The 57,671-nt window shown below is 71.2% G+C and carries 47 protein-coding genes and 1 riboswitch (2 of these 48 cut by a window edge); of the genes, 23 read left to right on the forward strand and 24 right to left on the reverse strand.

Annotation, left to right across the window (positions count from 1 at the left end):
* From NF681_04045 to metH, 5 genes are all read left to right on the forward strand, one after another.
* Positions 1-678, forward strand: the 3' portion of a protein-coding gene (locus NF681_04045; protein ID UST54394.1) for an ABC transporter permease. Its footprint begins 105 nt before the window's first position; 678 of the gene's 783 nt are visible here — the last part of the coding sequence; the start codon falls outside the window, past its left edge; its stop codon occupies positions 676-678.
* 61 nt (positions 679-739) lie between these two features.
* Positions 740-1,780, forward strand: coding sequence for an ABC transporter substrate-binding protein (locus NF681_04050; GenBank protein ID UST54395.1), 1,041 nt, complete (start codon positions 740-742; stop codon positions 1,778-1,780).
* Entirely contained in the window at positions 1,777-3,318 is a 1,542-nt protein-coding gene (locus tag NF681_04055; protein ID UST54396.1) for an amidohydrolase family protein, read from the forward strand. Before NF681_04050 ends, NF681_04055 begins: the two co-directional genes overlap by 4 nt.
* A gap of 46 nt (positions 3,319-3,364) precedes the next feature.
* A complete protein-coding gene (locus NF681_04060; GenBank protein UST54397.1) occupies positions 3,365-3,790 on the forward strand; it encodes a DUF3830 family protein in 426 nt (141 codons plus the stop codon).
* 44 nt (positions 3,791-3,834) lie between these two features.
* A riboswitch (S-adenosyl-L-homocysteine riboswitch) is annotated at positions 3,835-3,921 on the forward strand.
* A gap of 93 nt (positions 3,922-4,014) precedes the next feature.
* Positions 4,015-6,732, forward strand: a complete 2,718-nt coding sequence (gene metH / locus NF681_04065; GenBank protein ID UST55855.1) for a methionine synthase — start codon at positions 4,015-4,017, stop codon at positions 6,730-6,732.
* A gap of 38 nt (positions 6,733-6,770) precedes the next feature.
* On the opposite strand, the gene NF681_04070 is transcribed toward metH, so the two are convergent.
* A complete protein-coding gene (locus NF681_04070; GenBank protein ID UST54398.1) occupies positions 6,771-7,664 on the reverse strand; it encodes a type 1 glutamine amidotransferase in 894 nt (297 codons plus the stop codon).
* A gap of 486 nt (positions 7,665-8,150) precedes the next feature.
* Here NF681_04070 and NF681_04075 point away from each other — a divergent pair, with 486 nt between their 5' ends.
* From NF681_04075 to NF681_04100, 6 genes are all read left to right on the forward strand, one after another.
* Positions 8,151-8,417 carry a hypothetical protein gene (locus tag NF681_04075; GenBank protein ID UST55856.1) on the forward strand — a complete coding sequence of 89 codons (267 nt, stop codon included), beginning with the start codon at positions 8,151-8,153 and terminating at the stop codon, positions 8,415-8,417.
* A gap of 74 nt (positions 8,418-8,491) precedes the next feature.
* Positions 8,492-8,761: a translation initiation factor IF-1 gene (gene infA / locus NF681_04080; protein UST54399.1), complete on the forward strand. Its 270-nt coding sequence runs from the start codon at positions 8,492-8,494 to the stop codon at positions 8,759-8,761.
* A gap of 20 nt (positions 8,762-8,781) precedes the next feature.
* A complete protein-coding gene (gene dbpA, locus NF681_04085) occupies positions 8,782-10,191 on the forward strand; it encodes an ATP-dependent RNA helicase DbpA (protein UST54400.1) in 1,410 nt (469 codons plus the stop codon).
* A 69-nt stretch (positions 10,192-10,260) separates the two neighbouring features.
* Entirely contained in the window at positions 10,261-10,398 is a 138-nt protein-coding gene (locus NF681_04090; GenBank protein ID UST55881.1) for a hypothetical protein, read from the forward strand.
* Between the two features lie 211 nt (positions 10,399-10,609).
* Positions 10,610-13,051: a catalase gene (locus NF681_04095; protein UST54401.1), complete on the forward strand. Its 2,442-nt coding sequence runs from the start codon at positions 10,610-10,612 to the stop codon at positions 13,049-13,051.
* Between the two features lie 196 nt (positions 13,052-13,247).
* The gene (locus NF681_04100; GenBank protein ID UST54402.1) at positions 13,248-14,039 is read left to right on the forward strand and encodes a transglutaminase family protein; all 792 of its coding nucleotides are present in this window, start codon (positions 13,248-13,250) and stop codon (positions 14,037-14,039) included.
* 46 nt (positions 14,040-14,085) lie between these two features.
* Here NF681_04100 and NF681_04105 read toward each other — a convergent pair whose 3' ends face one another.
* A complete protein-coding gene (locus NF681_04105; protein ID UST54403.1) occupies positions 14,086-15,372 on the reverse strand; it encodes a YihY/virulence factor BrkB family protein in 1,287 nt (428 codons plus the stop codon).
* 129 nt (positions 15,373-15,501) lie between these two features.
* Entirely contained in the window at positions 15,502-17,115 is a 1,614-nt protein-coding gene (locus NF681_04110; GenBank protein UST54404.1) for a CHAD domain-containing protein, read from the reverse strand.
* 121 nt (positions 17,116-17,236) lie between these two features.
* Here NF681_04110 and NF681_04115 point away from each other — a divergent pair, with 121 nt between their 5' ends.
* The gene (locus NF681_04115; protein ID UST55857.1) at positions 17,237-17,551 is read left to right on the forward strand and encodes a hypothetical protein; all 315 of its coding nucleotides are present in this window, start codon (positions 17,237-17,239) and stop codon (positions 17,549-17,551) included.
* A 124-nt stretch (positions 17,552-17,675) separates the two neighbouring features.
* A complete protein-coding gene (gene glgX, locus NF681_04120; protein ID UST54405.1) occupies positions 17,676-19,862 on the forward strand; it encodes a glycogen debranching protein GlgX in 2,187 nt (728 codons plus the stop codon).
* A gap of 84 nt (positions 19,863-19,946) precedes the next feature.
* On the opposite strand, the gene NF681_04125 is transcribed toward glgX, so the two are convergent.
* Positions 19,947-20,180, reverse strand: coding sequence for a DUF3606 domain-containing protein (locus tag NF681_04125; protein ID UST54406.1), 234 nt, complete (start codon positions 20,178-20,180; stop codon positions 19,947-19,949).
* A 176-nt stretch (positions 20,181-20,356) separates the two neighbouring features.
* Between NF681_04125 and NF681_04130 the strand changes: the two genes are divergently transcribed.
* A complete protein-coding gene (locus NF681_04130) occupies positions 20,357-20,833 on the forward strand; it encodes a peptidylprolyl isomerase (GenBank protein ID UST54407.1) in 477 nt (158 codons plus the stop codon).
* Between the two features lie 18 nt (positions 20,834-20,851).
* On the opposite strand, the gene NF681_04135 is transcribed toward NF681_04130, so the two are convergent.
* The 3 genes from NF681_04135 to moaC form a co-directional block, all read right to left on the reverse strand.
* Positions 20,852-22,018, reverse strand: coding sequence for a polysaccharide deacetylase family protein (locus NF681_04135; protein ID UST54408.1), 1,167 nt, complete (start codon positions 22,016-22,018; stop codon positions 20,852-20,854).
* A gap of 11 nt (positions 22,019-22,029) precedes the next feature.
* Positions 22,030-23,058 carry a glycosyltransferase family 4 protein gene (locus tag NF681_04140; protein UST54409.1) on the reverse strand — a complete coding sequence of 343 codons (1,029 nt, stop codon included), beginning with the start codon at positions 23,056-23,058 and terminating at the stop codon, positions 22,030-22,032.
* A 376-nt stretch (positions 23,059-23,434) separates the two neighbouring features.
* Complete coding sequence (moaC, locus tag NF681_04145) at positions 23,435-23,935, reverse strand: cyclic pyranopterin monophosphate synthase MoaC (protein ID UST54410.1); 501 nt, start codon at positions 23,933-23,935, stop codon at positions 23,435-23,437.
* Positions 23,936-24,122: 187 nt separating this feature from the next.
* Here moaC and NF681_04150 point away from each other — a divergent pair, with 187 nt between their 5' ends.
* Together NF681_04150 and NF681_04155 are read left to right on the forward strand one after the other, a co-directional pair.
* Entirely contained in the window at positions 24,123-25,694 is a 1,572-nt protein-coding gene (locus tag NF681_04150; GenBank protein ID UST54411.1) for a M48 family metalloprotease, read from the forward strand.
* A 145-nt stretch (positions 25,695-25,839) separates the two neighbouring features.
* Positions 25,840-31,185: an amino acid adenylation domain-containing protein gene (locus NF681_04155; protein UST54412.1), complete on the forward strand. Its 5,346-nt coding sequence runs from the start codon at positions 25,840-25,842 to the stop codon at positions 31,183-31,185.
* Between the two features lie 39 nt (positions 31,186-31,224).
* Here NF681_04155 and NF681_04160 read toward each other — a convergent pair whose 3' ends face one another.
* Positions 31,225-31,704 (reverse strand): hypothetical protein, encoded by a 480-nt coding sequence (locus NF681_04160; GenBank protein UST54413.1) that lies wholly within the window; start codon positions 31,702-31,704, stop codon positions 31,225-31,227.
* Between the two features lie 118 nt (positions 31,705-31,822).
* A complete protein-coding gene (locus NF681_04165) occupies positions 31,823-32,560 on the reverse strand; it encodes a TerC family protein (GenBank protein UST54414.1) in 738 nt (245 codons plus the stop codon).
* 499 nt (positions 32,561-33,059) lie between these two features.
* Between NF681_04165 and NF681_04170 the strand changes: the two genes are divergently transcribed.
* Both NF681_04170 and NF681_04175 read left to right on the forward strand, forming a co-directional pair.
* Positions 33,060-33,587, forward strand: coding sequence for a DUF3717 domain-containing protein (locus tag NF681_04170; protein ID UST54415.1), 528 nt, complete (start codon positions 33,060-33,062; stop codon positions 33,585-33,587).
* A gap of 24 nt (positions 33,588-33,611) precedes the next feature.
* Positions 33,612-33,926: a DUF2007 domain-containing protein gene (locus NF681_04175; protein ID UST54416.1), complete on the forward strand. Its 315-nt coding sequence runs from the start codon at positions 33,612-33,614 to the stop codon at positions 33,924-33,926.
* A gap of 30 nt (positions 33,927-33,956) precedes the next feature.
* Here the strand turns inward: NF681_04175 and NF681_04180 are convergent, their stop codons facing one another.
* Positions 33,957-34,517, reverse strand: coding sequence for a YaeQ family protein (locus NF681_04180; protein UST54417.1), 561 nt, complete (start codon positions 34,515-34,517; stop codon positions 33,957-33,959).
* Positions 34,518-34,522: 5 nt separating this feature from the next.
* Positions 34,523-35,902 (reverse strand): adenylosuccinate lyase, encoded by a 1,380-nt coding sequence (gene purB, locus NF681_04185; protein UST54418.1) that lies wholly within the window; start codon positions 35,900-35,902, stop codon positions 34,523-34,525.
* A 161-nt stretch (positions 35,903-36,063) separates the two neighbouring features.
* On the opposite strand from purB, the gene NF681_04190 reads away from it, so the two are divergent.
* A complete protein-coding gene (locus tag NF681_04190; protein ID UST54419.1) occupies positions 36,064-36,678 on the forward strand; it encodes a glutathione S-transferase N-terminal domain-containing protein in 615 nt (204 codons plus the stop codon).
* A 20-nt stretch (positions 36,679-36,698) separates the two neighbouring features.
* On the opposite strand, the gene NF681_04195 is transcribed toward NF681_04190, so the two are convergent.
* Positions 36,699-40,346: an indolepyruvate ferredoxin oxidoreductase family protein gene (locus NF681_04195; protein ID UST54420.1), complete on the reverse strand. Its 3,648-nt coding sequence runs from the start codon at positions 40,344-40,346 to the stop codon at positions 36,699-36,701.
* A gap of 184 nt (positions 40,347-40,530) precedes the next feature.
* Between NF681_04195 and NF681_04200 the strand changes: the two genes are divergently transcribed.
* Positions 40,531-41,010: an Lrp/AsnC family transcriptional regulator gene (locus tag NF681_04200; protein UST54421.1), complete on the forward strand. Its 480-nt coding sequence runs from the start codon at positions 40,531-40,533 to the stop codon at positions 41,008-41,010.
* A gap of 62 nt (positions 41,011-41,072) precedes the next feature.
* Positions 41,073-42,656, forward strand: coding sequence for an MFS transporter (locus NF681_04205; protein UST54422.1), 1,584 nt, complete (start codon positions 41,073-41,075; stop codon positions 42,654-42,656).
* On the opposite strand, the gene NF681_04210 is transcribed toward NF681_04205, so the two are convergent.
* The 9 genes from NF681_04210 to NF681_04250 all read right to left on the reverse strand — a co-directional run bounded on the left by NF681_04210 (position 42,646) and on the right by NF681_04250 (position 52,597).
* Positions 42,646-43,482 carry a hydroxypyruvate isomerase family protein gene (locus NF681_04210; protein UST54423.1) on the reverse strand — a complete coding sequence of 279 codons (837 nt, stop codon included), beginning with the start codon at positions 43,480-43,482 and terminating at the stop codon, positions 42,646-42,648. The two genes, NF681_04205 and NF681_04210, sit on opposite strands and share 11 nt — an antisense overlap.
* Positions 43,483-43,507: 25 nt before the next feature.
* Positions 43,508-44,182 (reverse strand): aldolase, encoded by a 675-nt coding sequence (locus NF681_04215; GenBank protein ID UST55858.1) that lies wholly within the window; start codon positions 44,180-44,182, stop codon positions 43,508-43,510.
* Positions 44,183-44,235: 53 nt separating this feature from the next.
* Positions 44,236-45,528: a four-carbon acid sugar kinase family protein gene (locus tag NF681_04220; protein ID UST54424.1), complete on the reverse strand. Its 1,293-nt coding sequence runs from the start codon at positions 45,526-45,528 to the stop codon at positions 44,236-44,238.
* Positions 45,525-46,415 (reverse strand): NAD(P)-dependent oxidoreductase, encoded by an 891-nt coding sequence (locus tag NF681_04225; GenBank protein ID UST54425.1) that lies wholly within the window; start codon positions 46,413-46,415, stop codon positions 45,525-45,527. Before NF681_04225 ends, NF681_04220 begins: the two co-directional genes overlap by 4 nt.
* 61 nt (positions 46,416-46,476) lie before the next feature.
* Positions 46,477-47,448, reverse strand: coding sequence for a tripartite tricarboxylate transporter substrate binding protein (locus NF681_04230; GenBank protein ID UST54426.1), 972 nt, complete (start codon positions 47,446-47,448; stop codon positions 46,477-46,479).
* A 26-nt stretch (positions 47,449-47,474) separates the two neighbouring features.
* On the reverse strand, positions 47,475-47,996 hold the full coding sequence (locus NF681_04235) for a tripartite tricarboxylate transporter substrate-binding protein (GenBank protein UST54427.1): 522 nt from the start codon (positions 47,994-47,996) through the stop codon (positions 47,475-47,477).
* 82 nt (positions 47,997-48,078) lie between these two features.
* The gene (locus NF681_04240) at positions 48,079-48,882 is read right to left on the reverse strand and encodes a FadR family transcriptional regulator (protein UST54428.1); all 804 of its coding nucleotides are present in this window, start codon (positions 48,880-48,882) and stop codon (positions 48,079-48,081) included.
* A 115-nt stretch (positions 48,883-48,997) separates the two neighbouring features.
* Complete coding sequence (locus NF681_04245; GenBank protein ID UST54429.1) at positions 48,998-51,238, reverse strand: PhoX family phosphatase; 2,241 nt, start codon at positions 51,236-51,238, stop codon at positions 48,998-49,000.
* A gap of 207 nt (positions 51,239-51,445) precedes the next feature.
* Complete coding sequence (locus NF681_04250) at positions 51,446-52,597, reverse strand: MltA domain-containing protein (protein ID UST54430.1); 1,152 nt, start codon at positions 52,595-52,597, stop codon at positions 51,446-51,448.
* Between NF681_04250 and NF681_04255 the strand changes: the two genes are divergently transcribed.
* Together NF681_04255 and NF681_04260 are read left to right on the forward strand one after the other, a co-directional pair.
* Complete coding sequence (locus tag NF681_04255; GenBank protein UST54431.1) at positions 52,596-52,766, forward strand: hypothetical protein; 171 nt, start codon at positions 52,596-52,598, stop codon at positions 52,764-52,766. The two genes, NF681_04250 and NF681_04255, sit on opposite strands and share 2 nt — an antisense overlap.
* Before the next feature lie 249 nt (positions 52,767-53,015).
* A complete protein-coding gene (locus tag NF681_04260) occupies positions 53,016-53,654 on the forward strand; it encodes an OmpA family protein (protein ID UST54432.1) in 639 nt (212 codons plus the stop codon).
* Between the two features lie 3 nt (positions 53,655-53,657).
* On the opposite strand, the gene NF681_04265 is transcribed toward NF681_04260, so the two are convergent.
* From NF681_04265 to NF681_04275, 3 genes are all read right to left on the reverse strand, one after another.
* Complete coding sequence (locus NF681_04265; protein UST54433.1) at positions 53,658-56,180, reverse strand: penicillin acylase family protein; 2,523 nt, start codon at positions 56,178-56,180, stop codon at positions 53,658-53,660.
* 128 nt (positions 56,181-56,308) lie between these two features.
* The gene (locus NF681_04270; GenBank protein UST54434.1) at positions 56,309-56,935 is read right to left on the reverse strand and encodes a response regulator; all 627 of its coding nucleotides are present in this window, start codon (positions 56,933-56,935) and stop codon (positions 56,309-56,311) included.
* 20 nt (positions 56,936-56,955) lie between these two features.
* Positions 56,956-57,671, reverse strand: the end of a protein-coding gene (locus NF681_04275) for a PAS domain S-box protein (GenBank protein ID UST55859.1). The gene runs 1,321 nt beyond the window's last position; the window shows 716 of its 2,037 coding nt (coding positions 1,322-2,037); the start codon falls outside the window, past its right edge — the gene reads right to left on this strand; it ends in the stop codon at positions 56,956-56,958.

A 57,671-nucleotide genomic window follows, 5' to 3' on the forward strand; every position in this document is an offset into this window, starting at 1 on the left:
GACCTGGTCCTGCCGCGCCCGAGCCAGATCGCCGCCGTGCTGATCGAGAAGATGCCCCTGCTGTGGCCGCACGCCGTGCAGACGCTCTACACCACCTTCGTCGGCTTCGCCCTGGGCGTGCTCGCGGGCATCGTGGTGGGGGTGGGCATCGGCTCTTCGAAGCTCGCCTACGACGTCACCTACCCGCTGCTGGTGGGCTTCTCCAGCATTCCCAAGGTGGCGGTGGTGCCGCTGTTCGTGGTGTGGTTCGGCGCCGGCACGGTGCCGGCCATCCTGACGTCGATGGTCATCAGCATCTTTCCGGTGGTGGTCAACGTCGCCACCGGCCTGGCGAGCACCGAGCCGGAGCTGGAGGACGTGCTGCGCGTGCTCGGCGCGCGCCGGCGCGACATCCTCTGGAACGTCGGGCTGCCGCGCGCCATGCCCTACCTGTTCGCCTCGCTGAAGATCGCCATCACGCTGTCCTTCGTCGGCACGGTGCTGGCCGAGACCGTCGCCTCCAACAAGGGCATCGGCACCGTGATGATGATCGCCAGCGGCAACTTCGACGTGCCGATGGTGTTCGCCGGGCTGTTCCTGCTCGCGGCGATGGGCGTGGCGCTGTATGCGCTGTCCTCCCTGGTCGAGCAGCGCGTGACCGGCTGGTCGCAGCGCAAGACCGACCTGGCGATGGGCTGAGGCCACGACGCCGGCCCCGATTCCGATCCCGATCCCGATCCCTCCCTCACCGAAAGCTCCCATGCCTCACCGTCTCTCCCGCCGGGCCGCTTCCCTGGCCCTCGCCGCGCTGGCGGCGCTCGGCGCCGCCGGCGCGTCCGCGCAGGCCCTCACGCCGATCCGGTTCGTGCTCGACTGGAAGCTCCAGGGCATCCACGCCTGGTACTACCTGGCCGAGGACCGGGGCTACTTCGCCCGGGAGAAGCTGGCCGTGACCATCGACCAGGGCGACGGGTCGTCGGCCACCGTGACCAAGATCATGGCCGGCGCCCATCAGGCCGGCGTCGGCGACGTCAACGCCATCGTGCAGAACGCCGCGGCCCGCCCCGGGGCCGCGCCGGTGATGGTGTACATGCTCTACAACCGCGCGCCGTTCGCGCTGATCGCCAAGGCGGGCGGCCCGGTCCGCACGCTCAAGGACCTGGAGGGCCGCACGCTGGGCACGCCCGCCGGCGGCGCCGCCGCGCGCATGTTCCCGGTCATGGCCGCGCGCGCGGGCATCGACGCGCAGAAGGTGAAGTGGACCAACGTCGCGCCCAACCTGCAGGAGCAGCTGATGCTCAAGGACCACGTCGAGGGCGCGGCGGTGTTCTCGGTCACGAGCTACATGAACCTGGTCGCCCAGGGCGTCGACCCGGACAAGGACATCCGCTGGTTCCACTACGCCGACCACGGCGTCGAGCTCTACGGCAACGGCGTGATGGTCTCGCAGCAGCTCGCCCGCGACAACCCGCAGGCGGTCGCGGGCCTGGTGCGCGCGATCCATCAGGCGGTGCGCGACACCGTGGCCGATCCCGACGCGGCGATCGCGTCGCTGGCCAGGCGCGAGCCGCTGCTCAACAAGGACCTGGAGAAGCGCCGGCTGGCGTATGCGCTGCGCACCGTCATGCTCACGCCCGAGGTCGCGGCCAACGGGCTGGGCGACGTGGCCGACGCCCGCTTCGCGCGCTCGTTCCTGCAGTTGAAGGAGGCCTTCGACCTGCCGCGCGTGCCGACCGCCGCCGAGGTGTTCGACCGCCGCTTCCTGCCGCCGGTGGCCGAGCGCCGGATCGCCGCGAAGTGACCTCCGCCACGACGCCACCGACCGGCCCGGGCGACGGCGACGCCGGCACCGACGCGATCGACTGCGCCTGGGTGCTGGCCGACCCCGGCGCCGCGCCCGCGCGCGCCGATGCGCGCATCCGCATCGCCCCGGACGGCCGCGTCGCCGGCCTCGACGCGCTCGGGGGCGCCGTGCCCGGCCGCCGCCTGCTGGCGCTGCCCGCGCTGGCCAACGCGCACGACCACGCGCGCACCTTCCGCAGCGCCACGCTGGGCGCCTTCGGCCAGCCGCTGGAGGCCTGGCTGCCGTTCCTGGGCGTCGTGCCGGGCCTGGACCCGTACCTGTGCGCGGCCACGTCGTTCGCCCGCTCGGCGCGCCACGGCGTGACGCACCTGATGGTCCACTACACGCGCGTGCAGGGCGGCATGCCCTATGTCGACGAGGCCCGCGCGGTGGCCCGGGCGGCGCGCGACGTCGGCGTGCGCATCGGCTTCGCGGTGGCGATGCGCGACCGCCACGGCATCGGCTACGCGGACGACGCGGTCGTGCTGGCGGCCCTGCGCCCCGGCGTCCGCGCCGCCGTGGCGCGTCGGCTGGCGGCGCCGGCGGTCGCGCCGGCCGCGCAGCTCGCGCTCGTCGACGAGGTCGCGGCCATGGTGGCGCACGAGGGCCGTGGCGACCACGTCACCGTCCAGTACGGGCCCACGGGCGTGCAGTGGTGCGGCACGCCGCTGCTCGAGGCCATCGCGCGGGCCTCCGCCGACACCGGCCGGCCGGTCCACATGCACCTGCTGGAGACCCGCCACCAGCGCGACTGGGCCGATGCCGCGCACCCCGGAGGCATCGTCCGCTTCCTGGACGACATCGGCCTGCTGAGCCCGCGCCTGACGCTGGCGCACTGCACCTGGGCGCGGCCCGGCGAGCTGGCGCTGCTGGCCGAGCGCGGCGTGACCGTGGCGGTCAACACCAGCTCCAACCTGGGACTGAAGTCGGGCATCGCGCCGCTGCCGGAGATGCTGCGCCAGGGCTGCCGCGTCGCCATGGGCCTGGACGGCATGGCCTTCGACGAGGACGACGACGCGCTGCGCGAGCTGCGCCTGGCCCATGCGCTGCATCGCGGCTGGGGCCACGACACCACCCTGACGGCGCGCCAGCTGTGGGCCTTCGGTGCCGGCCACGGCCCGCGCAGCGTGGCCGGGGCGGCCGCGCGCGCGCACGGGCGCATCGCCGTGGGCGAGCCGGCGGACCTGGTGCTGCTCGACTGGGACGCGCTGGACGACGACGCCCTGTTCCCCGACGTCGATCCGTTGGACCTGCTGCTCGCGCGCGCCAGCGGCCGCCACGTCGCGCGGGTGGTGGCCGGCGGGCGCGCGATCGTCGAGGACGCCCGCGTGCTGGGCATCGACGAGCCGGCGCTCAAGGCCGAACTGCTCGCGCGCGCGCGCCACGCGCTGGCCGCGGACCCGGCCCACGCCGCGTGGCGCGACGACGTCAAGGCGCTGGCCGAGGACCTCGCGCCGTTCTATCGTGGCGCCGCGTGGGGCGGCTGCTGCGGCTGACGCCCCGGACCCCCGTCCTTCCAACCCGAACTTCACGCCCATCGACATGACCCGAATCAAGATCACCGCCGGCGGCCTCGACTTCGTCGCCGAGACCCATCCCGACGCGCCACGCACCGTGGCCGCCTTTCTCGCGCTGCTGCCCTACCGCCAGAAGCTCATCCACGTGCGCTGGAGCGGCGAGGGCTGCTGGGTGCCGCTGGGCGAATTCAGGCTGGAGACCGGGGGGGCGCCGGTCGGCTTCGAGAACCACACCCGCCACCCCTCGGTGGGCGACATCCTGTTCTACCCGGGCGGCTACAGCGAGACCGAGATCATCCTGGCCTATGGCGCCTGCAGCTTCGCCAGCAAGATGGGCCCGCTGGCCGGCAACCACTTCCTGACCGTCGTCGAGGGCCGGGAGCACCTGCGCGCGCTCGGCGAGCGGGTGCTGTGGCGGGGCGCGCAGGACGTGGTGTTCGAACTCGCCTGAGCCCGGCGCGGGCGCCGGCCGGGCCGTTGCGCCTAAAATCGCCCCTCCCCGAGGAGCGTTGCAGCGGCCGGCCTTGCGCCCCGCCAGGCTCGGGCCGCATCCCAGCATTCCCGCAACGACGCTCGCCTGAACCTCCGTCCGCGAACCAGGTGAGCCCCATGCCGTCGTCCTCCGCCCCCGCCGTCTCCTTTGCTGCGTCGCCCGTCGCGCCGGCCGTCCCGGCCATGAAGCTCTCGGGCCTGGAGCCCGTGGCGATCGGCGACGGCACGCTGTTCGTCAACATCGGCGAGCGCACCAACGTCACCGGCTCCAAGGCCTTCGCGCGGATGATCCTCAACGGCCAGTTCGAGGAAGCCCTGGCCGTGGCGCGCCAGCAGGTGGAGAACGGCGCGCAGGTGATCGACATCAACATGGACGAGGCCATGCTCGACAGCAAGGCCGCGATGGTGCGCTTCCTCAACCTGATCGCCTCCGAGCCGGACATCGCGCGCGTGCCGATCATGGTGGACAGCTCCAAGTGGGAGGTCATCGAGGCCGGCCTGCGCTGCATCCAGGGCAAGGGCATCGTCAACTCGATCAGCATGAAGGAGGGCGAGGACCAGTTCCGCCACCAGGCGCGCCTGCTGCGCCGCTACGGCGCGGCGGCGGTGGTGATGGCCTTCGACGAGACCGGCCAGGCCGACACCTACGCGCGCAAGGTCGAGATCTGCCAGCGCGCCTACCGCATCCTGGTCGACGAGATCGGCTTCCCCGCCGAGGACATCATCTTCGACCCGAACATCTTCGCGGTCGCCACCGGCATCGAGGAACACAACAACTACGCGGTCGACTTCATCGAGGCGACGCGCTGGATCAAGCGGAACCTGCCCGGCGCGAAGGTGTCGGGCGGCGTCAGCAACGTGAGCTTCAGCTTCCGCGGCAACGACCCGGTGCGCGAAGCCATCCACACCGTGTTCCTGTATCACGCGATCCAGGCCGGCATGGACATGGGCATCGTCAACGCCGGCATGGTGGGCGTGTACGACGACCTGGAGCCGGTGCTGCGCGAGCGCGTGGAGGACGTGGTCCTCAACCGCCGTCCCGACGCGGGCGAGCGGCTGGTCGAAGTCGCCGAGACGGCCAAGAGCGGCGCGAAGGACGAGAGCAAGCGCAACGACTGGCGCGGCACGCCCGAGGCGCCCGTGAGCGTGGGCGACCGGCTCAGCCACGCGCTGGTGCACGGCATCACCGAGTTCATCGTCGAGGACACCGAGGAGGCCTACCGGGCCATCCTGGCCAGGGGCGGCCGGCCGCTGCACGTCATCGAGGGCCCGCTGATGGACGGCATGAACGTGGTGGGCGACCTGTTCGGCGCCGGCAAGATGTTCCTGCCGCAGGTGGTCAAGTCGGCCCGCGTGATGAAGCAGGCGGTGGCGCACCTCCTGCCCTACATCGAGGAGGAGAAGCTGCGCGACGAGGCCGCCGGGCGCGACGTGCGCACCAAGGGCAAGATCGTCATCGCCACCGTCAAGGGCGACGTCCACGACATCGGCAAGAACATCGTCACCGTCGTGCTCCAGTGCAACAACTTCGAGGTCGTGAACATGGGCGTGATGGTGCCCTGCCACGAGATCCTGGCGCGCGCCAAGGTCGAGGGCGCGGACATCGTGGGCCTCTCCGGCCTGATCACGCCGAGCCTGGAGGAGATGCAGTACGTCGCCGGCGAGATGCAGCGCGACGACCATTTCCGCATCAGGAAGATCCCGCTGATGATCGGCGGGGCCACCACCAGCCGCGTGCACACGGCCGTGAAGATCGCGCCGCACTACGAGGGCCCGGTGGTCTACGTGCCGGACGCCTCGCGCAGCGTGAGCGTGGCGCAGTCGCTGCTCTCCGACCAGGCGACGAAGTACATCGACGAGCTCAACGCCGACTACGACAAGGTGCGCCACCAGCACGCCAACAAGAAGCAGGTCACGCTGTGGCCGCTGGCCCGGGCGCGCGCCAACCGGACGCCGGTCGACTGGAACACCTACGTGCCGCCGGTGCCCAAGTTCATCGGCCGGCGCGTGTTCCGGAATTTCGACCTGACCGAGTTGGCCAGGTACATCGACTGGGGCCCGTTCTTCCAGACCTGGGACCTGGCCGGGCCGTTCCCGGCCATCCTGAAGGACGAGGTGGTCGGCGCCGAGGCCGTGCGCGTCTACGCCGACGGCCAGCGCATGCTCAAGCGCCTGATCGAGGGCCGCTGGCTAAGCGCCAGCGGCATCGTCGGCTTCTGGCCGGCGAACACGGTGAACGACGACGACATCCAGCTCTACACCGACGAGACGCGCACGGAAGTCGCGATGACCTGGTACGGCATGCGCCAGCAGACCGAGAAGCAGGCGATCGACGGCGTGATGCGCCCGAGCCGCTGCCTGGCCGACTTCGTCGCGCCCGCGTCGAGCGGACTGAAGGATTACGTCGGCATGTTCGCCGTCACCGCCGGGCTGGGCGTGGAGAAGAAGGAGAAGTATTTCGTCGACGACCTCGACGACTACTCGGCCATCATGCTCAAGGCGCTGGCCGACCGGCTGGCCGAGGCCTTCGCCGAAGCGCTGCACCACCGCGTGCGCACCGACCTGTGGGGCTACGCCACCGGCGAGGGGCTGAGCAACGAGGAGATGATCGCCGAGAAGTACCGTGGCATCCGCCCGGCGCCGGGCTACCCGGCCTGCCCGGACCACAGCGTCAAGCGCGCCATGTTCGACGTCATGCAGTGCGCCGACATCGGCATGACCCTGACCGAGAGCCTGGCCATGACGCCGGCGGCCAGCGTCAGCGGCTTCTTCCTGGCGCATCCCGATTCGACCTACTTCAACGTCGGCAAGATCGGCCACGACCAGCTCGTCGACCAGGCCGCGCGGCGTCGCCAGCCCGAATCCGAACTCGAACGCCTGCTGGCACCCAACCTGTCGTAGGACGGGCCGGCCGGCCGGTCGCCCGCCGGTGCCGGGGCTCAGCGTCGCCGCAGCAGCAGCGCCTGGCGCAGCATGCGCGCGGCGCGGTCGCGGATCTTGCCGGGCACGCCCCGGTGCGGGCGCTGGGGCTGGGCCTGCACGCTGCGGCAGGCGCCCAGGAAGTCGTCGAGGATGGCGGTGTCGTCCACCGTGCTCACGGTGCTGCCGGGGCGGTGGAATTCCGGGTGCCACTGCGTCGCGGCGATGTAGCCGCCACCGGTGCGCCCGGCGACGCGGCGGATCGCCTCCGGCACGCGGTCGGGATAGCTCCAGGCCTCCACCTCGAAGCCCGGCGCCAGGTCCTTGATGCCCTGGTGGTGGATGCTGTTGACGCGCGCGTGGGAGACGCCGGGGTACATCCGCGACAGCCGCGTGCCCTCGACGAGTTCGATGTCGTGGAAGTTCTGGTCGTAGCTCACCGGATCGCGGTGGCGCAGCGCGTTGGGGTGCTGGGTCTCGATGTCCTGGAACAGCGTGCCGCCGAAGGCCACGTTGATGAGCTGCAGGCCCCGGCAGACGCCGAAGATCGGCTTGCCGGCCTGCTCGAAGGCCTCCACCAGCGCCAGGTCGTAGAGGTCGCGGATGCGGTCGCCCATCCAGGCCTCGCGCAGCGGCACCTCGCCGTAGCTGCCGGGCCAGACGTCGGCGCCGCCGTGCATCACCACGCCGTCCAGCCATTCGGCGTAGTGCGCGAGCTTGGTGTCGCCGCGCGCGGTGGCGCCGGTCGGGCAGGGCACCATCACGACCATCGCGCCGGCGGACATCAGCCAGTGCGCGATCGACTGCTCGACGTACTGCAGCGTCTTGTTGGTGAACAGCGGCCGCGACGGATCGGCGTGCTGGAAACAGGCGGAAAGGCCGATCTTGAGGCGGCCTGCGACGGTCTGTGGCATGGTGGGAAGACCCGCCTGGCGGGCCCGGGGACAGCGAGGAAATCCATTGTGACGAGGTCGTGGGGTCCGCGGGTCGGACGGCGCCCCGATGTCTCCCGGGCGCGACAGCGGCGGGCGTCGCGTGCCCCGCATTCACGGTGCGCATCGATGCGGCCGGCGCGACGACGCGGTAAAAGCTATAATCCCGGGTTCGTTTCGATATCAACGACGAAGCATTTCGTCTTCCTTGCTGGTTGGTCCGGCGATCCCGTCACCAGGGTCACCGGGCTCCTTCTCTTCCAAGCCAGCCGCACAGTGTGTTGGAGCGCCATGGTCCTTGCGGGCCCGGTGCCCATGTTTGCCACCACTGCCTTCGTTCCTGTTGAAGCGAACCGCGCGCTCGTTAAGCGCCGCGGCCGGCCCGTATCGACGCCCACACGGCCGGCCCGCGTTCCGTTCTCAACCGTATTTCAGCGCATTCGCGGCGTCGCGATGCGCAAGGCTTTCATGGACATCATTCAACACAGCGTGGCGATGGGTAAATACCTCGTCTCGCCCCTGATCAAGCACCTCGACGACGGCCGATTCGCCGCCTCGGTCTCGATCCGCTCCGGCCGCGGCAGCGGCATGCACGATCGCGTGATGCGTTTCACGCCGCGTTTCGCGAGCCATTCGGCCGCGCTGCGCTATGCCGTCGACGAAGGACTGGGCTGGGTGCGCGAACGCACCGGCTCGCGCGTTGCATCGGCATCGCCCGCATCGTGCGTCGCCTGAGCGTGGCGTCCGCGCCCGGCGTCCTCCGCACCCCGTTCCCGTCATCACCGTCAACCCACACACAGAGGTAATTCATGGCCAAGGAAGAACTCATCGAAATGAACGGCGCAGTGACCGAAGTCCTGCCCGACTCGCGCTACCGCGTCACGCTCGACAACGGGCACCAGCTCATCGCCTACAGCGGCGGCAAGATGCGCAAGCACCACATCCGCATCCTGGCCGGCGACAAGGTGTCGCTGGAGCTGTCGCCCTACGACCTGACCAAGGGCCGCATCACGTTCCGCCACCTGGAGCGCCGGGGCCCGCCGCCGGTCAATTCCGGCAACAACTCGCAGCGCCGCTGACCCGTTCCGTGACACTGCCCGTGACAGGTTCCGCCGCCGGCGACGCGGCCGGGTTCGCCGCGCTGCCGCTCGCGCCGCAGACGCTCGCCAACCTCGCGCAGCTCGGCTATGCGCGGATGACGCCGATCCAGGCCGCCAGCCTGCCGTCGGCCCTGCTCGGGCACGACCTGATCGCGCAGGCCAAGACCGGCAGCGGCAAGACCGCCGCCTTCGCGCTGGCGCTGCTGGCCAACCTCAATCCGCGCCGCTTCGCCATCCAGGCGATGGTGCTGTGCCCGACGCGCGAGCTGGCCGACCAGGTCACCACCGAGATCCGCCGCCTGGCGCGCGCGGAGGAGAACGTGAAGGTCGTGACGCTGTGCGGCGGCGTCGCCCTGCGCGGCCAGACCGCCAGCCTGGAGCACGGCGCGCACATCGTGGTGGGCACGCCCGGGCGCATCATGGACCACCTCGAGCGCGGCAGCCTCGACCTCCAGGCACTCAATACGCTGGTGCTCGACGAGGCCGACCGCATGCTGGACATGGGCTTCCTCGAGGACATCCGGACCGTCGTGCGCCAGTGCCCCCCGCAGCGCCAGACGCTGCTGTTCTCGGCCACCTACCCCGAGGGCATCGCCGAGCTGGCCGATCGCTTCATGAAGGCGCCTCGGCGCATCACGGTCGAGTCCCAGCACGAGGAAGGCCGCATCGTCCAGCACTGGTACGAAGTGACGAACGGCGAGCGGCTGCATGCCGTGTCGCTGCTGCTCGACCATTTCCGCCCGCAGAGCACGCTGGCGTTCTGCAACACCAAGCAGCAGTGCCGCGACCTGGTCGCCGTGCTGCAGGCCCAGGGCTTCAGCGCGATGGCGCTGTTCGGCGAGCTGGAGCAGCGCGAGCGCGACCAGGTGCTGGTGCAGTTCGCCAATCGCAGCTGCTCCGTGCTGGTGGCCACCGACGTCGCCGCGCGCGGCCTCGACATCGCCCAGCTCGAGGCCGTGATCAACGTCGACGTCACGCCCGACGCCGAGGTGCACATCCACCGCATCGGCCGCACCGGGCGGGCCGGCGCCGAGGGCCTGGCGCTCAACCTCGCGAGCATGGACGAGATGGGCTTCGTCGGCCGGATCGAGCAGCTCCAGGGCCGCGAATCCGCCTGGCGGCCGCTCTCGGGCCTCACGCCGGGCGTCGGCGAGCCGCTGCGCCCGCCCATGTCCACGCTGCAGATCGTCGGCGGGCGCAAGGAGAAGATCCGCGCCGGCGACGTGCTGGGCGCGCTGACCGGCGAGGCCGGGTTCACCCGCGAGCAGGTCGGCAAGATCAACGTCAACGAGTTCTCCACCTATGTGGCGGTCGACCGGCGCATCGCGCGCGAGGCCGCCCACAGGCTGTCCACCGGCCGCGTCAAGGGCAAGTCCGTCAAGGTGCGGCTGCTCGACGATGTGGCCTAATCCGCCCTTCGCATATTTCCACAGCAGAGTTTCAAGATGCCCCAAAAGATTCGTACCGAAGCAGACCGCATGGCCACCCCCCGCCCCACGCCCGTCGCCGGCTACAACATCCCCAAGAGCGGTGGCGGCCAGAAGGTCAGCCTGGAGCGCGGCACCGCCACGCGCAGCAAGAAGAACCCCGGCAAGCGTCCCAAGAAGGGCGGCTGAAGCCCCCCGATGCCCCGCGGCATCCGGACACCCAACCCGAAGCGCTCCGAGGAGCGCTTTTTTCATGGGCCGGACGGCGTGCGCCGGGCTCGGCGTGGTCGGACACCCGAGTGCCCCGGGGGGAATCGCGTCGCAACGTCCTACATGGTCGGGACGAGGAGGTACTTAGCTTGATTCGAACCCATCCCACGATTCATTCGAAAGTCCCTTAATGGCTCCATCCAGCAAGGCGTCCGCGCCTTCGTCCGTTCCCGCCTCGGTCGCGACCGCCGCCCAGGCCGCGGCCCGCAACACCGACAGCGGCCCGGCCCATCCCGCGCCGCCGGGCGCCGCCGCCGGCGACCTGCCGGCCCAGAAGGCCGCCGACACCCAGACGCTGGCCGCCGCCATGCCGGCCAACACCAACAAGGCGCTCGAGCACGGCATGGACAACGCCCTCGCCGCGCCCGAGGGGCTGAGCGCCACGCCGCCCTCGCGCCTGCCCACCGGCAGCACGCTGTCGGAGAGCAATTCGTCGGCCAAGGTCGGCACGGTCGCGGCCGAGGGCGTCAACGCCACCATCGGCACGCTCGACCGCGTGCGCGTCGATTCGACCGGCCAGGTGCTCACGACCAACCAGGGCGTGAAGATCGCCGACAACCAGAACTCGCTCAAGGCCGGCCTGCGCGGCCCGGCCCTGCTCGAGGACTTCATCCTGCGCGAGAAGATCACGCACTTCGACCACGAGCGCATCCCCGAGCGGATCGTGCACGCGCGGGGTTCGGGCGCGCATGGCTTCTTCGAGTCCTACGGTTCGCTGGCCAAATACACCAAGGCCTCGGTCTTCGCAGAGGCCGGCAAGGTCACGCCGGTGTTCGTGCGCTTCTCGACCGTCGCCGGCGAGCGCGGCTCCAAGGACACGGCGCGCGACGTGCGCGGTTTCGCCGTCAAGTTCTACACCGACGAAGGCAACTGGGACCTGGTGGGCAACAACATCCCGGTGTTCTTCATCCAGGACGCGATCAAGTTTCCCGACCTGGTCCACGCCGTCAAGCCCGAGCCTCACCACGCGATGCCGCAGGCGGCCTCGGCGCACGACACCTTCTGGGACTTCGTCTCGCTGATGCCCGAGTCGACCCACATGCTGCTGTGGCAGATGAGCGACCGCACCCTGCCGCGCAGCTACCGGATGATGCAGGGCTTCGGCGTGCACACCTTCCGCCTGGTCAACGCCGAGGGTGAATCGGTGTTCGTGAAGTTCCACTGGCAGCCCAAGCTGGGCACGCATTCGATGGTGTGGGACGAAGCGGTGAAGATCTCCGGCGCCGATCCGGACTTCCACCGGCGCGACCTGTGGGAAGCCATCGACGGCGGCGAGTACCCCGAGTGGGAACTGGGCCTGCAGATCTTCACGGAGGAGCAGGCCGAGGGCTTCAGCTTCGACGTGCTCGACTCGACCAAGGTGATCCCGGAGGAACTGGTGCCGGTGCAGGTGGTGGGCCGCATGGTGCTCAACCGCAACCCGGACAACTTCTTCGCCGAGACCGAGCAGGTCGCCTTCTGCACGGCGCACATCGTGCCGGGCATGGACTTCACCAACGACCCGCTGCTGGCCGGCCGCATCCACTCCTACGTGGACACGCAGATCAGCCGCCTGGGCGGCCCCAACTTCCACGAACTGCCGATCAACGCCCCGATCGCGCCGGTGCACAACAACCAGCGCGACGGCATGCACCGCCAGGCCATCCCGCGCGGTCGCGTGTCCTACGAGCCCAATTCGCTGGCCGGCGGCAGCCCGTTCCAGGCCGGTGCGAACCAGGGCTTCCAGAGCGTGGCCCGACGCATCGACCGCGCGGAGTCGAGCGACAAGGTGCGCGGCAAGCCCGAGAAGTTCGCCGACCACTACACGCAGGCCACGCTGTTCTTCGAGAGCCAGACCCCGGTCGAGCAGGCGCACATCGTCGCGGCCTTCCGCTTCGAGCTGTCCAAGGTCGCCGTGCCGGCGATCCGCCAGCGCGTCGTCGCGGGCCTGGTCAACGTCTCGGCCTCGCTGGCGGCCCAGGTGGCCGAGGGCCTGGGCATCGAGGTGCCCGCCGCCCTGCCCAAGGCGCTGGAGACGCCGGCCACACCGGAGGTCGACAAGTCGCCCGCGCTGTCGCTGCTGGCACGCCCCGGCGACGGCGGCATCCGCACGCGCAAGATCGCGATCCTGGTGGCGCACGGCATCGACGGCGCGTCGGCCGTGGCGGTCCACAAGGCGCTGTTCGACGCCGGCGCCGTGCCGCGCTTCGTCGCGCCGCGCCTGGGGACCGTGAAGACGGCCGACGGCACGCCGATCGAGGCCGACGCCACGCTGGAGAACAGCCCGGGCTTCCTGTTCGACGCCCTGGTACTGCCCGACGGCGCCGCCGGTGTCCAGCTGCTGGCCACCGACGGCCACACGGCCGACTTCGTGAAGGACCAGTACCGCCACTGCAAGACGCTGTTCGCGCTGGGCGCGTCGCAGGCGCTGCTGACGGACGCCGGCATCCCGCTGACGCTGCCCGACGGCACGGACGATCCCGGCCTGATCCTGGCCGACGCGGCCGATGTCGGCGCGGCGACGGTGGCGTTCATCGCCGCCGTCGGCCAGCCGCGCCACGCCGCGCGCGACAGCGACCCGCCGCTGGTCTGAGCGGTGGCCGCGCCGGGTCGATCCCGGCGCCGGCGGCGACCGCGCCCATGGCGCGGGTGCCCGGCCTTCTCGCAAGACGCCGTCCTCCGGGACGGCGTCTTTTTTCGTGGGCGCCGTCCGATCGACAGGGCGCACGGGCTTGGCACACTTGTTGAATGTTCCGACCCTCCCACGCCTTTTTCTCCCAGGATCTCCCATGAAGCTCAAAGCCAACTGCACCATGACCGTGAAGGCCGGCACCGACTGCCCGGTGGTCGCCATGCTCCGCCCGCGCAGCGGCATGGCGCAATGGATGATCAGCGAACGCTACGAACTCGAACCCTGGGTGCGCACGGTCGAATACGTCGACAGCTACGGCAACCTCGGCCAGCGTTTCGTGATCCCCCAGGGCGAGATGCGCATCGAGGTCGAGATGGTCATGGAGACCGAGGACGACATCCGCGTCCTGCCCGGCGCGCCCCGCACGCTGGTCGAGGAATTGCCCGACGACGCGCTGCTCTACCTGCTGCAGAGCCGCTACTGCCCGTCCGACAAGATGGAGGGCAAGGCGCTGGAGATCGTGGGCGACGCGACGCCGGGCTACGACCAGGTCGAGGCCATCCGGGCCTGGATCCACGACAACCTCGAATACCGCTACGGCGTGAGCAACGGCACCACCGACGCGCTCGACTCGCTGGCCCACGGCGCCGGCGTCTGCCGCGATTTCTCGCACATCGGCGTGGCGCTGACGCGGGCCCTGAAGATCCCGGCGCGCATGGTCGTGGGCTACCTCCACCGGCTCGACCCGATGGACATGCACGCCTGGTTCGAGGCCTTCGTCGACGGGCGCTGGTACACCTTCGACGCCACCCAGTCCGAGCCGCGCGGCGGCCGCATCGTGGTGGCCTACGGACGCGACGCGGCCGACGTGGCCTTCGTCTCCAACTACGCGCCGCTGGAGATGGGCGAGATGAAGGTGACGGTCGACCGGGTCGACTCGGACGACTGACGCGGCACGATGCGGCGGGACGCGGCGCGCCGTCCGCGTCGCCCGTTCAGCGCCGGCGCTGTTTCTTCAGCGTGGCGATCGCCTTGTGGCCCTGGCGCGCCGCGCGGCGCTGGCGCTTCTCCCAGTGCATCACCACCGTGGTGGCGAAGCTCGCCGCGCCCAGCAGGATGACCTGGCGGGCGAGGGTGGTCGTGGCCAGGCGCAGGCGTTCCTCGACCTCGCGCTGCGCCTGGGTGGTGCGGCGCACGGCCTCGGCGTCCATCGACAGGGACGCGCCGCCGGCGGCGCCGGACGCCGCAGCGGCGCCCGTCGCCGCCAGGGCCGAGCGCGCGGTCTCGTGCGGCGCCGCGCCCGGAACCGCGTCCGTGCCGGCTTCCTTCACGGCCGCGACGGCCTGGGTGGCGGCGGTGGCCTTGGTGCCGGCGATGGAGCCGTGCTCGTTGGCGTAGACCTTGGTGAACTCCGCGCCCAGCAGGAAGATCTGCGCCGCGTAGTAGACCCAGGCCAGCAGCACCACCAGCGAGCCGGCGGCGGCGAAGGACTCGTTGACGCCGCTCTTGCCAAGGTAGAGCCCGATCAGCGTCTTGCCCACCTCGAACAGCACGGCCGTGACGATCGCGCCGATCCACACGTCGTGCCATTCGATCCGCACCGTCGGCATGAGCTTGAAGATCATCGCGAACAGCACCGTCGTGATGCCGATCGACACCACGGTGTTGAGGCCCAGCAGCAGCAGTTCCCAGCCCGGCAGCAGGCCGCCGGCCCAGCCGCCGAAGGCCGCCACGCTCGCGCTCACCAGCAGCGACACCATCAGCAGGAAGGCCAGTCCCAGGATCAGGCCGAAGGACAGCACGCGCGCGCGCAGCAGGCCCCAGACGCCGCTGGGCTTCTCGCGCTCGGGCACGTGCCAGATGCGGTCGAGCGAGCTCTGCAGTTCGCCGAACACGGTGGTCGCGCCGACGATCAGCACCGCGATGCTGATGAGGCTGGCGATCAGGCCCTTGGCCGGTTCGTCGGCGCTCTTGATGAGGCCCTGCACGGCGACGGCGCCCTCGCGGCCGATCAGGCCCTGGAGCTGCGTCACGATCTCGCCCTGCACCGCCTCGCGCCCGAAGATCGCGCCGGCCACGGCGATGACGATCACCAGCAGCGGCGCCAGCGAGAACATCGTGTAGTAGGAGATGGCCGCCCCCATGCTCGGGGCAAGGTCGTCGATCCACGCCATGACGGCCTTGCGGGCCAGGTCGTAGAAGTACTTGACCTTCGAGCCCTTGGCGGCGGCGGAGGAGGAGCCCGGTCCGGTGGGCACGGGAACGGAGGGGGCGGATGGCATGGCGCGGGTTCCTGGTATGTCGGCGTGGGACCGTCACGTTAGGAGCCTGAGCGCCGACACGGGCGCCGGACGACGTGAGCGCTTCTTGTCAGCCGGCGACCGTGCGAACGCGCATTCCGCCGGACGCGCCTACCGGCGGGCCCCGTGTTTCCAGAACTTCGGCGCCCCGGCGATCCTGCGCAGCGCCCGCTGGCTGGCCTTCGCGGCGGCGTCCTGCCGGGCGCTGAGCCAGCCGACCGCGAACCAGGCGCGCGGGTCGCGCGCGGCGGCGGTGCGGAAGGCCGCGAGCGCGGAGGCTTCGTCGTTGGCCTCGCCCAGGGCGTCCTGGGCCGGCGCGAGGTGCGCCAGGTAGCGTTCGGCATCCCTTGCGTCGAACAGCGGTGCCACGAACTCGCTCAGGTAGCGCAGGCGCTTGAGCTTCTTGCGCACGCCGTGGCGCGCCTCGGCGTCCAGGGTGTCGAAATCCCGCGCGTCCGCGACCAGGCGCCGGTGCAGCTTGCGCAGGCGCCGCGCCAGGGTGTGGCGGGCTTCGGCGGCGTCGAGCGCCGTCGTGCCATCGGCGGACGGCGGGGGCGTGGCGCCGGCCGCGAAGCCGATCAGGTCGACGAGGACGCCCTGGAAGGCCGGCGCGCGCACCAGCGCGACGGGCGCCGGCGTGTCGATGGACTCGGCCTCCAGCAGGGCGGGCGGCGCACCGGCGGCTTCGAGCCTCGGGACGAGCTTCTCGGCGCGCAGTTCCCGGTCGCGGCGCGCGCCCAGTCCACGGAAGGCCTCGACCAGGGGCGGCTCCCAGGCGGGATCGAAACCGGGGCCGAGCGCGTGCAGCTCGCGCAATGCCGTGCGCAATCGGCGGATGCCCACGCGCAGCTGGTGCACGACCTCGGCCGACGCCCGTCCGGCGGCGATCTCGCTGGCATTGGGCAGCATCTGCGCCAGGCAGGCGGCGACGACGGCGCGCTGGATCGACGCGCCGTCCGGCACGCCCGCGCGCCCGGCCGCGTTCTCGCCCTTTTCCTTGTGCTTCCCTTTTTTCCGGCCCTTGTCCGGGTCCTCGGCGACGGCCGCGAAACGCGGTGGCCGCGCCTTCACGGCCGGCGCCGCGTCGAGGCCGGCCATCAGCCGCTCGCCTTGCTCGGCCTTGGACACGGTGCTCAGCCAGAGGCCGTGGGTCTGCGACCACCGGCGGGCCAGCGCGACGAGGCCGGCGATGTCGCCGTCGACCAGTTCGAGTTCGAGTTCGCACACCGGCGAGCGCCGGGGCGCGCCGCCCGCGGCCGGCGTGGCGGCGACATGGCCGAGGTCCAGCGCCAGTTCGACCGTCGCGCCGCCGCCTTGCGCGGCGGGCGCCCCGACCTCGCGCGCGAGGCGCCAGACGTCGGTGCCGTAGGTCTCGGCCAGCGGCAGCGCGGCTTCCTCGAGCAGTCGTGCGATGCGTGCGCCCACGGGCGTGCCGGCGTGGCGCCGCACGTCGGGGGAGGGGACGGCCCCGGCCGTCGCCGCGCCCAGGTCGACGTTGTGCTCGAGCCGGTGCAGCGGACCGTCGCCCAGCGCCTTGGCGGTCTGCACCCAGCGGTCGCCTTCGCGGCGCAGGCGCAGCACGGCGCCGTGCGCGGCCAGCGTGCCGTCGGCGGTGTCGAAATAGCGCGCCCGCAGGCGCGTGCGGCGCGTCGGTGCGCTGCGCAGGTCGGCCTTCAAGGCGTCGAGACGATCGGCCGGGATCTGGAACTTGAACTCGATTTCCATGGAGGGTGGGAGGTGGGACGTGCCCGAAGAGAAAAAGGGGCGGCCATGCTCGCACGCGGAGCCGCCGGATTTGATGAAAGGCCGCGTGACCCGTCGGGACAGCGCCTACGATGGCGCGACCATGACCGACGACTACCAGATCGACATCCCGCCGTCCTTCCTCGCGCTGCATACCGACGCGTCGCGCCAGCGCCTGCGCGAACCCATCGCCGTGGTGCGCGCGCGCTACGACGTCTGCGAGGACTTGGCGGCGCACCTGGTGGAGCACGCGCGCATCCTGGCGCACGTGGAGGTGCCCTCGGAGGACGAGGTGCTGCAGCGCATCCACGCCGGGCTGCGCACGCCGGAATCGGGCGTCTCGACGCCCGAGGCGCGCTGGATCGTGCTGCGGCTGGCGGAACTGCTGGGCTGGCAGACGCCGTCGCTCGACGGCTGAGCAGGGTTTCCGGCCGGTGGCGGTGCCTTCGGCCTACGACGCTTACAGGCAACGGCCTTGCCGGCGGCGGACGGGTTCCCCGAGAGTGTGCGCAGTCCCGGCTCCAGAACCCAACCCACCCAACATGACCGTCTCCACGACCCCCTCCAAGCCCGCCGATCCCCCCGAAACCCCGTCCTTCGTGCTCGAGGAAGGCGTGCCCCATCCGCTGGGTGCCACCTACAACGGCAAGGGCGTCAACTTCGCGCTTTTCTCGGCGCACGCGACGCGGGTCGACCTGTGCATCTACGACGAGAGCGGCACCACCGAGACCGCGCGCATCACGCTGCCCGAGTACACCGACGAGGTCTGGCACGGCTTCGTGCCCGGCCTGGAGCCCGGCACGCGCTACGGCTATCGCGTGCACGGCCCCTACGAGCCCATGAAGGGCCACCGCTTCAATCCCAACAAGCTGCTGCTCGACCCGTACGCCAAGGCGCACATGGGTGAGCTCAAGTGGGGCCCGGAGGTCTTCGGCTACACCGTCGGCCATCCCGATGGCGACCTGAGCTTCGACGAGCGCGACAGCGCCGATTTCGTGCCCAAGTGCGTGGTGGTCGACTCGCGCTTCGAATGGAAGCAGACCGATGCCGTGCGCGTGCCCTGGAATGAGACCGTCTTCTACGAGACCCACCTCAAGGGCTACACCATGCGCCACCCCGACGTGCCCGAGCACTTCCGGGGCACCTTCGCGGGCATGACCGACGAGGTCATCGCGCCCATCAAGGCGCTGGGCGTGACCAGCGTCGAGCTGCTGCCGATCCAGATGTTCCTCAACCAGCCGTTCCTGCTGGAGAAGGGCCTGACCAACTTCTGGGGCTACGACACGATGGGCTTCTTCGCCCTCGACCAGCGCTACATGGACGGCCCGAACATCGACGAGTTCAAGGCCATGGTCGACCGCTTCCACGCCCAGGGCCTGGAAGTGATCATGGACGTGGTCTACAACCACACGCCCGAAGGCAACGAGATGGGGCCGACGATCTCGTTCAAGGGCATCGACAACGCCAGCTACTACCGGCTGATGCCTGGCGGCGAGGACGGCAAGGACGGTCCGGGCCCGCGCTACTACATCAACGACACCGGCACCGGCAACACCATCAACCTGAGCCATCCGCGCGTGCTGCAGATGGTCACCGACAGCCTGCGCTACTGGGTCACCGAGATGCGCGTGGACGGCTTCCGGTTCGACCTCGCCACCATCCTCGCACGCGAGGCGCACGGCTTCGACGAAGGCGGCGGTTTCCTCGACAGCTGCCGCCAGGACCCGGTGCTCTCCAGCGTCAAGCTCATCGCCGAGCCCTGGGACATCGGCCCGGGCGGCTATCAGGTGGGCGGCTTCCCGCCCGGCTGGGCCGAGTGGAACGACAAGTTCCGCGACACCGTGCGCGCCTTCTGGAAGGGCGACGAGGCCATGGCGCCGGCGCTCGCGCAGTGCCTGACCGCCAGCGGCGACCGCTTCAACAAGCGCGGCCGCCGGCCCTGGGCGAGCGTCAACTTCATCACCGCCCACGACGGCTTCACGCTGGCCGACACCGTCAGCTACAACGAGAAGCACAACGAGGCGAACAACGAGAACAATCGAGACGGCCACTCCGACAACCGCTCGTGGAACTGCGGCGTCGAGGGTCCCACCGACGACGAGGGCGTGCTGGCGCTGCGCGCGCGCCAGCAGCGCAACCAGCTCGCCACGCTGCTGCTGTCGCAAGGCACGCCGATGGTGCTGGCCGGCGACGAGTTCGGGCGCACCCAGCAGGGCAACAACAACGCCTATTGCCAGGACGACGACATCTCGTGGGTGCAGTGGCAGGACATCGACGCGCGCGGCGAGGCCTTGCGCGCGTTCACGCAGCACCTGACCGCCCTGCGCCGCCGGCTGCCCGTGCTGCGTCGCAACCGCTTCCTGACGGGGCAGTGGAGCGAGGCCGCCCAGGTCAAGGATTCGACCTGGTTCGCGCCCGACGGGACCGAGATGGCGGCCCTGCACTGGGAAGACGCGCAGACGCGCTGCTTCGGTCTGCTGCTCGAAGGCACCGCGCCCTCGTCGTCGCTGCCCCGCGCGGCCGCCGACGAGAGCGTGCTGATCGTCTTCAACGCCTGGGAGGGCGCCATCGACTTCACGCTGCCCTCGCGCGGCGAGGCGTTCGCCGACAAGGGCTGGACGCGCGTGGTCGACACCGCGCTGGAGGTCCAGGAGGACGTGCCCTTCGAGCCGGGCCACCGCTACACGGTGACCGGCCGCTCGCTGCTGGTGTTCACGTCGCCGGCCTGACGGGCGCGCCGGACGGCGATTGAAAAAGGCGGTGCATCGGCACCGCCTTTTTTCTGGGCGCCCGCCAGGGCGCGCCCGGGGGTTTCAGCTCGCGCCGCCGGCTTCCTCCACGCGCTCGGTGTTGGTGGTGCTGCGCGTGCCCTTCAGGTGCATCTCGACGTCGGTCGCGCGATCGCCGACCTCGGCGACCGCGTCCTTGAGCTGCTGGGTCGTGGTGTCGAGCTTCTTCGCCCATTCGTCGAGCGCGGCGTCGGACTGGACGTCGATGGTGTCGGGCGCGGTGGCGTCGGGCGCGATGGGGGTGTCGTTGTCGGACATGGAGTTTCCTTCTGGAGGATCGGGACGGGCCGCGCGGATGCGGAGTGGAAGTTCAACCTAGCCCCGCGCGCCGTGCCGCGCTGTAGGCCGGCCGGACCGGTCGCGCGTCTGCCGACACCGACGCCGCGCCCCGGACGGCAACGCGGACGCGGCACGTCCATGGACAATCGCGCTCCATGCAAATCCGAAAAGACACCGCCATCACCCTCCGCTACAAGGTCGCCGATGCCAAGGGCAAGCTGATCGAGGAAGCCCCGGAGCCCATGACCTACCTGCACGGCGGCTACGACAACACGCTGCCCAAGATCGAGGAGGCCCTCGAGGGCAAGGAAGTCGGCTACGCCGTCACGCTGCAGCTCAGGCCCGAGGACGCCTTCGGCGAGCGCGACGCGGCACTGGAGCGCACGATCCCCAAGAGCGAATTTCCGCCGGGCGTCAAGGTGGGCGGCCAGCTCGAGGGACGCGACGAACAGGGCCAGCCCCAGGTCTTCACCGTCAAGAAGATCAAGGGCGACAAGGTGCTGCTCGACGGCAACCACCCGCTCGCCGGCATGGAACTGCGTTTCACGCTCAAGGTGACCGACGTGCGCGAGGCCTCGGCCGAGGAGATCGCGCACCGGCACGTGCACGGGGCGCACGGCCACCACCATTGAGCCGCCGGTGCCGCACGCTCAGGCGTGCAGCACCTTCGACTTGACGAACAGCGCGGCCTTCCTCAGGTTGCGCAGCCGGTCGGACAGGGTCGGCGGTTTCAGGTAGGCGCGCGTGGCGGGCACGTAGGTCAGGGCCCAGGCCTGGCGCATGAAGGGCGCGTTGGCCTTCAGGGCGCCGGCCTTGCCGGCCTCCGACGCCAGGTAGTTGCCGTTGTGCGAGCGCAGGATGATCTGCGAGGCGTTCACCGGGATGCTGTCGAACAGCGCGTGGGGGTCGTCGCGACCGTCGCTCAGGCGCACCGTCTCGTCGACGTCGGGGTTCACGCTCAGAAAGCGGCCCTCGGGCGTGCGCAGCACGATCTTGCCCTGGCCCCGGTCTTCCATCGAGAACCGCACGCGGTCGTCGCCGATCGAGCGGCCCGCCCAGCGAAGGCCCGCGTCGTCGCCTTCCGCGTACTGGAGGAACCGGCCGTTGTGGCCCTTGAGGCCGAAGGTGTCGGCCGCGGGCGAGGTCAGCTGGGGATCGTCGATCTCGTCGAGGCCGACGAAACGGTAGCCCAGGGCCTGCAGCCGCGGGATCAGGGTTTGCGTGAGTTCCAGCGTCCGGTTCTTCGCGGCCACGGTGTCCATGTCGGCGATAGCGTCGTGCATCACGATGATGCCCTTGCCCTTCTGCTCGATGTCCTTCAGGTAGACCTCGGCGGCCTCCTCGACGGACTTGCCCAGCTTCCAGTAGTAGCAGTCGATGCCCGCGATGTCCCAGTACACCGGTCCGACGTGGCGGTACGAGCTGCGCGGGTCCACGTTGAGTTCGTCGGCCACCTCGGGCGACCACTTGCCGTACGTGGCGCGGAAGTAGACCGGGCGGTCCTGGGTGTACTTGCGGATGACGGTGTTGGTGCGGATGACCTGGTCGCGCACGTCGCCGTTGACCGACACGTAGTAGGGCATGTCCGGGTGCTCGAACGTGTGGTTGCCGATGATGTGGCCCTGGGCGTGGAGCGCGTCGAGCACCTCCGGGCGCTCGACGGCGAACTTGCCCACCACGAAGAAGGTGGCGCGCACGCCGTGCGCGTGCAGGAAGCGCCCGATCGCCGCGCTGTCCGGGCCCGGACCGTCGTCGTAGGTCAGGCACAGCGTCTTCTCGGGCAGGTCGACATCGACGATGTTGCGGGGGGCGAGCATCGGTGTGGTCCTTACATCTTGCCCAGTTCGAGGGCGACCCCCGACGGGGCGCGCGAGAACACGTCGAGGTACTTGCGCGCGACATTGCGCTTGGAGTGCTCCCTCAGGTAGGCGCTGCGGCCCTCGGACATCGGATCGGGCGCGGGCGAGTCCAGCGCGGCCTGCATGAGCGCCGTCAGCGCGTCCACGTCGCCCATCGGAAACACCTCGGCATGGCGGTCGACCGCCTCGGGCAGTCCGCCGGCGTCGGCCACGAGCATCCTGCAGCCGCACGCCAGTCCTTCGAGCGCCACGATGCCGAAACCTTCCTTGCCGGTCGACGGCACGATCATCGTGCGATGACGGTTCATGACCCGCGCCAGGGGTTCGTCGCGCAGCATGCCCAGGAACGTGACCTGCTCGGCCAGGCCCAGCGCCCGGACCCGGGCCTGGAGCCGCTCGGCCTCCGGACCGTAGCCCACGATGCTCAGGGTGAAGGGGCCGCGCAACCGGCCGCAGGCCTCGATCAGCATGTCGCAGCCCTTCTGCGTCACCAGGCGGCCGACGAAGACGAAATCGCGCGTGCGCGACTCGCTGTCATAGAGCTTGAACAGTTCGTCGTTGTAGCAGTTGTAGATCACCGTCGAGGACACCGGCAGCGCCTTGGCCACGCTGCGGCTGACCGAAATGTTGGTCGTCGCCTTGCGGATGACCAGGCTCTTGAGCCGGGTCTTGAAGCCCAGCGACTCCATGATGTGGAAGTCGTTGTGCGAGATCATCCAGCGCTTGAGCGGATTGAGGACCAGCAGCCAGATGCCCTTGAGCGTGATGTTGGGCATGTAGAAAATGTCGCTCCACAGGAACAGCCGGATCTGGCTGAGCCGGTCGGCGGAGTGGAAGATCTCGATGTTCTCCAGCGGCGTGCTGCCCGTCTGCGATTGCTCCGTGACCACCTTGACCTGGTGGCCGGCCCGGACGAACTCACGGGCCAGGAACAACGTGTGGTTTTCGATGCCGCCGATGGCGGGATAAAAAACTGAGCTGTATATCAGTATTTTCATCCTTGTCTTTTTCCGTTATGAGATCTCGAAATGTTCTCGCGGGTTACAAAAAAGAGAAAAGCATCGGCGCCGCACCCCCCAAAAGAACGGCGCTGTAAACACCCGTTTTCCTTTCGAATCGTAACGAAAAGAAAAAGATGCGAACTTTTGCGCAACCTTTGGTATTACTTTCTCCCGAATGGCGTGAAGACTAAACGAAAGCATTAAGGTTTCTTTGCATTCGGATTGAATCGAGGGAAAACCTTAGGGTTTCCGAAACATTTCATCGACACTTCACCATGATCGGTCAGGCCCCACGGTGGCGAGGCGGGCAAAGTACCGGATGTCGCTCTTTTGCGACATCTGGTGCAGCCACGCCACACTTCAGGGGGCTCGTCTAGGGCGCGACGGTCCAGCTGCCCGACTTCCCTCCGTGCTTCTCCATCACGCGCACGCCGGTGATCGTCATGCCACGGTCCACCGCCTTGCACATGTCGTAGATGGTGAGGAGGGCGACCTGCACGGCGGTGAGCGCCTCCATCTCCACGCCGGTCGGGCCGACCGTCTCGACGGTCGCGGTGCAGCTCACGCGGGGTGGCCCGCCGGCCGCGTCGTCCGCGCCACCGGCGGTCTCGAAGTCCACCGCCACCCGCGTGAGGGCGAGCGGGTGGCACAGCGGAATCAGGTCGCTGGTGCGCTTGGCGCCCTGGATGCCGGCGATGCGGGCGATGCCCAGCACGTCGCCCTTCCTGGCCGTGCCCGAGGCAATGAGCGCCAGCGTGGCCGGCAGCATCTCGATGCGGCCACTGGCCACGGCGATGCGGTGGGTGGCGGGCTTGGCGGCGACATCGACCATGTGGGCCTGGCCCTGGGCGTCGAAATGGGTGAGGGGACTCATGGGCATCATCCAGGGTGACGGTGCGTTCGGAATGAACGTTCACGACGGTCGCGCATCATAAAAACATGGCGCCTCCCGCGCCCACCCGTCGCCAGGGGCGATGCCGGCGGCAGCGGCGGGTGGCCGTCCACGCCATGGGAAACTGGCGCGATACCGCGCCTCGAACCGCAACCCGACTCCTCGATCCATGAAGAAGACAGCCTTCCTTGGGCACCGTGCCTGGCGCCGCCTCGGCATCGGCGTGCTGGCGGCGGCGCAGCTGATGGCCGGCATGCCGGCGGCGCGGGCGCAGTTGCCGGGCATGGGCGACGGTGGCGAGATGACGGCCGCCGCCGAACGCCGGCTGGGCGACCAGATCGCGCGCGAGCTGTTCCGCGATCCCGACTACCTCGACGACCCGGTCGTCGGCGAACACGTGCAGGCCATCTGGCAGCGGCTGATGGCGGCGGCGCGGGCACGCGGCGACCTCACCCCCGAACTCGACGAGCGCTTCGCCTGGCTGGTGCTCGTGGGACGCGACCGCAGCATCAACGCCTTCGCGCTGCCGGGTGGCTACCTGGGACTGCACCTGGGGCTGGTGGCGGCCACCGACAGCGCCGACGAACTCGCGACCGTGCTCGGCCACGAGCTCTCGCACGTCACGCAGCGCCACATCGCGCGCCTCATGACCAAGCAGGGACGGCAGCTGCCGCTGATGCTCGCGGCCATGGTGCTGGGCGCCATCGCCGCGAGCAAGAGCCGAACCGGCGACGCCGGCCAGGCCATGATCGTGGGCGGCCAGGCGCTGCTGATGCAGAACCAACTGGCCTTCTCGCGCGACATGGAACGCGAGGCCGACCGCGTGGGTTTCGGCGTGATGACGCAGGCCGGCTTCGCCCCGCAGGGCGCGGCGTCGATGTTCGAGAAGCTGCAGTACGCCTCGCGCCTGAACGACAACGGCTCCTACCCCTACCTGCGCAGCCACCCGCTCAACAGCGAGCGCATCTCGGACATGCAGGCGCGCTTCCAGTTCCACGACAGCGAGGGGGCCGCGCCCGTCGCCACGCCCGGCGCGCCACGCGTGCTGAAGATGGACCACGCCCTGGTCGCCGCCCGCGCGCGCGTGCTCTCGCGCCCGGGCGTCGATGTGATGCGCCTGTGGATCGATGCGGCTTCCGGGGCCGAGTTCGAGCGCCGGACCCCCGTGCAGCGGGGTGCCCTGCTGTACGCGGGTGCCCTGGCGGCGGGCGAGGTGCGCGAGTTCCGCACGGCGCTCGGCCTGGCCGACCGCCTGGCCGTGCTCGCGGCCGACGACCCGGCGGCGGCACGCCTGGCGCGCCTGCTGCAGGCCGAACTCGCGCTCGCCGCCGGCGACGCCCCGAAGGCCCAGGCGCGCCTGGACGCGCGCAGCCGGGAACGCGCGGAGATGCTGCTGTCGGCCCAGGCGGCGCTCGCGCTGCGCCAGCCGGTGCCCATGCTGGCGCCGCTGCGCGAATGGGTGTCGGCGCATCCGCGCGACGCCACCGCCTGGCGCGCCCTGTCCAACCTGTACGGGGTGCAGAACGACACCCTGCGCGCCATCCGCGCCGATGCCGAGTCGCAGATCGCGACCCTTGACTACGCCGCCGCGCGCGATCGGCTGAAGGCAGCGCAGGAATTCGTCGCGCGCGGCGCGGCGCGCACGTCGATCGACCATCAGGAAGCTTCGATCGTCGACGCGCGCGCGCGCACAGTCGACACCTTGCTGCGCGAGCAGCAGGCCGAACCCCCATTGCGCTAGGAACGTCCGGGCGCCTCCGCCCGTCCGCCCAGAAGCGAAGTCAGCGACTTTTGTGCGCTTTCGGGGCGTTCTCTTCACTGCCGGTCATGGTGCCAAAGCGGCAACAATGTCACCATCGGTTAACCATTCCCACGAACGCTGCACCTTGTCCTCCCCTTCACTTTCCACGCTCTTCGCCTCGCAATGCGCCGCGCAGGGCGACAAGCCGGCCTATGTCTTCCTGCGCGACGATCTCTCCGTCGCCGAGTCGACCAGCTTCGCCCGGTTGGGCCACGAGGTCCGTGAACTGGCCGAACGGCTCGGTGCCGTGGCGTCGCCGGGCAGCCGGGTCCTCCTGGCGTTTCCGCCCGGGTTGGACTTCGTGCGCGCCTTCTGGGCCTGCATGCAGGCCGGCTGCGTGGCCGTGCCGGTGCCCGCGCCCGATCCGGTGCGCCTGCTGCACGGCCTGCCGCGGCTTCGCGCGATCATCGAGGACACCGGCGCCGCGCTGGTCCTGACCTCGGGCGAGCTGCTGCAGGCGGCGCGCCGCGTGCTGGAGCCGGCGCTGTGGGCGATGGCGCCCTGGATGGCCCTGGCCGACGTCGCGGCCCGGACCGGCGCGCCGGCCGTGCCCGCTCCCGTGGCCGGCGACGCGCTGGCCTACCTGCAATACACCTCCGGCTCGACCACGACGCCGCGCGGCGTGCGCATCGCGCACGCCCAGGCGATCGCCAACGTGCACGCGCTCAACGAGGTCGGTGGCGTCGGCCCGGACAGCCGCAGCCTGGTCTGGCTGCCGCATTTCCACGACTACGGCCTGGTGCACGGCGTGCTCGCGCCGATGGCCGGAGGCCTGACGAGCTGGCTGATGTCGCCGCTGACCTTCCTGCGCCGGCCGCTGCGCTGGCTCGACGCGCTGGCGGCCCTGCGCATCACGCACTCGGGCGCGCCGGCCTCGGCCTACGTCGCCTGCCTGCGCGCCCTCGACGGCCGCACGCTCGGGCGCGACCTGTCGGCCCTGGTCTCGCTGAACTGCGGCGCCGAGCCGATCCGCGCCGACACGGTGGCCGAGGTGGTGGCGGTCTTCGGTGCCGCCGGCATGCGGCCCGAGGCCTTCATGCCCGCCTATGGCCTGGCCGAGGCGGTGCTGGGCGTGAGCGCGTCGCCACGCGACCGGCCGGCGGCGACGCTCGCGTTCGACGCCAGGGCACTGGCGCGCGACCGCGTCGTGCCGACGGTGACGCACGCGGACGGCCCGACGCCGGCGACGGCGGCCGGCGTGCGCCTGCTCGCCGGCTGCGGCCGGCCCCTGCGCGACACCGAGGTGCTGATCGTGGACCCGGCGACGCGCGAGCTCGCCGCGCCCGACGTGGTGGGCGAGATCTGGGTCGGCGCACCCGGCGTGGGCGACGGCTACTGGCGCCAGGGCGGCGCGTCGGACGCGACCTTCGGCGCCCGGCTCGCGGGCGCGCCCGACGGGGCCCGCGGCTTCCTGCGCACGGGCGACCTGGGCTTCCTGCACGCGGACGAGCTGTTCGTCACCGGCCGCCTGAAGGACCTGGTGATCGTCCACGGCGCGAACCATTACCCGCAGGACCTCGAGTGGACGGCCGAGCACGCGCACGCGGCGCTGCGGCCCGGCTACGGCGCCGCGTTCTCGGTCGACGGGCCCGACGGCGAGGCGCTGGTGCTGCTGCTGGAGACCGAGCGTCGCGTCGGCGCGACGCCCGACGCGGACGCCATCGCGGTGGCGGTGCGGCGCGCGGTGGGCGAGGCCCATGGCCTGGCGGTGAGCGTGGTGGCGCTGGTGCGGTCGGGCTCGCTGCCGCGCAGTTCCAGCGGCAAGGTCCAGCGCCGCCTGTGCCGCCAGCGCTGGCTGGACGGCGAACTCGACGTGCAGTCGGTCGCGCCGCTGACCGGGACCGAGACTTCCACCGGCGCCACGGCCGACACCGCGCGCGCGCTGACCGTGATGCCGCGCGATGCCACCGAGCAGGCGCTGTGGGAGATATGGCACGAGGTCTTCGGCCGTGCCGCCTTCGGCGTGCACGAGAGCTTCTTCGAGCTCGGCGGGACGTCGCTGCTGATGACGCAGGTGGCTTCCCGCATCGGGCAGCGCCTGGGGCTGGAGCTGCCGCTGGCCGAGCTGTTCGACCACACCAGCATCGCCGCGCTGGCACGCCACGTCACGTTGACGCTGGAGGCCCGGGCCGAGGACGCGTCGCAGGCGCCGGCGCCGGCCGCCATCGTGCGGGTGGCGCGCGGCGCGGCATTGCCGGTGTCGCTCTCCCAGCGGCGCATGTGGGTGATCCAGCAGTTCGATCCGGCCTCCTCGGCCTACAACGTGGCGGTGACGCTGCGCCTGCGCGGCATGCTCGACGCCGAGCGGCTGCAGCGGGCCTTCGAACTGGTCGTCAAGCGCCACGAGGGCCTGCGCACGCGCTTCGCGCTGGGCGACGACGAGCCGGTGCAGCTCATCGACCCGCCGTCCGCCGCGCCGATCTGCGTCGAGCGCCTGGACCTGCGCGCGCACCCCGAGCCGGCGGGCCACGCGCGCGCGCTGCTCTCGGCGCGCCTCGCGCAGCCCTTCGACCTCGCGCGCGCGCCGCTGCATCGCGCGATGCTGCTGCGCCTGGACGAGCGCGACCACGTGCTCTCGTGGGTCATGCACCACGCCATCACCGACAACTGGTCGTTCTCGGTGCTGATGCACGAACTGTTCACGGCCTACACCGCATGCGAGGCCGGCCGCGAGCCGGCCTTCGAGCCGATGCCGGTCGAGTACGCCGACTACGCCGCCTGGCAGCGCAGCCCCGAGGCCACCGCGCAGCGCCGGCCGCAGATGGACTACTGGCTCGCGCGCCTGCGCGGGCTCGCGCCGCTGGACCTGCCCACCGATTTCGCGCGCCCGCAGCGCGCCAGCTTCCGGGGCGGCCGCGTGGCCGCGACCCTGCCGCCGCGCCTGCGCGAGGCCATGCGCGCCTTCTGCGCCGAGACCGCCTCGACCCCGTTCGTCGTGCTGCTGTCGGCCTTCAAGCTGATGCTCGCGCGGGCCGCCCGCACCACCGACGTCGCCGTCGGCACGCCGGTGGCCAACCGCCATCGCTTCACCGCCGAGCACCTGGTGGGCACGCTGGTCAACACGCTGGTGATGCGCACCGATCTGGCGGGCGACCCCAGCTTCACCACGCTGGTCGAACGCGTGCGCGCCACGGCGCTGGCGGCCTACGCGCACCAGGAGGCGCCGTTCGACGAACTGGTCGAGGCCCTCGGCCACGACCGGGCCACCCATCCCGAAGGCCTGGTGCGGGTGCTCTTCAACGTGCTCAATGCGCCGCTGCGGCGGCTGGCCTACACCGGGCTGGACGTGGAGGAATTCCAGATCGACCGCGCGACCGCGCAGTTCGACCTCGCCGTGCACGTGGACACCGAGTTCACGCACCAGATCCACGTCGAGTACGCCACCGACCTGTACGCGCCGGAGACCGCCGAGCGCCTGCTGGAGAACTACCTCGGCCTGCTGGAGCGGCTGCTGGCCGCGCCCGCGCGACCGCTGTCGGAGCACGCCATCGTCGCCGCGGCCCAGCTCGCGGGGCTGCGCGACGGCTGGAACGCGACCGCCGTGCCGCTGCCCGCCGAGGTCGCGGTGCACCGCTGGTTGGCGCTGGACGACCCGGCGCGCCGGGACGCCATCGCCGTGAGCGACGCCACCGGGCGCGCGCTGAGCTACGCCGAACTCGATGCGCGCTCGGACGCGCTGGCCGGGGTGTTGCGCGCGCGCGGGATCGGCCGCGGCCGGCGGGTCGGACTGGGCATGGCGCGCGACGCGGCGATGGTGATCGCGCTGCTGGGCGTGCTCAAGTCCGGCGCCGCCTACGTGCCCCTGGACCCCGGCTTCCCGGCCGAGCGCCTGTGCTACATGGCCGGCGATGCCGGACTGGCGGCACTGCTGGTGCGCGGGGTGGCGCCGGGCTGGCTCGCGGAGGCGGGCGTGGCGGTGATCGCGCTGGACGACGACGGCCAGCCCGTCGAGGCGGCCGGCGACGGGCAGGAGGCGGCGATGGCGATGGCGATGGCGACGGCCGGGCTCCCGGGCCCCGGGGACGCCGTGCTCGGAACCGACGCCGCCTACATGATCTACACGTCAGGGTCGACCGGCCGCCCCAAGGGCGTGGCCGTCCCGCACCGGGCGGTGGTCAACTTCCTCGCCAGCATGGCACGCGAGCCCGGCCTCGCGGCCGGCGACCGGCTGGTGGCCGTGACCACCCTGTCGTTCGACATCGCCGTGCTGGAACTGCTGCTGCCGCTGGCCGTCGGGGCGCACGTCGTGCTGGCCGGCGCGGCGCAGGTGCACGATCCGCAGGCCCTGCGCGCGTTGCTCGCGCGCCACGACGCCACCGCCCTGCAGGCCACGCCCACGCTGTGGCGCCTGCTGGCCGACGCCGGCTGGTCGGGGCGCGCGGGCGGCGCTCCCTTCAAGGCGCTGATCGGCGGCGAGCCGCTGCCCCCGGCCCTGGCCGAGCGCCTGCTGGCCGTGGACGGCGTCGAACTGTGGAACATGTACGGCCCGACCGAGACCACCGTGTGGTCGACGCTCTGGCGCGTGGCGGCCCCGCGCGCGGGCATCGTCATCGGGCGGCCGATCGTCAACACCACCGTCCAGGTGCTCGACGAGGCCGGGCATCCCTGCCCGGTGGGCGTGCCGGGCGAGCTGTGCATCGGCGGTGCCGGCGTCACGCTGGGCTACCACCGCCAGCCGACGCTCACCGCCGAACGCTTTCCTCCCGACCCCGAAGCGCGCGAGGCCGCGGCCCGCTTCTATCGCACCGGCGACCTCGGCCGCTGGCGCCACGACGGCCAGCTCGAACACCTCGGCCGGCTCGACCGCCAGGTCAAGCTGCGCGGCCTGCGCATCGAACTCGGCGAGATCGAGGCGGCGCTGCTCGACCATCCTGACATCGCCGACGGCGTCGTCGTGACGCGCGCGCAGGGCGAAGGCACCGCCGATGCGGCCGGGGACGTGCGGCTGGTCGCCTACGTGGTGACGCGCGAGCCGGACCTGCCGGCCCTCGACGGAGCCGCCCTGCGCCAGCACCTGCGCGCGCGCCTGCCGGAGTACATGCTGCCCCAGCACGTGGTGCGGCTCGACGCGCTGCCATTGCTGCCCAACGGCAAGATCGACCGCAACGCGCTGCCGGCGCCGCAGCCGGTGCGTGCGGCGGCATCGGCGCCGCAGGCGTCCGGACCCGCGAGCGAACCCGCCGAGGCGACGGACCGGGCCGGCGGGCGCAGCCTGCCGAGCCGGCCGTCCGAGCGCGCCATCGCCGCCATCTGGAGCCGGCTGCTGGGGGTGGAGGAGGTGGACCTGCGCGACAACTTCTTCGACCTCGGCGGGCATTCGCTGCTGGCGATGCGCGCGGTCGTGGCGATCCGCGAGGAACTGGGCCGCGAGGTCGATCCGCCACGCCTGGTCTTCGAGACCCTGGAGCAGATCGCCCGGGACCCGGGCTGAGACGAACCGGCGGCGCGCGCCCGGCGGCGCGCGGGGCGGTTACTCGGCGAAGCCGTTGGCCAGCACGAGGAGGGCGCCGAGTCCCATGGCGACGCCGGGGAACGACCAGCCGGGCTTGCCGTCGGCCGGGGCCGCCGGCGCGATGGCGGCCACGGGCTCGAGGTCGACCCCGATCTTCGGCCGGCGCGCGTCCACCACGCGCACCCCGGCGCCGTGCTCGCGCTTCAGGCGCAGCGTCAGGTCCGCGAGCGGGCCCTGGGCCAGCAACGGCGTCACGGCGTCGCCGGGACGGCTGAGCAGCGGAACGACCTGTTCCTGCGTCTTGGCGAACCACTTGCCACGCCAGTTCTCGCGCGCGCTGTGGCTGACCCACTTGCTGATGCGGTGCGTCATGCGCGGCGCGCAGGCCACCAGCATCCAGTGGCGGGCGCCGTCGCCACCGACCTGGTCGGCCGTGGCGCGGGCCAGGAACTCGCGGGCGTAGGCCGCGTCGTCGACGTACAGGATGATCTTTTCCAAAACGCTCTCCTTCGAAGTTCCCTGTGAAAACGCCGGCGCCGTGCGGGATGCAGCGGCGCCGGCTTCGGCGGTCGGGCGTCGTGGCGGTGGGGGTCCGCCGCCACGACGCTTGGCGTCGTCAGACGCCCGGGGCGTGCGTGACCTTGGGGCGGCGCGCCGCCACCATCTTGCCGATCGCGAGCACCAGCAGGGCACCGGCGATGCCGGCGGCGTACTTGATGGTGTCGGTCTGCGGGATCTTCGGCACCCAGGTCCAGGCGTCGAGCCGGGCCACGGCCGGGTCGGAGATCAGCATCGTGCCGGCGATCCAGCCCAGCAGCATGCCGCCCAGCGTGATGATCAGCGGGAACTTGTCCATCAGCTTGATGACCAGCTGGCTGCCCCAGACGATGATCGGGATGCTCACGATCAGGCCGAAGATCACGAGCGGCATCTGGTGGCCTTCGCCCGCGCCCTGCGCGGCGCCGGCGATGGCGATCACGTTGTCCACGCTCATCACCAGGTCGGCGACGATCACGGTCTTCACCGCGGCCCACAGCTTGTCGCTGCCGGCGATGTTGCCGTGCGCGTCGTCGCTCTCGGGCGCCAGCAGCTTCACGCCGATCCACAGCAGCAGCAGCGCGCCGACGATCTTCAGGAACGGGATCGCCAGCAGCGTGAGCGCGAAGAAGATCAGGATCACGCGCAGGACGATGGCACCGGCGGTGCCCCACAGGATGCCCTTGGTGCGCTGGGCCGGCGGCAACTTGCGGCATGCCAGGGCGATGACCACGGCGTTGTCGCCGCCCAGAAGAATGTCGATCATGATGATCTGACCGACTGCGACCCAGAATTCCGGGGTCATGAACTGTTCCATGGAGAGCGTCCTCTTTGTGTTTCGAGCCATCCCGCGCGGACTGGATCGAAGCCATCGGTAGAGGACCGGCGTCAGCCGTCGCCTGCGCGAGGCAAGGCGGTGTCCTGGTGGCAATTGCTTCGATCAAACCTGCACAGGTCAAATCGAAGGTCTTGCTCGACCGCCCGATGAGGCGGTCCGGCAGGCCGGAAGTTTTGTGTGCTTCGTATTGACGACCTGTCGATGCCCTTCGTCTCGTCGACGACGGGCGGGAGCTACTCCCCTTCGTGGCGCGGATTAAAACATTGGCTTTGCGCTGCCGCAACAAGCATTTTCCCGCTGTCCGAGGAAAAGCATCCCGCAAGCCTTGCAGGGCCTTTGCGCGATGCTATCGAATCGATAGCGTGTCGAAGTCCCCAGGACCTCCCGGGACTTTGCGGCACTATCATCCGGCATGCCGGTCCGGGCACCCCGCCCGCGCCGCGTTCCGTCCGCCTCGCCGTCCGTTCCTCTCTCCTTCATGGCTGCCATCCACATCACCGACATCGAGGCCGCCATCAACTTCTGGCGCGGCCGCAGGCCCTCGCCCGATGGCGTCACGCTGGCGCCCGAACTGCGCGCGCTGGCCGAGGTGTACGCGCTCATGGTCTACCACCGCGAGGACGAGGTCGACGACGCGGGCTTCCCGGCCGAGGCCTGGGCCGCCTGGCTCGCCTGGTACGAGACCACGCCCGACACGCCCTGCATCGCCATCTGCTCGACCAGCCAGGGCGACGAGCAGTGCAAGGGCTGCGGACGCAGCTTCGGCGAGGTCCAGCACTGGCCCGCCATGACGCCCGCCGAGAAGCGCCAGACCTGGCGCCGCATCACGCTGGAGGACTCGGCCTGGCGCTTCAACACCTATGCCGAGCGCGCCCGCGAGAACGTCGACGCGAAGCCGGTCGACGGCACGTCCGGCCCGACCGACCCCGGGGTCGACGACACGGCCGCCGCGACCGCGCCCCCCGTGCCCGGCACCCGGGGGCCGGGCGTCGCGCGCCGAGGCTGAGCGGGACCGGTCCGCGACCTCCCCATGCGCCGGCTCGCCCAGGCCCCCAACCTCGCCATCGCCACGTTGTGGGCGCACGCCCTGCGTGCCGACGGCATCGCCGCGTCCGTGCAGCGCGAGTTCCTGTGCGGTGCCATCGGCCAGTTGCCGCCCGACCAGTGCCTGCCCGAGATCTGGATCGACGACGACGCGCAGTTCGCGCGCGCCGAGACGGCCCTGCACGAACTGCGTCACCGCCCGCAACGCACCTGGCGCTGCCCGGCGTGCGGGGAACTCATCGAAGGCGGCTTCGAGCAGTGCTGGCACTGCGGCGAGATGATGGGGCCCGGCGCGGGCTGACGCCGCCCGGCCGTGGCACGCCTTCGCGCGCTATTTCCAGCGCAGCGGCTCGATGTCGATGCTGTGCTTGCCGTCGCCCAGCATCAGCGCGCCTTCCTGGACCGTCGCCTGCAGCTGCATGCTGCGCTGGGCCAGTGCCGCGAGCGCCTGCGAAGCGGCCGTCGGGATGCGGAACACGCTGAGGTTGCGCACGCGCGTCAGCTTGTTCTCGATGCCGCGCCACCAGATCTCGGCGGCGTGGTTGAAGCAGTAGAGCAGGACCTCGTCGCCCTTGGCGCAGGCCTTGATCAGCGGCTTGTCCTCGGGCTGACCGACCTCGATCCAGACCCGCGTGCGGCCGGTGAAGTCCTTGAGCGAGACGTCCGGGTCGTCGGTGTTGGACAGGCTGTCGCCGAAGCCCAGCACGCCGTCGCCGCCGAGCACGTCCTGCAGCTTGTGGGCGTTGAGCGCCAGCGCGACCAGACGGATCATCATCCGCTCGTCGGTCTCGCTCGGATGGCGCGCCAGCGTCAGCGCGTGGTCGGCGTAGTAGCCGTGGTCGATGTCGGCGACCGCGAGGGCGGCCTTGAAGATGGTGGACTTGAGGGCCATCGCGCTCAGACGCGCCGGGCGAGTTCGGCCGCCTTGCCGACGTAGCTCGCGGGCGTCATGGCCAGCAGGCGCTCCTTCTCGTCCTGGGGGATCTCCAGCGAGCGGATCAGGCCGTGCAGCGCCTCGGGCGTGACGCGCTGGCCGCGCGTGACCTCCTTGAGCTGCTCGTACGCGCCCTGCACGCCGAAGCGGCGCATGACCGTCTGGATCGGCTCGGCCAGCACTTCCCAGGCGGCGTCAAGGTCCTCGGCCAGCGCGTCCTGGTTGAGTTCGAGCTTGCCCAGGCCGGTGGTCAGGCTCGCGTACGCCAGCACGGCGTAGCCCAGCGCGACGCCGACGTTGCGCAGCACCGTGCTGTCGGTGAGGTCGCGCTGCCAGCGGCTGATCGGCAGCTTCTCGCTCAGGTGGCGCAGCAAGGCGTTGGCCAGGCCCAGGTTGCCCTCCGCGTTCTCGAAGTCGATCGGGTTGACCTTGTGCGGCATCGTGCTGGAACCGATCTCGCCCTTCTTCAGCCGCTGCTTGAAATAGCCCAGGCTGACATAACCCCAGATGTCGCGCGAGAAGTCGATCAGGATGGTGTCGGCGCGCGCCACGGCGTCGAACAGCTCGGCCATGTAGTCGTGCGGTTCGATCTGGATGCTGTAGGGCTGGAACGTCAGGCCCAGGCCGGCGGGAACCGGCGTCTCGACCACCCGGCGGCTGAAGGCCTCCCAGTCGAAGTCCGGCCAGGCGGCGAGGTGGGCGTTGTAGTTGCCCACCGCGCCGTTCATCTTGCCCAGCAGCTTCACCGCCGCGATCTGCTCGCGGGCCTTGGCCAGGCGCACCGCCACGTTGGCGATCTCCTTACCCACGGTGGTGGGGCTGGCGGTCTGGCCGTGGGTGCGCGAGAGCATCGACACGTCGGCGAACTGGTGCGCCATCTCGCGCAGCCGGGTCACGATGCCGTCGAGCGCGGGCAGCAGCACCTTGTCCCGCGCGGCCTGGATCTGCAGGGCGTGGCTGGTGTTGTTGATGTCCTCGCTGGTGCAGGCGAAATGCACGAACTCGGCGGCCGCGAGCAGTTCGGGACGGGCATCGAACTTGCCCTTGATCCAGTACTCGACGGCCTTCACGTCGTGGTTGGTGGTCTTCTCGATCTCCTTGATCGCCTGGGCGTCGGCTTCGGAGAAGTTGGCGACCAGGCCCTGGAGGTATTTGCGCGCGCCTGGCGTGAGCGGCTTGAACTCCGCGAAGCCGCAGTCCGACAGCGCCACGAACCAGGCCACCTCCACCTGCACGCGCCGGTGCATGTAGCCCTGTTCGCTCACCAGCGGGCGCAGCGCGGAGAGCTTGGCCGCGTAGCGGCCGTCGAGAGGAGAAAGGGCGGAAACGGTGGAGAAGCTCATGAAGGGGATTTTAGGTGGGTGGTCGACGGGGCGATCCGTGTGACGGATGCGTCATTTTTCTTGCACGATTCTGAGTTGATTCGACTACAACGAATGCGTATGAAGTCGCCACACTAGAATCAAAACGCTACAACCAAGTCCCCTACGGAGAGAGAAAACGCATGAAACTGATCGGATCTTCCGCCAGCCCCTACGTGCGCAAAGTGCGCGTGGTTCTGGGCGAGAAGCGGCTCGACTATCAGTTCGTCGTCGAGGACGTCTGGTCCGACGCCACGGCGATCGCGAAGTCCAATCCGCTGGGCAAGGTGCCGTGTCTGGTGATGGAGGGTGGCGAGGCGATGTTCGATTCGCGCGTCATCGTCGAATACCTCGACACGCTGTCCCCGGTGGGCAAGCTCATTCCGCAGTCGGGGCGCGAACGCGCCGAGGTCAAGACCTGGGAGGCGCTGGCCGACGGCGTCATGGACGCCGGCGTCCTCTGGCGCCTGGAAGGCACGTGGAGCGGCCGCGCCGACGGCGAGCGCAGCCAGGCATGGATGGACCGTCAGCGCGGTAAGGTCGAGGCCGGCATCGCCGCCATGGCCAAGGGCCTGGGCGACAAGCCCTTCTGCATCGGCATCCACCTGACCCTGTCGGACATCGCGGTCGGCTGCGCGCTCGGCTGGATCGGCTTCCGTTTCCCCGAGATCGACTGGCGCGGCACGTACCCGAACCTCAAGCGCCTGCACGACAAGCTGAGCCTGCGGCCCAGCTTCGCCGACACCCAGCCGGGCTGAACCGGCCCCGGCCGCACCCCCTAGGCGGCCGCGCGCACCGGCTTGGCGCTCGCGCGCGACGCCGCCCCCTCGCCACGCCAGTCGGCCATCAGGCCCGTCCAGCGTGCGCGGGCGGCCGCGAGGTTGCGTTCCTTCACGTGGCCATAGCCGCGGATCTGGTCGGGCAGGGCGGCGATGTCCAGGGCGAGGGCGTGATTCGCGGCGTTCAGCCCGCCGAGCACTTCCTCGATGCTGGCGATGTACTCGCCGATCAGCGCGCGTTCCGTCCTGCGTTCCTCGGTGCGGCCGAACACGTCGAAGGACGTGCCACGCAGCCCCTTGAGCTTCGCCAGCACCCTGAAGCCCGTCAGCATCGACGGCCCGAACTTCTGCTTCTGCAGCTCGCCCTTGGCGTTCTTCCTGGCGATGCCGGGCGGCGCGAGGTGGTAGTTGAGTTTGAAGTCGCCCTCGAACATGCCGTTGACGCGGTCCAGGAAGGCGCGGTCCGTGTGCAGGCGCGCGACCTCGTACTCGTCCTTGTACGCCATGAGCTTGAACAGATTGCGCGCCACCGCCTCACCCAGGCCGCTGCGCCCGGGCGCAGCCGCCGCCTCGGCCTGCTGCACGCGCCCGAGGAAGGCGCGGTAGCGCTCGGCATAGGCCGCGTTCTGGTAGTCGGTCAGGAACTCGACGCGGCGCGCGACCAGGGTGTCGACCGTCTCGCGGCGCTTGAACTCGATCACCTGGCCGGGCGACACGCGCTGCTGCACCGACGCGGGGTCGTGCGCGGCGCGGCGGCCCCATTCGAAGGCGGCCTTGTTGTTGTCGATCGCGACGTCGTTGAGCTCGATGGCGCGCATGAGCGAGTCGTGCGCGAGCGGCACCCAGCCGCGCTGCCAGGCGTAGCCCAGCAGCATCGGATTGGCGTAGAGGCTGTCGCCCATGAGCGAGGTGGCGGTGGCGTCGGCGTCGAAGCCGCCCACGGCGTCGGCGCCGACGATGCGCGCGATCTGCCCGGCGCAGTCGTCCTGCGGATTGACCCACTGGGCGTTGCGCACGAAAGCCGCCGTGGGCGCGCCGTGCGTGTTGAGCGCGACGTGCGTGCGGCCTTCGCGCAGGCGCGCCAGGGTCTCGGGGTTGACGGCCACGAGCGGATCGGCCGCCAGCACCAGGTCCGCCGCGGCGGTGCCCACGCGGGTGGTGCGGATCGATTCCTGGCGGTCGCCGATCAGCACGTGGCTCCAGGTGGCGCCGCCCTTCTGCGCGAGACCCGCCGCGTCCTGCGTGACGATGCCCCGGCCCTCGATGTGCGAGGCCATGCCCAGCAGCTGGCCGATGGTGATGACGCCCGTGCCGCCGACGCCGGCGACCACGATGCCCCAGGTCTGGCCGGCGGCGAGCGTCGGCACGGCGGGCTCGGGCAGGACCGCCATCTCACCCATCGCGGCGGTCGCCGCCGAACGCTTGGCGCGCTTCATGGTGCCGCCCTCGACGGTGACGAAGCTCGGGCAGAAGCCCTTCAAGCAGCTCATGTCCTTGTTGCAGGTGCTCTGGTTGATGGCGCGCTTGCGGCCGAACTCGGTCTCCAGCGGCTCCACCGACAGGCAGTTGCTCTTCACGCTGCAGTCGCCGCAGCCCTCGCACACCAGCTCGTTGATGACCACGCGCTTGGCCGGATCGACGGCGGTGCCGCGCTTCCTGCGGCGGCGCTTCTCGGTGGCGCAGGTCTGGTCGTAGATGATGGCCGTGGTGCCCTTGATCTCCCGGAACTCGCGCTGGATCTCGTCGAGCAGGTCGCGGTGCTTGACGTCCGGGTCGCCGGCCACCTTCACGCCCTGGTACTTCTCGGGCTCGTCGGTGACGATGACCACCCGCACGGCGCCCTCGGCCTGCAGGCTCTGCGCGATCTGCAGCACCGAATGGCCCTCGGGCCGCTCGCCGACCTGCTGGCCGCCGGTCATGGCCACGGCGTCGTTGTAGAGGATCTTGTAGGTGATGTTCACGCCCGCCGCGATGCTCTGGCGGATGGCCAGCAGGCCGCTGTGGAAGTACGTGCCGTCGCCCAGGTTGGCGAAGATGTGCTGGTCGGTGGTGAAGGGCTGCTGGCCGACCCACGGCACGCCCTCGCCGCCCATCTGCGTGAAGCCGATGGTGGAGCGGTCCATCCAGGTCGCCATGAAGTGGCAGCCGATGCCGCCCATGGCGCGCGAGCCTTCCGGCACCACGGTGCTGGTGTTGTGCGGACAGCCCGAGCAGAACCACGGCTGGCGGTCGGCGCCCTGCACCGCGCCGCCGGCGCCGCCGAGCTTGAGCACGTCCATCGAGCGCTCCTTGGCCTCCAGGATGGCGAGCTGGGCGTCGATGCGCGAACGCATGTCGGCGCCGGCGCGGTCGAGCAGGCCGGTCTTGCGCAGGCGCTGCGCGATGGCGCGCGCGATCAGCGCCGGATTGAGGTCGGCGTTGGCGCGCAGCAGCGTGTGCGCGGTCGGGTTGGGCATCGACCACTCGCCGCCCGAATAGCCCTCGGCCGCGTGGACCTCGCCCTCGTCGAACTTGCCCACCACGTTCGGGCGCACGTCGGAGCGCCAGTTGTAGAGCTCTTCCTTGAGCTGGTATTCGATGACCTGGCGCTTCTCCTCGATCACCAGGATCTCCTGCAGGCCGGTGGCGAACTCGCGCGTGAGCTGCGCCTCCAGCGGCCACACCACGCCGACCTTGTGCAGCCGGATGCCGATCTGCCGGCACGCCGCGTCGTCCAGGCCCAGGTCGATCAGTGCCTGGCGGGTGTCGTTGAAGGCCTTGCCGCTGGCCATGATGCCCAGGCGGTCGTTCGGGCCCTCGACGACGTTGTGGTTCAGGCGGTTGGCGCGGATGTAGGCGAGGGCGGCGTACCACTTGTAGTGCATCAGCCGCGCCTCCTGCTCCAGCGCGTGGTCGGGCCAGCGGATGTGCAGGCCGCCCGGGGGCATCTCGAAGTCGGTGGGGATGACGATGTCGACGCGCTCGGGGTCGATCACGGCGGTGGCGCTGGACTCGACGATCTCCTGGATCGTCTTCATGCCCGACCACACGCCCGAGAAGCGGCTCATGGCGAAGGCGTGGATGCCCAGGTCCAGGATCTCCTGCACCGTCGCCGGGAAGAACACCGGCGTGCCGCAGGCCTTGAAGATGTGGTCGCTCTGGTGGGCGGCGGTGCTGCTCTTGGAGATGTGGTCGTCGCCGGCCACCGCGATGACGCCGCCGAATTCCGTCGTGCCGGCCATGTTGGCGTGCTTGAAGACGTCGGAGCATCGGTCCACGCCCGGGCCCTTGCCGTACCAGATGCCGAAGACGCCGTCGTAGCGGTTGGTGCCCGGGGGCGAGAAGCCCAGTTGCTGCGTGCCCCACAGCGCGGTGGCCGCCAGCTCCTCGTTCACGCCCGGCTGGAACACGATGTTCTGTGCCTTGAGGTACTTGCTGGCCTTCCACAGCGCCTGGTCGTAGCCGCCGAGCGGCGAGCCGCGGTAGCCGCTGATGAAGCCGGCCGTGTTCCTGCCCTGGCGCTGGTCGCGCAGGCGCTGGAGCATCGGCAGCTTCACGAGGGCCTGCACGCCGCTCATGAAGGCGCGGCCGTGGTCGAGCGCGTATTTGTCGTCGAGCGTGACGGTCTCGAGGGCCTTGCGGATGTGGTCGGGCAGGGGGGCGTTCATCGTGGGATGTCTCCGGGTGTGGCGTGACCTCGCGGGCCTGGCTGGGGGGATCGAGGACGGCCCGGCGCGCGCGCCGCATCCCGTGATCCTTTTCAAAGTGTAGGACCGCACCGGAGACAGGTGCTTCCATTTTTTGGCCGGGAAACCCTAGTTTCTGGAAGATCCTTTCTTAAGATGCCCGCTTATGGAAAGCATCGACAAGTTTGACCTCGCCATCCTGAAAGAGCTCCAGGACGACGGCCGCCTCACCAACGCCGAGCTGGCCCAGCGCGTGGGCCTGTCGGCCGCGCCATGCTGGCGCCGCGTGCGCGCGCTGGAGGAGTCCGGCTTCATCAAGGGCTACCACGCCGAGATCGATCGCCGCAAGATCGGCCTGGGCGTGCTGGCCTTCGTGCGGCTGGACACCGAGCGCGCTAACAGCGAGGTCACCCGCAAGATCGAGGAGGCGATCCGCAGGCTGCCCGAGATCGTCGCCTGCCACTACATCAGCGGCACCGGCATGTTCGAGCTGCAGGTGGTGGCCCAGGACCTGGACGCCTTCTCGCGCTTCGCGCTCAACAGCCTGATGAACCTGCCCAACGTGAAGGACCTGCACACCAGTTTTTCGCTGGGGGAGGTGAAGTCGGGGGCGGCGCTGCCGCTGGGGCACCTCGCGGTGAAGTGACCTCGGGCCACAATGCATCCCCGATGCCGCCCCTCTCCCCCGAAGAATCCCCCATCCCCCCGATGCGCGCCGAGCCGCCCCGCATCGGCGCCCTGGTGCCGCTCAAGCTGCCCGTCTTCCGCATGCTGTGGACCACCTGGCTGATCGCCAACGTGTGCATGTGGATGAACGACGTGGCGGCGGCCTGGATGATGACCTCGCTGACCACCTCGCCGATCTGGGTGGCGCTGGTCCAGACGGCCTCCACGCTGCCGGTGTTCCTGCTGGGGCTGCCCAGCGGCGCGCTGGCCGACATCCTCGACCGGCGGCGCTGGCTGATGGCCACGCAGTTCTGGCTGGCCGGCGTGGCGATCGTGCTGTGCGGCGCGGTCGCCCTGGGCTGGATGACCGCGCCGCTGCTGCTGGCGCTGACCTTCTTCAACGGCATCGGCCTGGCGATGCGCTGGCCGGTGTTCTCGGCCATCGTGCCCGAACTGGTGCCGCGTCCCCAGCTTCCCGCCGCGCTCGGTCTCAACGGCATCGCGATGAACGCCTCGCGCATCATCGGCCCGCTGGTCGCGGGCATGCTCATCGCGAGCGCGGGGTCGCTGTGGGTGTTCGTGCTCAACGCGGTGCTGTCGGTGGCCTCGGGCTTCATCGTGCTGCGCTGGCGGCGCGAGCACACGCCCAACCCGCTCGGGCGCGAACGGCTGGTCGGCGCGATGCGCGTGGGCGTGCAGTTCGTGCGCCAGTCGCAGCGCATGCGCGCGGTGCTCGCGCGTGTCTCGCTGGCCTTCCTGCACTCGACGGCGCTGCTCGCCCTGCTGCCCCTGCTCGCGCGTGGCCTGCAGGGCGGTGGCGCCGGCACGTTCACCCTGCTGCTCGCGGCGATGGGCGGGGGCGCCATCGTGGCGGTGCTGTTCCTGCCGCGCCTGCGCCAAGCCTACGGGCGCGACGCGCTGGTGCTGCGCGGCACGCTGCTGCAGTCGGTCTCGACCGCGGCCATGGCGCTCGCGCCCAACGCGTGGCTGGCGGTGCCGGCCATGATGCTGTCGGGCATGGCCTGGATCACGGTGGCCAACTCGCTGGCGGTCTCGGCCCAGCTCGCGCTGCCCGACTGGGTGCGCGCACGCGGCATGTCGACCTACCAGATGGCCATCATGGGCGCGAGCGCGCTGGGCGCCGCGCTGTGGGGCCAGATCGCCACGATCGGCACCCTGCAGGCGAGCCTGCTGATCGCCTCGGTCAGCGGCGTGCTGACGATGCTGCTGGCGTTGCGCTTCGTGGTGGACGGCGGCGTCGACGACGACGTGAGTCCGGCGCACGCCGGCTGGGCCGACGCGCCCGCGCACGCGCCGACCGGCGAGGGCCGGCTCGTGATCACGGTCGAATACCTCATCGACCCGGCGCGCGCCGCCGCCTTCCAGGACGTGATGCAGGAGACGCGCCGCACGCGCCTGAGCGAGGGGGCGATCGGCTGGGAACTGCTGCACGACATCGCCGAGCCGGGCCGCTACCTGGAGCAGATCGTCGATCCGTCCTGGACCGACCACCTGCGCCGCTTCCAGCGCGCCACCGCCGCCGACCTGGCCCTGCGCGAGCGGCGCCTGGCCTTCCACATCGGCGAGGCGCGGCCGGTCGTCACGCGCTACGTGGTCAGGCGCTGAGCACGTCCGGGGCGTCACGGGTGCCGCGCGGCAGCCAGCCCAGCCCGTCGGTGGTGCCGCCCGGCACGGCGCCGCGCCGCGGTCGGTATTCGCAGCCGACCCAGCCGTCCCAGCCGCACTGCGCCGACACCTCGTCGATGACGTCGAACAGGTAGCGGTGGTTCAGCTCGCCGACGTCGGGCTCGTGGCGCTCGGGCACGCCGGCGATCTGCAGGTGGCCCACCTGGCCGGTGGGCAGGTAGCGGCGCAGCTTCATCGCCACGTCGCCCTCGACGATCTGGCAGTGGTAGAGGTCCATCTGCACCTTGACGTTGGGCGCGCCGACGGCCTCGACGAGGCGGTGCGCCTGGTCCTGGCGGTTGAGGAGGAACCCCGGGATGTCGCGCGTGTTGATGGGCTCCAGCAGCAGGTCGCGTCCACGCGGGCGCGCCGCCTCGGCCGCCCGGCGCAGGTTGTCGACGTAGAGCGCCTCGGCGTCGGCGCGGTCGAGCCCGGCCGGCAGCAGGCCGGCCATCACGTGGATGCGCGGGCAGTCGAGCGCGTCCGCGTAGTCGAGCGCGCGCTCGATGCCGTCGTGGAACTCCCGTTCGCGCCCCGGCAGGCAGGCCAGGCCGCGCTCGCCGCCGTGCCAGTCGCCGGGCGGGCCGTTGAAGAGCACCTGGCGCAGGCCGTTCGCCCGCAGCCGCGCGGCGAGCTCCGGCGCGGCGAACTCGTAGGGAAAGAGGTACTCGACGGCCTGGAAGCCGTCCCGTGCCGCCGCCTCGAAGCGGTCGAGGAAGTCGAGTTCCGGGTAGAGCATGGACAGGTTGGCGGCGAAACGGGGCATGGTCGTGGGAGGTTGGGTTGCGGGACTACCAGCGTGCGCCGAAGACGCGGCGCAGCTCCTCGATCCGCTCGGCGTCGAGCGGGGCCGGCTCGGCCGGCGACAGCAGCCGCAGCCGCGCCGTCTCCTCCAGCTCCTCCAGCACCGCCATCGCAGCGGCCGGCGTCTCGTGCCAGACGTTGGGGCCCAGCCTCGTCAGCATCGCGGCGCGGATCGGCGTGCCGCGCGCGCCGTAGGCGTCGATCGCCGCGGCGACGGCGTCGGCCGCCTCCGGCGCGCCGGGGCGGTGGTAGGCGATGACCGGCACGCGGCCGACCTTCATCACGAAATAGGGCGTGAGCGCGCCCAGCAGCTCGTCCCCCGCGGGCGGCCGGGGCCGCAGGGTCAGCGCGACGCAGTGCGTGGCGTGCGTGTGGATCACGCAGGCGGTGGCGGCGTCGAAGCGCCGTGCCGCGGCGTAGATGCGCGCGTGCAGCGCGATGGTCTTGCTGGCCCGGTCGCCTCCGGTCTGGCGGCCCTGGGCGTCCAGGCGCGCGAGGCGCGCGGGATCGAGGAAACCCAGGCAGGCGTCGGTCGGCGTGATGAGGAAGCCGCCGTCGGCCAGCCGCACGCTGATGTTGCCGGCCGTGGCGTGCACGTGCCCGCGCTCGAACAGGCTGCGCCCGACGCGGCAGATCTCCTCGCGGGCGAGGTCCTCGGGCAGGGGGTCGGAGGCAGGCGGGGCGGCGGGGACGGCGGGGACGGCGGAAGTGGTGGTCATGCGAGGGCGGCGAAGGCGCGGGTGAAGAAATCGACGGCGCCGAAGTTGCCGGACTTCAGCGCCAGGTGCAGGCCGGCGCCGTCGGCCGCCTCGGCCCGGGCGTGGCACCAGGGCACGCCGGGATCGATCTGCGGGCCGATCTGCAGTTGCGCGATGCCCAGCGCCTGCACGCAGGCGCCGGAGGTCTCGCCGCCCGCCACCACGAGCTGGCGCACGCCGAGCGCGACCAGGCCGCGCGCGATGGCCGCGATCGCGTCCTCGACCAGCGCGCCGGCCGCCGCCACGCCCAGGCGGTCCTGCACCGCCCGCACGGCGTCGGTGGCGGCCGTCGAATGGACCAGCACCGGCCCCCGTGCCAGCAGCGGCGCGGCCCAGGCCAGCGTCCGGGCCACCTCCGCGTCGACGCCTTCGTCGGCCAGGCGCAGCGGATCGAGCGGGCGTGCCGGCAGGCCGGCGTCGACGAAGGCACGCACCTGGGCGTTGGTGGCGAGCGAGCAGCTGCCCGAGACCACCGCCCGCGCGCCGCCGGCCGCGGGCAGGGCGCCGGCCCGCGCCGAGGGCGCGATGCCGAAGTTCGCCGGCAGCCCGATCGCCACGCCCGAGCCGGCCGTGACCAGGGGCATGTCCGCCAGCGCCGGGCCCAGGCGCAGCAGGTCGTCGTTGGACACCGCGTCGACGACGGCGAGCCCGACGCCCGCGGCGCGCAGCGCGGCGATGCGCTCGCGCACGGCCGCAGCGCCGCGCGCCACCACCGCGTGGTCGATCAGCCCGACGCGCCGCCGCGACTGCGCCTGCAGCACCCGCACCAGGTTGGCGTCGGTCATCGGCGTGAGCGGATGGTCCTTCATGCCGCTGTCGCTGAGCAGCACGTCGCCCACGAACAGGTGGCCCTTGAACACCGTGCGCCCGTTGTCCGGAAAGGCCGGCGTCGCGATCGTGAAGTCGCAGCCCAGCGCGTCCATCAGCGCCTCGGCGACCGGGCCGATGTTGCCCGTCGGCGTGGAGTCGAAGGTGGAGCAGTACTTGAAGTAGATCTGCCGCGCGCCCTGCGCCCGCAGCCAGGCGAGTGCCTCGAGCGATTGCGCCACGGCTTCGGCCGGGGCGACGGTGCGCGATTTCAGCGCCACCACGACGGCGTCGACTTCCGCCGCCAGCGGCCCGCTCGGCACGCCGATGGTCTGCACCACGCGCATGCCGGCGCGCACGAGGTTGTTGGCGAGGTCGGTCGCGCCGGTGAAGTCGTCGGCGATGCAGCCCAGGGCGATGGCGGGGGCGTCCACGGCGCTCATGCCTTGCGCGCCGGCAGTTCGATGCCGGGGAAGATCTTGATGACCGCGCTGTCGTCCTCGCGCGCGAAGCCGGCGGTCGAGGCCTGCATGAACATCTGGTGCGCGGTGGAGGCCAGCGGCAGCGGGAATTTGCTCGCGCGCGCGGTGTCGAGCACCAGGCCCAGGTCCTTCACGAAGATGTCCACCGCCGACAGCGGCGTGTAGTCGGCCGCCAGCACGTGCGCCATGCGGTTCTCGAACATCCAGCTGTTGCCCGCGCTGTGCGTGATGACCTCGTAGAGCGCGGCGGCGTCGACGCCCTCGCGCAGGCCCAGCGCCATCGCCTCGGCCGCCGCGGCGATGTGCACGCCGGCGAGCAGCTGGTTGATGATCTTGACCTTGCTGCCGGCGCCGGCCCGGTCGCCCAGGCGATAGACCTTGGCGGCCATGGCGTCGAGCAGGTCGCCGCAGCGCGCGTAGGCCGCCGGGGTGCCGGCCGTCATCATGGTCATGTCGCCGCTGGCGGCCTTGGCGGCGCCGCCGGAGATCGGCGCGTCCAGGTAGAGCACGCCGAGCGCGGCCAGCCGCGCCTCCAGCGCGATCGACCAGTTCGGGTCGACCGTCGAGCACATCACGAAGACGCTGCCGCGCGGCAGGGCGGCGGCGGCGCCGTCGGGGCCGAAGAGCACCGCCTCGGTCTGCTGCGCGTTCACGACGACCGAGACGACGACGTCGCAGCCCGCGGCCAGCTCGGCCGGCGAGGCGCAGGCCGTGCCGCCCGCCTCGGCGAAGTCGCGCGCGACCTCCGAGCGCACGTCGAAGACGCGGATCGCGTGGCCGGCACGCCGCAGCGAACGCGCCATGCCGCTTCCCATGGCCCCGAGGCCGATCAGTCCGATGGTGGTCATACAGTAATCCTTGGATCGAATGAAGAAGATGGTGCGTTCGGAGTGGACGCGGCGCAGTCCGTCAGTCGAGCTGGATGTTGGCGAATGTCGCGACTTTTTTCCAGCGTGCCGCATCGACGTCCATGAAGGCGCGTATCGCCGCGTGGTCCAGGTAGGCCGGCTCCGCTCCTTGGCGCGACATGGTGGCGATCACGTCGGGTCGCGCCGCCACCTGGGCGAGCGTCTGTTCCAGGCGAGTCACGACGGCCGGCGGCAGTCCGGCCGGCCCCGCGAGGCCGAACCACGCGCTGACGTCGAAGCCGGGCACGCCGGCCTCGGCCATCGTGGGCACGTCCGGCAGCGCCTTGCTGCGCTGCGTGGTCGTCACGGCCAGCGCCTTGAGCCTGCCGGCCTGCACCTGGCCGATGGCCGAGGGAAGGTTGTCGAACATCAGGTCGACCTCGCCGGAGAGCATGCCGGTGATGGCGGCGGCGGCGCCGCGATAGGGGATGTGGGTCAGGAAGACGCCTGCCAGGCTCTTGTAGAGCTCGGCGCTCAGATGCAGCGACGTGCCGTTGCCGTTGGAGGCAACGTTCAGCCGGCCCGGCTGCGCCTTGGCGCGCGCGGTGAGTTGGCCCACCGAGGCGATGCCGCTGGACGGGTTGACCAGCAGCACGTTGGGCACGCGGCCCAGCAGCGCGACCGGGGCGATCTGCGCCGGCGCATACGGCAGCGACCGGTAGATCGCCGGGCTGATCGTGAGGGGTGGCGAAGCCATCAGCAGCGTGTGGCCGTCGGGCGCGGCGCGCGCCACCTCGGCGGCGCCGATGTTGCCGCCCGCTCCGGGCTTGTTGTCGACCACCACCGGCTGGCCGAGCAATTGCGCCAGATGTGGCGTGACGAGCCGCGCCATGCTGTCGATCAGCCCGCCGGGCGGAAACGGCACCACCACGCGCAACGGACGGCTCGGCCATGTGGATTGGGCGCGCGCTGGACCGGCCAGCGGGGCGATCGACGCCGCGGCGGCGGCGAGCAGGAAGGTTCGACGTGTCATCGGAAGGCGTTTCTGTGTGTGTCGTCTCAACCCGCGATGGCGCCCGACTCGCGCGCCACGCGGGACCATTTGTCGGCCTTCGCGATCGCCATCCGGCGGAGTCCGGCCGGCGAGTCGGTGCCGGTGGTCGCGCCGGTGTTGGCGAAACGCGCGATCACCTGCGGCATCCGCAGGTGATCGCCGACCTCGTGGTTCCTGCGCGCCACGACGTCCTGCGACGTGCCGGCAGGGGCCAACAGGACGGAACAGACCGTCTGCTCGAACCGGGCGACCTCAGTCGGCCCTTCGCTCGACACCGTCATGACGCTGGACATGGTGGCGCCGAGCGAGCCGCCGGCCCCGGGCTTGTTGTCGGCGACCACCGGCTGACCGAGCCGCTTCTGCAGTTCGGCGCCCAGGGTGCGCGCGAGCAGGTCCGGCGCCGATCCCGCAGCCGACGTCACCACGATCTGGATCGGCCAGGACGGCCACATCGACGCCGGTGCCTGCGCGTGCGCCTGTACCGAGATGCCCAGCGCCAGCGCGCCACGAGCCCACCATGCCTTCATCCGATGTCTCCGTTTTAATTCATATGGTCATCATACAAATTAGCGTGGATTTTGAAGACAGGGATAACCCGTGCAGCACGCTTCAGCGCGGTTTTTCGGCGGGGGCGAGCGTCTCGAGTGTCGGCAGCGCGCCGGTCAGCGGACGCGCGAGGGCTTCTCCCTCCTGCTGCCAGAACGCCGGATCGGCCTGTTCGATGCGGCGGATCGCGTTGTCCATGTGGCTGGCGGCGGCGAGGCGCGCGCCGGCCGGATCGCCGGCCTCGATCGCTGCGACGATGCGATCGTGCTCGTCGGCCACTTGCGCGGCGAAGTCGACGCGACGCGCCTCGTTCGCGCGTGTCACGCGGGTGGCACCGATCAGGAACTGGCCGAGGTACTGCAGCGTGTCGAGCAGGAACGGGTTGCGCGCCGTCTCGGCGATCGCGCGGTGGAAGGCCACGTCCTCGGTCACGCCGTCGCCGCCGGCACGCACCTTCGCCGTCAGCGCCGCGATGGCGGCCCGCAGGCGCGACACGTCGCTGGCGCCGCGCCGCTGCGCCGCGAGCCCGGCCACCTCGGCCTCCAGGGCACGGCGCAGTTCGACCATCTGAATCACCGCCGTCTTCGAACCGACATAGCGCGCATCGAAGCTCAACGGCATGAAGCCCGGTTCGCGCACGTACATGCCGCTGCCCTGGCGAGAATCGACCAGCCCCAGCGACTTGAGTCGGGAGACGGCTTCGCGCACCACCGTGCGGCTGACGGCGAACTGCTCGGCCAGCACCACTTCCGTCGGCAGCCGGGTGCCGGCGGCCAGCCGCCCGGCGCGGATCTCGATTTCGAGCGCTTCGGCCATGCGATCGGACAGGCGCGCGCCGGGCGTCAGGGACTGGAATCGGGAGGTCATGCCAGGCGAAAAGTCATCGTACGACTCTATCCCATGACCCCACCGGCATGCGGCGCCGCCGCGCTGGCGCAGGCGGCGGCACCCGATCCGCCGCCGCCGCCGTCAGCCCGCTGGCTCAGAGCCCGATCAGTCCGCCGTCGTTGCGCGTGATGACCACGGTCGCCGAGCGCGGGCGGGCGTTGCCGCCGTCGGGCCAGTGGCTGCCGAAGCTCGCCGGACTGGCGTAGTTCGGCGCGGTGTCCTCGCCCGGGTGCTGGATGTTGACGAATAGCGCGCGGCCGTCGCCCGACTCGGCGATGCCGGTGATCTCGCACTCCTTCGGGCCGACCAGGAAGCGGCGCAGGCCGTCGGTGCCCGGGGCCTTGCCGACGATCGTCGCCTGCGCCGCGGTGGTGGCGCCGTCGACGTTGGTGAGCGTGCGGGCACCGCCGTCGCCCACGCGTCCGGGCAGGGCGGCCAGCAGCATGCAGTTGGTGACGTCGGTGTAGGCGCCGTCGTCGGTCTCCAGCCACAGCAGGCCGGGGGCGGCCTGGCTGAACCACATGCCGTCGGGGCTGGAGAAGTCGTTGCTCGCGTCGAGCGCCGAGACGTTGATGTCGCTCGAGGCCGTGGCGCGGGCACCGAACAGGTACACGTCCCACTTGAAGGTGGTGGACGCCGCATCGGCGTTGTCGTCGGCGAAGCGCACGACGTGGCCGTTGGGGTTGCCGCGCTGGGCCGCCGCGGCCGTGCCCTTGGGGTCGTTGTAGAAGCGCGGGTTGGCCGCGTCGGTCGCGCCGATCGGACGGGAGGCCGCGTTGGTGTTGGTCAGCGTGACGTAGACCTCGCCGGTCTTGGGGTTGACGGCGGTCCACTCCGGGCGGTCCATCTTGGTGGCGCCGGCGGCGTCGGCAGCCAGGCGGGCGTTGACCAGCACGTCGGCCGCGTCGGCGAAGGCGTAGGCCGGGTTGGCGGCGGTGATGCCGTTCACGCCCAGCTTGATCTCCAGCCAGCGGCCGGTGCCGTCGGCGTTGAACTTCGCGGCATAGAGCCGGCCGTCGTCCATGTACTTGTCGCCCGCCGCGATGCCGCCGCCGATGTCGGCCGCGTCCCAGTTCCTGGTCGAGACGAACTTGTAGATGTACTCGTTGCGCGAGTCGTCGCCCATGTACCAGACCAGCGGCTTGCCGACCGCGACCGGGCCGAGGCAGGCGCCTTCGTGGTTGAAGCGGCCCAAGGCGGTGCGCTTCTTCGGTGTCGATGTGGGCGCGAACGGGTCGATCTCGACCACCCAGCCGTACGTGTTGGCGCCGTTGCGATAGTCGGTGGCGGCGGAGGCGCCCCGCACCTCGGTGTTCCAGCGGCCGTAGAGGTCGTCGGCCGTGTCGGGCGTGACCGTGGCCCAGAGTTCGCGGCCGGTGCCGGCGACGCCGTAGCGCGCGAACGAGACCAGCTCGCGCGCCGTGCGCCGGGTGTTGTCGGTGGCGGCGACGCGGCGGAAGTAGCCGGCCCAGTTTTCCTCGCAGGTCAGGTAGGTGCCCCACGGCGTGGTGCCGTTGGCGCAGTTGTTGACCGTGCCGCGCACGCGGCTGCCGTCGCTCGAATACTTGGTCCGCACGGCCTCGGTGCGGGCGACCGGGCCGGAGAAGGCCATCTCCGTGAGCGTGTGGACGCGGCGGTTGAAGCCCGAGGCCTGGCGGTAGCTCCAGGCGCCGTTGGCGCCGCGCGCGGTCTCGATCACGCTCACGCCGTGCAGGTAGAACTCGCGCAGCACCTCGTCGGCCACCGTGCGGGTCTGCGCGGTGCCACTGCCGGTGCTGGTCTGGCCGGTGGCGTGCAGGAAGGCCGGCGTGATGGCCTCGTGGTTCATCACCAGCAGACCGCGGTCGGCCGCCGTGGGGCTCCAGCGGCCGTTGGCGTCGACGCCGAAGAAGGTCATGCCGTCGTGGTGGTCGCCGGCGCGGCGGTCGTAGGTCGACGCGGCGTCGCTGCCGTCGTTGGCGTAGGCGGCGACGCCCGCGGCGATCGGGTCGCCCAGGCGATAGAGCACGCTGGCGGTGTAGCCGGCGGGCACGGCGACGGCGTCGGCCAGGTTCTTGGCGACCGCGTTGAAGCCCAGCTTCTGCGCCACCGGGGCCGGCGCGGGGGCGGGGGCCGGCGCCGGTGCCGGCGCGGGTGCCGGGGTGGGCGTGTCGTCGCTGCCACCACCGCAGGCGCCGAGCAGCGCGGCGCCGGCGGTGCCGACGCCCAGGCCGAACAGGCGGCGGCGGCTCAGGCGGGCGGCGATCAGGCCGTTGAAATCGGGATTGGCGGTGCGGTTGTAGCCGATGTCGTCTGGATCGACGGCCGGCGCGGCGTAGGAAATCTTCGTGTTCATCGGTGGTGTTCTCTTGGGAATTCGGGCAGGACCAGGTCCTGGGCCCGTACCGTAGAAGCACCGTGTGACGATTCGAAGGCAATGGCCCCGCATCCACCCCGGACGAAGTCATCCGGATGTCACGCGAGCCTGCCATGCGCGGCGGCCGTGCGCGCGGCGCGGCCGCGGCGGTTCGACCGGCCCGGCGCGCGCCGCCTCAGTCGCCGGTCACTTGGGCCACAGGGCCCACAGCTTCAGCGGCTGGTTCACGGTCGCGGCCAGGCGGCCGGCTTCGGTGCCGGTGCCGGCGAAGTAGTCGGCGCGCACGGCGCCCACGATGGCGCTGCCCGTGTCCTGGGCCACCACCAGCCGCGCGAGCTGCACCGACGGCCCCGGCGAGGCCAGCCAGACCGGCGTGCCGTAGGGGATGCTGTCGCGGTCCACCGCGATGGAACGCCCCGCCGTCAGCGGCACGCCCTGCGCCCCGCGCGGGCCCGAGGACGCATCGACGCCGACGAGGGATTCCTCGCGGAAGAACACGTAGCGCGGATTGCTCCACATCAGTTCCTGCACGCGCAGCGGGTTCTGCGCCACCCACGCCTTGGTGTCGTCGGGCCAGCGGCTCACGCGCCCGGCGCCCTGGCCGATCAGCCACTGCTGGATGCTGCGGTAGGGCTGTTCGTTGGTGGCGGCGAAGGCCACGCGCACGGTGCGCTGCGAGCCGTCGGGCTCGGCGATGCGCAGGCGTCCCGAGCCCTGGATGTGCAGCATCATGGCGTCCACCGGGTCAGCCATCCAGGCGATCTCGCGCCCGCGCAGACCGGCCTGCACCTCCGGCAGGGTCTCGATCTGCTGGCGCGTGTACCAGGGCCGACGCGGCACCAGCCCGGCGGGGGCGGCATAGAGCGGGACGTTGAACTGGGTCGTCGGGCGGCGCGATGCGTCGTAGACCGGTTCGTAGTAACTGGTGAGCTGGCCGTCGCTCAGGCCGGTGTGGGATTCGACGCGATAGGGCTGCAGCCGCTCGACCATCCACTGGCGCTGGGCGTCGGCGTCGGCGATGGCCAGGCGGCGCACGTCCTGGCACAGCGGCGCGAAGACCGCGTTGGGCCGGGCGCAGTTGGACACCATGGCGGCCCAGCCCTCGTGCGTGGCGTCGTCGGCGAAGCCGGGCAGATCGGACCACGACACCGGCACCCAGCGGCTCTTGGGATGCGTGAGCGAGATGTTCAGCGGCCCCGGCGGAGGGACCGCGCCGGCACCGGCGCCGTGCGCACCGGCGGTGTTCGTGTTGTTGTCCAGGCGCGCGCCCGTCGAGCATCCCGCCAGCGTTGCTACGATGGCCAGCCCCGCCAGCCACCACCGGAGTCCTTGTGTCATGGGTCTGATTCTGCTCGAAGCGCTCGGCGCCCTCGTGCTGCTCGTGGCCATCGTCTGGTGGACCATGTTCGCCGGCCGCCGGCGCGGCGAGATCGCCGAACCGCCGCCGCCCGGGGAGCGCCCCGCGCCGGCGCCGGCGCCGCCCGCGACGCCGTCACGGGACGACTGAGCGGGCCGCCCGGCCTGTCGGGCGAGAGCGCATCGTGCCGTCGGGCAACGGTCGGGATGCTCCTGAAAAAGGAGCGTGCCGACCAGTTCCCATGGGCCTTCTCGAAGGATCGCCACGGGGAAGCGAGCGATGTCGAAGGCCGGCTCGCGGGCTTCGGCCGGGTTTGGCCGGGTTTGGCCGGGATAATCGAACGCTTGTGCCGTGGTCCGCCGCGGCGTTGTACTGCCTTCGTTTTCAGGAAACCTCGCCATGAAGAAACTCGTTCTCGCCACCGCCGCCCTCGCCGTCGTCCTCACCGGCTGCGCCGGCATGACCGACACGCAGCGCAACACCGGCATCGGCGCCGGCGCCGGCGCCCTGGGTGGCGCGGCCATCGGTTCGATCACGGGCGGGCGCGCGGGCACGGGCGCGGCCATCGGCGCGGGCGTCGGCGCGCTGGGCGGCTACCTGTGGTCGCAGCGCATGGAATCGCAGAAGCGCGAGATGGAAGCCGCCACGCGCGGCACGGGCATCGGCGTGACGCAGACGGCCAACAACGAACTCAAGCTGGCCATCCCGAGCGACGTGTCCTTCGACACCGGTCGCTCGGCGATCAAGGCCAATTTCGCGCCGGTGCTCAACCAGTTCGCCAACGGCCTGCGCAACAACCCCAACGCCGAGGTGCGCATCATCGGCCACACCGACAGCACCGGCAGCGACTCGGTCAACAACCCGCTGTCGGTCGATCGCGCCGCCAGCACGCGCGACTACCTGATCGCGCGCGGCGTGCCGTCCACGGCCTTCCGCATCGAAGGCCGCGGCTCGCGCGAGCCCGTCGCCGACAACAACAGCGACGCCGGCCGCGCCCAGAACCGCCGCGTCGAGATCTACGTCGGCGAGCGCGGCTGATCGCTATTCGCGCACGGTGACGGTGGCGTAGCCGGGGCTGGCGGCGATCTCGGCGTCGGTGAAGGGCATGCGCACCCACTGCTTGGCACCGTAGGCCCGGGTGTAGTCGCCGTAGTGCGCCGAAGCCGGATCGTCCGACAGCGAGAACGTCAGGAAGGTGTGCGCCTGCACCGTGTTCGACGGGAAGCTCACCACCTGCATGTAGCTGTTGCCCTCGGGCTGACCGTCCAGGTTGTAGCCACCCCGCTCGATCGGGTTATCCGAGCAGGTGACCGTGAAGTAGCCCACCTCGCCGCAGCCGCCGTACAGGGGAATCCGGGTACCCCGCGTGGCGTAGAGGAGGTCGCCGCGCCGGGCGTCGGGCGAGAACCCGCCGGCCGCCGACCGGGCGACGGCGCCGCCGAAGGCCTGGCGCAGGGCGTCGCCCGCGTCGGCGCGCAGGTCGCGCGGCGTGTTCAGCGGATCGGCCGGATCGAACGGCACGGCATAGCGCTGCGCGTCGGTCAGCGGGATGGTCCGCCAGAACTCGTCCCACAGGTGCGATCCGCGCGCCGTGGCGTTGCCGGTGTCGTCCCAGGCGCGCAGGGCGGCGCAGGCCGCCGTCACGTCCACCGGTCCCACGCCGACGACGGCGATCTGGGGCGTCGCGCACACTTGTGCCAGCGCCTGGGTCTTGAAGCGCTCGGCGCTGAAGACGCGGCCGTTCAGCACCATCTGGCGCACGATGGCGCTGGTGGCCTGGTTGCCCGGGTAGCCGTCGGTGCCGGCCAGGCGCTGCAGCGCTATCTGGTGGCCCAGGCGCGTGCGCAGGCTCAGTGACTGGGTGCCTTCGGGGCCGAAGATGGCCGGATAGCCGGTCAGCGGCGCGCGCACGTTGGTCGACCAGTGGCTGTCGTTCATGTTGCCCACGTAGTCGTCGCGCAGCAGGCTGGGCATGCGCGACGGCCCGATGGCGCCCGGCTGCGCCGAGTCGGCGTCGGTGCGCCAGTCGCAGGCGCCGCGCGAGCCGTCGAAGAACGGCGCGCCCGGGATCGCCGCCGCCACGGCGCGACCGAAGGCCGTGGTGCAGCCGGCGACCTGTTCGGGCGACACGTTGGGCACCGCGCCCATGTCGGCGTACCACGCCTGGGCGCTGCCCCGGCCCACGGCCACGGTGTTGACCCAGGGAATGGCCGCCTCCTCGCGCTGGATGGCGATGAACTCGTCCAGCGACTTCGCCTGGTTCCAGCGCAGCCAGTTGCGGAAGGTGCGGTAGTTCTGCGCGTTGATGTCGCGGATGGCGAAGGCCGTCGTGCCGTTCCAGGCCAGCGCCGGATTGAGCCCGGCGAGGTCGACCATCGGTCCGTGCTCCGACGCGTAGAGCGTGCGCGTCACGGCGGCCGTGTTGCCGGCCGCGTCGCGCACCTGCACCGTGATGGGCCGCGCGGTCATCTTCACGCTGCGGCCGTCGCGCAGGTAGCTGGTCGGGTCGCCCGGCACCAGCTGGAGCTGGAAGAAGCCGAAGCGCCGCGCGGTAGAGACCGTGTGGCTCCAGGCGACGCTGTCGTTGAAGCCGATCAGCACCACCGGCACGCCCAGGAACGACGCCCCGCTCACGTCGAGTTCGCCGGGGATGGTGAGCTGCGCCTGGTAGAAGCGGTCCGGTCCCTTCCAGTACCAGTGCGGGTTGCCGAACAGCACGCTGCTGCCCTCGCCCGTGACGGCGCTGCCGAAGCCGTACATGTTGCTGCCCACCCCGCGCGTGCCGCCGACCTCCAGGCGGGGCGGCACGGTGGCGGCCGCATCGAAGGCGGCGAGCGCGGCGGCATCGGCGGAGGACTTCGACACCGGGGCGCCGCCGCTGGTGCGCGCCGGCGGCGTGGCCACGGGCGGCGTCGCGTTGGCGATGCCCGCGACGAAGTTGCTGTAGCCGCCGGCCAGGTTGGCCGCGACCATGCGGCGCCAGATGTCCTGGGGCGCGATGGCCTGCACCCAGTCGGCCGATCGGCAGGCCGCGTGGGCGCCGTTGCCGGCGCGGGCCTCCGACACGTACCGGTTGTAGCCGGCGGCGAAACCCTCGACCAGCTGGCGCAGCCGCTCGGGCTGGGCCGCCACCATGGCGTCCACCACCTCGGCGGTGAGCACGTGGCGGTGGAAGAAATCCGAATCGATGTTGCGTGGCCGTGCGATGGTGCTGTCGTAGGCCAGCTGGGCTTCGCCGCCGAAGTACCGCGAACGCTCGCCCCGGTAGGTCAGGAAGGAGTCCGCCATGGTGCAGAGGTTGTCCTGGGCCTGCGCGTAGCCGTAGCCGTAGCCCGCGCCCGCCCAGGTGGTCGACCGGATGTGCGGCACGCCCATCTCGGTGCGGCGGATCTCCGCGCTGTAGCGGCTGGCGACCACGCCACCCCCGCTGCCGACGGCCGCGCCGCCGTTGTTGCCGGCACCGGTGGCGTTGCCGCCGTCGCCGCCACCGCCACCGCAGGCCGCCAGCAGCGCGGCCAGCAGCAAGGAAAGCGGCCGGATGCCGCGGGATGTCGGATGTCTCATGGTGGTCGTCTCCTGGCGCCCATCGGTTCGGGGCGGGAGGAGCTTAGCCGGCCCGCGCGGCGAAAAGAATCCCCGCCGGCGCCGATGGCGCACGCCGTGCCGGCGCACGGCGGCGCGAGGACCACGCCTCAGAGCCCGCGCAGCAGGTTCGCCAGTTCGACCGCCGAGCGCACTTCCATCTTGTCGAACACCCGCGCGCGATGGACTTCCACCGTCCGCACGCTGATGGCGAGCTGGTCGGCGATGAGCTTGTTGGGCAGCCCCTCGACCACCAGGCGCATCACGTCGCGCTCGCGTTCGGACAACTCGGCGACCTGGCCGCGCAGCCGCTGGCGCTGTTCGCGCAGCCGCAGGGCGCGCAGCGAGGCCCCCAGGGCGCGCTCGATGCGGTCGACCAGCGCGTTGTCGGAGAACGGTTTCTCGCAGAAGTCGAAGGCGCCGCGCTGGATCGTCTCGACGGCGGTGGGCACGTCGGCGTGGCCGGTCAGGAAGATCACCGGCATGGTGTCGAGCAGGCCGCGCTGGGCCAGGCGGTCGAACAGCACCAGCCCGCTGGTGCCGGGCATGCGCACGTCCAGCAGCAGGCAGTGCGGCTCCGAGGGCAGCCGGGTGTGGTCGAGGTGGCTCTCGAAGGCGTCGGCGCTGCCGAAGTGCTCGCTCGCCAGCCGGCGCGAGCGCAGCAGCCAGGCGAGCGCCTCGCGCACGCTCGCGTCGTCGTCGACGATGAAGACCAGGCCTTCGATGAGGGGTTGCATGGGCGGGATCTCTCCGGGATTCAGACGACCGGCAGTGTGAAGCGGAACACCGTGCCGCGTGGCGCATGGGGCTCGAAGGCGAGCACGCCGCCGTGCTGCTCGACCACCGTGCGGCACAGGCTCAGCCCCAGCCCCATGCCGTCGGGGCGGGTGGTGAAGAAGGGCGTGAACAGGCGACGGGCGACCTCGTCGGCGATCCCGCTGCCCAGGTCCGCGACCGAGAAGACGAGCCAGCTGCGCGTCGGACTCGCGCCCGAGCGCGCCACGCGCAGGCGCAGCACGCGCGTCGCGCACTCCGGCGCGTCCATCGCCTGCATGCCGTTGCGCGCCAGGTTCAGGAGCACCTGCTCGACCAGCGTGCGATCGCACAGCACGTTGGGCAGCGCGTCCTCCAGCGCGATCTCGACGCGCACGCCGAGCTTGCGTGCCTGCAGGTGCACCAGCGGCAGCACGGCGTCGAGCAGCGTCTGCGGCGCCACCGGCTCGCGCGTGCGGTCGCGCCGGCGCACGAAATCGTGGACGCTGCGGATGACCTGGCCGGCGCGGTCGGCCTGCTCGGCGATGCGGCGCACCGCCATCGCGACGTCGGCGCGGTCGACCTCGGGCAACGGCGCGCCGGGCGGCCGCGCCGCGTCCCCGAGCAGGTTGAGCGAGCCGGTCGCGTAGCTGGCGATGGCGGCCAGGGGCTGGGTCAGCTCGTGGCTCAGCAGCGAGGCCATCTCGCCGACGGTCGCCA

The organism is Comamonadaceae bacterium OTU4NAUVB1 (assembly GCA_024372625.1).
GTDB lineage: Bacteria > Pseudomonadota > Gammaproteobacteria > Burkholderiales > Burkholderiaceae_C > Variovorax.

Bases quoted from the DNA above. Each gene is read 5' to 3' on its own strand.
- NF681_04050 (UST54395.1), top strand. From the start codon at position 740: ATGCCTCACCGTCTCTCCCGCCGGGCCGCTTCCCTGGCCCTCGCCGCG.
- NF681_04060 (UST54397.1), top strand. From the start codon at position 3,365: ATGACCCGAATCAAGATCACCGCCGGCGGCCTCGACTTCGTCGCCGAG.
- metH (UST55855.1), top strand. From the start codon at position 4,015: ATGAAGCTCTCGGGCCTGGAGCCCGTGGCGATCGGCGACGGCACGCTG.
- NF681_04070 (UST54398.1), bottom strand. From the start codon at position 7,664: ATGCCACAGACCGTCGCAGGCCGCCTCAAGATCGGCCTTTCCGCCTGT.
- NF681_04075 (UST55856.1), top strand. From the start codon at position 8,151: ATGGACATCATTCAACACAGCGTGGCGATGGGTAAATACCTCGTCTCG.
- infA (UST54399.1), top strand. From the start codon at position 8,492: ATGGCCAAGGAAGAACTCATCGAAATGAACGGCGCAGTGACCGAAGTC.
- NF681_04090 (UST55881.1), top strand. From the start codon at position 10,261: ATGGCCACCCCCCGCCCCACGCCCGTCGCCGGCTACAACATCCCCAAG.
- NF681_04095 (UST54401.1), top strand. From the start codon at position 10,610: ATGGCTCCATCCAGCAAGGCGTCCGCGCCTTCGTCCGTTCCCGCCTCG.
- NF681_04100 (UST54402.1), top strand. From the start codon at position 13,248: ATGAAGCTCAAAGCCAACTGCACCATGACCGTGAAGGCCGGCACCGAC.
- NF681_04105 (UST54403.1), bottom strand. From the start codon at position 15,372: ATGCCATCCGCCCCCTCCGTTCCCGTGCCCACCGGACCGGGCTCCTCC.
- NF681_04110 (UST54404.1), bottom strand. From the start codon at position 17,115: ATGGAAATCGAGTTCAAGTTCCAGATCCCGGCCGATCGTCTCGACGCC.
- NF681_04115 (UST55857.1), top strand. From the start codon at position 17,237: ATGACCGACGACTACCAGATCGACATCCCGCCGTCCTTCCTCGCGCTG.
- glgX (UST54405.1), top strand. From the start codon at position 17,676: ATGACCGTCTCCACGACCCCCTCCAAGCCCGCCGATCCCCCCGAAACC.
- NF681_04125 (UST54406.1), bottom strand. From the start codon at position 20,180: ATGTCCGACAACGACACCCCCATCGCGCCCGACGCCACCGCGCCCGAC.
- NF681_04130 (UST54407.1), top strand. From the start codon at position 20,357: ATGCAAATCCGAAAAGACACCGCCATCACCCTCCGCTACAAGGTCGCC.
- NF681_04135 (UST54408.1), bottom strand. From the start codon at position 22,018: ATGCTCGCCCCCCGCAACATCGTCGATGTCGACCTGCCCGAGAAGACG.
- NF681_04140 (UST54409.1), bottom strand. From the start codon at position 23,058: ATGAAAATACTGATATACAGCTCAGTTTTTTATCCCGCCATCGGCGGC.
- moaC (UST54410.1), bottom strand. From the start codon at position 23,935: ATGAGTCCCCTCACCCATTTCGACGCCCAGGGCCAGGCCCACATGGTC.
- NF681_04150 (UST54411.1), top strand. From the start codon at position 24,123: ATGAAGAAGACAGCCTTCCTTGGGCACCGTGCCTGGCGCCGCCTCGGC.
- NF681_04165 (UST54414.1), bottom strand. From the start codon at position 32,560: ATGGAACAGTTCATGACCCCGGAATTCTGGGTCGCAGTCGGTCAGATC.
- NF681_04170 (UST54415.1), top strand. From the start codon at position 33,060: ATGGCTGCCATCCACATCACCGACATCGAGGCCGCCATCAACTTCTGG.
- NF681_04175 (UST54416.1), top strand. From the start codon at position 33,612: ATGCGCCGGCTCGCCCAGGCCCCCAACCTCGCCATCGCCACGTTGTGG.
- NF681_04180 (UST54417.1), bottom strand. From the start codon at position 34,517: ATGGCCCTCAAGTCCACCATCTTCAAGGCCGCCCTCGCGGTCGCCGAC.
- purB (UST54418.1), bottom strand. From the start codon at position 35,902: ATGAGCTTCTCCACCGTTTCCGCCCTTTCTCCTCTCGACGGCCGCTAC.
- NF681_04190 (UST54419.1), top strand. From the start codon at position 36,064: ATGAAACTGATCGGATCTTCCGCCAGCCCCTACGTGCGCAAAGTGCGC.
- NF681_04195 (UST54420.1), bottom strand. From the start codon at position 40,346: ATGAACGCCCCCCTGCCCGACCACATCCGCAAGGCCCTCGAGACCGTC.
- NF681_04200 (UST54421.1), top strand. From the start codon at position 40,531: ATGGAAAGCATCGACAAGTTTGACCTCGCCATCCTGAAAGAGCTCCAG.
- NF681_04205 (UST54422.1), top strand. From the start codon at position 41,073: ATGCGCGCCGAGCCGCCCCGCATCGGCGCCCTGGTGCCGCTCAAGCTG.
- NF681_04210 (UST54423.1), bottom strand. From the start codon at position 43,482: ATGCCCCGTTTCGCCGCCAACCTGTCCATGCTCTACCCGGAACTCGAC.
- NF681_04220 (UST54424.1), bottom strand. From the start codon at position 45,528: ATGAGCGCCGTGGACGCCCCCGCCATCGCCCTGGGCTGCATCGCCGAC.
- NF681_04225 (UST54425.1), bottom strand. From the start codon at position 46,415: ATGACCACCATCGGACTGATCGGCCTCGGGGCCATGGGAAGCGGCATG.
- NF681_04230 (UST54426.1), bottom strand. From the start codon at position 47,448: ATGACACGTCGAACCTTCCTGCTCGCCGCCGCCGCGGCGTCGATCGCC.
- NF681_04235 (UST54427.1), bottom strand. From the start codon at position 47,996: ATGAAGGCATGGTGGGCTCGTGGCGCGCTGGCGCTGGGCATCTCGGTA.
- NF681_04240 (UST54428.1), bottom strand. From the start codon at position 48,882: ATGACCTCCCGATTCCAGTCCCTGACGCCCGGCGCGCGCCTGTCCGAT.
- NF681_04245 (UST54429.1), bottom strand. From the start codon at position 51,238: ATGAACACGAAGATTTCCTACGCCGCGCCGGCCGTCGATCCAGACGAC.
- NF681_04255 (UST54431.1), top strand. From the start codon at position 52,596: ATGGGTCTGATTCTGCTCGAAGCGCTCGGCGCCCTCGTGCTGCTCGTG.
- NF681_04250 (UST54430.1), bottom strand. From the start codon at position 52,597: ATGACACAAGGACTCCGGTGGTGGCTGGCGGGGCTGGCCATCGTAGCA.
- NF681_04260 (UST54432.1), top strand. From the start codon at position 53,016: ATGAAGAAACTCGTTCTCGCCACCGCCGCCCTCGCCGTCGTCCTCACC.
- NF681_04265 (UST54433.1), bottom strand. From the start codon at position 56,180: ATGAGACATCCGACATCCCGCGGCATCCGGCCGCTTTCCTTGCTGCTG.
- NF681_04270 (UST54434.1), bottom strand. From the start codon at position 56,935: ATGCAACCCCTCATCGAAGGCCTGGTCTTCATCGTCGACGACGACGCG.